Source organism: Legionella longbeachae (assembly GCF_004283175.1).
GTDB classification, from domain to species: Bacteria; Pseudomonadota; Gammaproteobacteria; order Legionellales; family Legionellaceae; genus Legionella; species Legionella longbeachae.
In genome coordinates this window covers 1-57,671 of record NZ_RXNW01000003.1, presented here as the reverse complement: position 1 = coordinate 57,671, position 57,671 = coordinate 1, and the positions used below count along the sequence as shown (strand labels likewise).

The window sequence follows — 57,671 nt, the reverse complement described above, 5'->3', positions numbered from 1 at the left end:
GCTCTATAGTTACGATTTTCAGCTCCATAGCTACCCCCATACTTCCCATGATAAAAAAAATTAATCCAACAATAACCTTCATATTACTCATTCGATTTTCAGGTAATTTATGATTTACCCTACATTTACAGCACCAGTCACCAATTTTTGGCCAACAATTTCCTATAACCTGTAACCACTCGTTCTGCAGTCAAAAAATCATGTTGTTCATAAGTAGTCATGAGACCAATAACTTGCATTCCTGCGGCTTTTGCTGCATTAACCCCATAAGGGGTATCTTCTATTACCAAACAATGAGACGGCAACACATCTAATCGTTTCGCTGTTAATAAGTATCCCTCAGGGGAAGGTTTCCCGATTTGTACATCTTCCGCTGTGACGATAGTATCAAAATAAGCGCGTAGTTTTCCCTGTCTTACCTTAGAAAGAACGGCCATTATTTCACTATGACTTGAACCACTACATATAGCAATTTTTTTCACTTTAGATGCAATTTTAAAAATAAATTGCTCAAAATCAGCAACCAAGGGTAGTGAGTCACTCGAATTAATAATATGAATGTATACAGTGCTTTTTTGTTGAACCAAACATTGAATTTCTTTATTGGAAAAACTAAATCCTTCATTTTTTAGTAACTTAGGAAACATATCCTTGTCCGCCAAGCCTAGATATCGCTCCATGTACTCTTTATAACTTATTGTTATCCCTAAAGGTTTAAGTACTTCACAGCACGCCTCATAGTGAATAGGTTCACTATCAAGAATGACTCCATCAAAATCAAAAATAATCGCATCAAGCATAAATTTAATATCCAATTATGGCCATTAAACGAATCATGCATGAAATGTTATCATCTATCCAGAATGTGGGGAAACCTAATCTTCATTACAAAAGGGATATGTATGGCCACTCAATCATTGTATCGAAGTTTAATTACAGCTTTATCTATTAAAAAGCTTTCCTGGTTCATTGGTTTTAAGGGCATGTTCTTCAAAATAGACCCGGGACCTCTCACGAGTGAATTTTCTATTATTTTCCAATCCCATTTGTTGCATATTTTCAGGAACGGACATGCCTAATTGAGTCATTACATGCGGTACATCAGGTATTTCATAGCTATCGCTTTCTTGTTGTGTTTTCTCTGTATAAGGCATACGCAAAGTTGCGGTATATTTTCCTTCAATTTTTCCTGTTTCTTGATTTATAAGCATTACATATGGAGGATAATATAACGAAGCCACTCCATCGACTTTTATCTTATAAACACTGCGTGTTTCACCATAATCAAAAGCTGATTCAATACCGAAAACACTTTTGAAAAACGTTTTAAAGTTCTTTCCATGCCCAAATAACCAACAATCTTGTTGGTCTAATCCGTCAATGAATGCTTTAGTATCTTTTATCTTGTCACCGGAATAATCCAAATTTTGGCAAACGTCTGGTTTACCATCAGCTCTAGCTTCGAGAATTACGGGTTTACCATGAATTTGTATTTTTTCTACTGCCGCCATCCTTTTTTTATAAAGTTGTTTGAAGTCTTCATCGCTGTAAATCCACATGGATATTTTTAAAAGAATTTTTTGGATAGGTGATTTCCAAAATGAAACCCTATCATATAATTTCTGCATATCTTCTTTTGAACGGACATCATATCCAGAGGGAGAAATACTATTTTCTACTAAAAAAGGAAGAATAGAAATTTGTGCGTTATAAATTTCTGCAGGAATTACCAATCCTGCTGTTTGCATCGCCCTGTTCATCGGTGAAATGGCAATTCGAGGATGTTGATTTGCAGGATAAAATAATAAACTACCACTAAATTGATTGGTTATTCCCATGTTTTTTGCTGCTTGTTCTGAAATAGCAGCATTTGGACTTAACCCTAAGCTTTTTTGTTCCCAGGTACTGCATTTCCCATGGCGACTAAACAAAATATGAGCTGTAATTTCAATTCCTTTTGCTTGAAGGTAGAGTCTATCTGTTTCCTTGATTTGTTTTACTATTTTTCCACGTAGCTCATCCTGGCTTTTATTTAATTGTTCTATGAGTTTATTAATTTCCTTTAAGTAATTTTCATGAATTGTTCTAAAAATTTCATTGCGTTGCCTGGGGTCTTTTATTGCATCTAATTTTAATTTTTCAGTTTCCAGTACTTCTTTAAAAGACATTTATCATCTCATAAAACAAAATGTATATTTATTTTACAATAAAAATGTTCAATTGATAAGATAACCTCATAAAATAGTTACTATGCCTTGATATGCATCTAACATAACTTCTTTTCCTAAAGGTAAAACACACCTTCTCGAGAAATGTCCATAGGGAAAGTTTTTAATGCATGGGGTATTAATCCGTAATGACCATTCTTCAATCACATCGTCAACAGTTCCATCTCGCTCCGGAAAATACTTTGCGATACAGCGAGCAAATTGGCCAAAGATCACCCCATTAACTTCATCGAATAAACCCGCCATATCGAGCTGGGAAAGCCGGCTATCAACCTGATAAGGTTCAGCGCCCACATCTTCTATGACTAAAATACAATTTTTTACATCGGGTTGATAGGGAGTGCCCATTAACGAAACCCATGATTCCAAATTCCCACCCACTAATCTTCCTTGAACAATGCCAGGTTTTACTGATTGACCTTCATGAATTTGAAAAGACTGACCTGTAAGACAAGCCCAAAGTGTCGCCTCAATTAAAGAATCAGGTTGTTCTCTGTCTATATCGGCAAAAACAAAACCAGTACAGGAGATAATGCCTGCTTTCTTGAATAATCCTGCTTGTAGTGCTGTGGTGTCACTAAATCCGCATAAATATTTAGGGTGGATTCGTATAATATCATAATCAAGAAGAGGTAATATTCGTTGTGAACCATAGCCTCCACCAATAGCCATAATCGTTTTAACCTCATTATCTATAAAACAATCCATGAGATCACTCGCTCGATATTCATCTTCCCCCGCTAAAAAACGATCTCTGGCAGACACATGCAGGCCTACTTTTACTTTAAATCCTTTTTGTTGCAAATAAGAAGTGCCCTTCTCAAGCAAGCATGGAAGCATGGGACTTGATGGAGCAATCAACCCAATAGTGTCACCTGATTTCAATGGCTCAGGGTAAAGGTAATTCATCTTATTTCTCCGAAATTTAGGTCATTTATTCAACTCATAGGAGATTAAACTACAATTTGTCAACAGTTAGATTAATCCATAGTTTGCTTGGAGATGAATTTAGGTTAGCGGTTTTTTTGGTGTTCTTTATCGAGCAAATACAAAAATGCAATAAGACTGGTAACAATATAAAGCAGCATATTCATATGGGAATGCCCTGCCTGATATTGAATGAAAATTTCATCGGATACCCAAAAACATGCAAACAACGACATATTTAAGATAAATGCCTGCATCGTTCGATATACATAATAGTCACCGCATGTATAATAAGAAATAAAAGCACGCCAATAGAGCACTGCTATAATCATCACCCATAGATTGATTATTGAAAAAAGGATTAAGCACAATACCTCATTATCTAGACAATACAGTTTAAGGAACTTGTGAATCCAATCAAGATTATGGGAGGAAGCAGGATAATCAGCCGGTAATAGGTCAAACCCAACCATCAGATTACCAAAATCAGTCAAAAAGACAATAGAAAACCATAACGCCCACATGAGTATTATGCCCTGAGCAAAAATTCGAAATAACCGCTCCGTAGCTGTATTAATGTACATATCTTCTTCCAAATATTAACTCCTCAACTCAACAAAAGTCTGGGATAAAAACTTATCAGTCATTAACTGATTGTTACCTGCGATAGTTTAATGGATTTGCTGGCATGTTCAACAATACAATTGCTCTTATTCTATAAAATTCATTGTCCTGATTATCATGATTCATTAGAAATGCCTTGGAATATAACCGCTTATTTACGGTACGTCGCAAATTCCAAAAACCTATATCGATCTGCAGTTCACGTCCTTGCATCAAAAATACTCTAATGTTGGAGTCAGCAGAAGCAACGTGAAACTTGACAAAATAATAAGTTGAACCAGAATTTATTAACAGGACTTTTTGCAGGCTCACAAGGTACACATGGAGGGAATTATGGCCACTTCTAATAAACTTAAGGAACAATACCCTATGAGCGAAATAGAAGCAATTTACAGCCGCAGGGCTGTACGTAATTACCTACCACAAATATTAGACCGTGAAACAATTAACTCTTTACTTGATGCAGCAGTACAAGCTCCTACTGCCATGCACGAAGAACCTTGGTCCTTTGTAGTAATTCAAGACAAAGAAACTCTAAACAGTTTATCTAATAGTATTAAGGCACTTATTTACAACGAAGCCCATAACTATCCAAAAACACAAAGCAAACATTTATTGCAGCTGGTGGAAAACCCTGAATTTCATGCATTTTATAATGCAAGTACTTTAATCGTCATATACAGTAAATATCATGGTCCCTTTGTCGCTGCTGACTGTTGGTTAGCAGCTGAAAACCTCATGCTAACAGCGTGTGCCCAAGGATTAGGCACCTGTGTTATTGGACTTGCAGTTTCAGCTTTAAATACACCTGAGTGGAAAATGAAACTGAATCTTCCATCTAATATAGTAGCTATTGCACCAATTATCGTAGGTATTCCTGATGGCGAAACTCAAGTAGTACCTCGTAAATCACCTGAAGTTTTAGTATGGAAATAAAATTAAGGATATGTATCATGAAAAAGAATTCTTTTATCTTCTTCTTGTTATTACTTAGCTTCTCCGTAACAGGTAAAACTTCCGATTTTATTGTTTGTAAAAGCAAATTTGCCTTATGCACTAAAGCGTCTTGCAACTTCATCCCCGGGAAAAAAAGATGGGCTTCTTGTGACTGTAGTGTGCAAGAAGGATATTCTTTAGGAAAAAAACCTTGTACTGGTGTAAAAAACACGAGCAAAGGACAAATTATAAAATCACGCTATTATCCCGTTAAAACCCATGCGATTTGCAAAAATAATCGTCCTTGGGCTTGGTGTTTGGACAGCTCCTGTATCATTGATAAAAAAGATCCTTCAAAAGCAGAATGTACCTGTACTGTAGTGCACAATAAAGGGCCTTATGTCATAGTAACGGATAAATATACCAAGAATACCTGTACTACTGGACTCTATTCTTCAGCAACAGTTAAAGGGGCAGAAGAGATCACCGATTTTTTAAAAGCTCACAAAGAACTTCGTCCTTTCCCTATTAAAATTATTAACAAACAATAGAATAATAAGAATAAGGGGGTTCATCTTATGAGTTATAAAACATAAGATGAACCTCAAAAAACTGAATAAACTCTATCCTAAGAACCTCATATCAAGTTCACGCTCATTAAAAACAAAGAGCGCCTGAGTTGATCATGAGCTTTGGTTCTCTACCAGCAAATCATGGCTTGCTTTTTGATAAGTATTTAAAAAATCATCCTGAATAACTATAGCCATATTGTTAATTGCTGGTACAGTACCTGTTTTTTTAAGAACTCCAGTTTTAAATTGCCATTTTTTGGGTAATTTAAGCTTTGTACCTAGCTGTGCAAGTGATTGTTCTGTTTGTGGCGTTTTTTGGACACTATAGGACTGCATTACATATACATTACCTTTAGGGTCAATAAGTTCATAAACAGGTTTGCCTGCATCATAAACCCATGTTGTGTGACGAGCTACCTGAAGTTGCTTGTAGGAAGCACCAGTTCTAAATAAATCCCAAAAACTAATATGGAGTATACCTGCTTCCCGCATCTTTAAGCCATCAAATGTTTTAACTTCAGGATTTACTAAATCGGAGTTTTTAAGTCCATCAATAACCCAATAACGAGGCCCATTTAAGTGGACAAAAGAGGAGCCTGTTTCGCTCTTTACCACTGCTGGCGTTATTTTATCCCACATTCTTTCCGGACAATTATTTAAGCCAATGGTATTATATACTGCAAAATCTGTTCTACTTTTTTCTATAAGAATTTCACAATATCGTTGTCCACGTAGATGAGATTTTTGTGCCGCAAATGAAAAAGTGGGTAAAATCAATAAGGCAAAGATTAGGCATTTCTGGTAACCAGTACGCATTATAACTCCTGTAATTTGAATTTATAGGTCCTAAAAGATAATACTCAAGATATGTAATAAAATATAGCTTGGAAATTACAACTAATTAATTTTATTTTTTAACAAGATGACTTTGAATACCACTTACAAAATGACAAAACATAACACAGACCAAACCGATTAATCCGCCTATAATAACATGTGTGAAACGCTCTGAAGCAATGCTCGCCGAATGAGTTGCCAGCATTACAGCTATAGCAACAAATAAGCAACGAAAAGTATAGGCAATAATATAGCGACGAAATGCCACCAGGGTTAAAAACACACAGCAAGCTGTAAGTGTTAAATTTAAAGATGTGTTCGGTATAAGAAATTGCCCCAGGAGAATACCTGAAGGGACACCAATGGAAACTCCTACAGCGCGTTGGCGCAACTTTTGTGGGCTTGTCGCAACATCGCCAGTAATCACACTTGCAGTTCCCCAGATCATCCATTGTCCATTGTCCATATGAAAATACTCAACTAAAAATGCCGAAATACACACAGCAACCGCCATGGAAATCATATTTTCAATATAAGGGTTTTGCTCTCCAAAATCACCTAAACCACTGAGTCTTAAGGGATGATAATGAGTGACTTGCTTTTTATAAAATGCTCGTACTTTATCATAATGGGCAATCAATAAACTAGGCAGTAAAGCAACCAGGAAATAAGGTAAAAATTGAGGAGCCTGTTGCAGCAATTTTTCAGGTTGTGTTTCAGCAGCAAACTCTGTAGCCAGAATAATTGCGGGAATAAACGTCCAACTGCCCAAATGGCGTAATTTATTTCCCTTCATTGTAATCCAGAATATCGTCATTGCGGCCAGGGAACAGGAAATAACATAAAGCACGGGCTTAAGTTGTGTTAGAAACAGTAAATAAAACATGATAATTACAATCATCCCATGGAGCAATACACCTAAAGCCGTCAATTCAAGCCGCTCCTCGACGATTAAAGTGGCCATGGTTAAAACAGAAGCTTGTATCCACAAGGGATTATCCGTACTTAAATAAAGAAATGCAAAAGGGAACAAGGCAATAATACCGCGCAACAATGACCAAATCTTAATTTCATTTTTTAATGCGTTTACGGCTTTAAAAAGAATATTCATGGTAAACTTTTCAACCCATCTACAGAAACAATTGTGGCGATTTTTTCCATTAATTGAATAGAAGATAGATGTTCTTCTTGATTTACTGCAGCGCAAATTTCTTCGACAATATAGACTTTGTAATCACGATCATGGGCATCCCGTGCCGTGCTTTGCACGGCCCAAGAAGTGCTAACACCGCCTAAAATGACACATTCGATTTGATTTGCCCTTAACGCTGCATCAAGCGCAGTTCCATAAAATGCGCTAATACGCGGCTTCACCAAAACTAAACTGTTGCCAATATGCAAATCCGGATGAAATTCAGTTCCCTCAGATCCTAATTTTAGCGCACCTAATTCGTGGATCTTTCCAAATACAGGAGAATGTTTGGGTTGCTCTATATAATGTGCACTAAATCCGACTTTAACCATAATCGTTAACCAATTTTTTAACGTTGCGATTTTAAGTACTTCATTCACCTTTTTAATGACATCACGTTCGAGGGCATGTGTGGCGGAGCGTGCAATCTTACCTTCCGGATGCATGATATCAATAATATAATCTAAACCTATAAACGCGGTACGCATCAGTATCTCCTATAACTTTTTATCCGATAAAAATTGATAGAATTATTTTATATTGTCCTACCTCAATAAATGGGACATAATCTAATCGATAATCAAATATATAGCCTATATTGTGCCAAATTAATATACAAAAAATAAAGAGTTAGAATGTTATCATGAATAGCATTTCTGGTTACAAAATAAGATAAATCGCAACTAAACCCCATATCAAAGAAACTCAATCAAACAAAAGCGGGGAAAAGGACTATTTTATATGCAAAGGAAAAAGCTACTATATTGCTGTTTTAGTTTGATGATAATGTTCGCCTCCTCAACAATGGCTTATGATGAACCTGTTGTCAATCTAGGATACACCAGCTTCTATGACGGAAGCCCTCCTTCAGGGCCAGGGTTTTATTTCCAAGATTATTTTCAATATTATTCGAGTAAACGTTTTAATGACCAGAATGGTAATAAACTTCCACTCCCTCGCACCGATCTGGATGTCATTGCTAATGTAACCCAGTTTATTTATGTCACCACAAAAAAGATTTTTGGAGCCACTCTCGGTTTTTCAACACTTTTGCCCTGGGTTGTAAACGATAAAGTGGACGATGGCTTAAACAATCAAGTACTTAAAGCAGAAAGTGGCCCTGGTGATTTATGGATTGGCCCTGCACTCCAATTTGATCCCATTATGCGTAAAGATGGCAAAGGGCCTTTATACGTTCAACGTATTGAATTGGATGTTATTGCACCAATAGGACGATACAGCAGTATCAATGCAATAAATCCCAGCAGTCACTTTTGGTCATTAAATCCCTATTGGGCATTCACCTTTTGGTTGACCCCCAAATTATCTACTTCAGCCCGTTTTCATTATCTCTGGAATGGAGTCAATCACAGTCCAAATGTTTCATTTGGGCCTAATGTCCATTCGACTCAAGCGGGACAAGCTATTTTTGCTGATATTGCGGTAGGTTATGCAATTATTGAAAAACTCACCCTAGGAGTTAATGGTTATTTTTTCAATCAAGTCACTGATACACGAGCCAATGGTGTTGGGGTTTCTGGTAGAAAAGAGAGTGTCTGGGCAATTGGACCTGGTATGGTATACAGTCTGAGCAAAAATCATTTTGTCTTTTTAAATGTATATTCGGAGCAAGACGCTAAGAATCGCCCACAAGGCACTAATGGTATACTGCGCTTTGTAACGCATTTTTGACCATCGCCTGCTCCAGCACAATACTCAATTTTATGAGAGACACTTTTATCTATAATTCATTTGTCTGAAATACCTTTTGATCGAATGGATATCTCAAAAAATACCCTGGTTGCAAGTTCATCTCGATTTTTCAGACAACCTAGAAACTAACTATATTAAACCTGGGAAGGTATTTTATGTTTTTTTTGGCACCTCTTAAAATCCAGGACCTCGGTACTCATCAACCTTATCTTTAATCGCTGCACCGCCTAAAACAAAAGGGGAAGTGATAGCTGTAGCCACAGCAACACCTGCTGCAACAGTTGTAGTAACAAGAGCAGCTGGAACTGCGGCAAAAAGGGATGGTATAAATTTTCTTTTCTTAATATTAACTGAAAATCGTCCTTGTCCCGGTTCCGCTGAGACCATAGCCGCTGCTATCACGGGTGAAGCAGCAGCATAACCCAAGCCTTTGAACATCTTTTCGTAACTTTCTTTTGCTTTTTCTACGTGAGTCTTGGGTTGTTCGCATTTGTATGAATCTGATAAATCGTATGGTGATGGGTATCTGTTTTTCATAATGATATTTTCTTGCTTTGGGTTTATAGAAGCCTGTAAACACTATGTGTTTTACTTCCTTTTCAATCTTGAGTAGTCCATTTTACCGAGATAATATTAGGGAAATCTGATGCTAAAGAATCAGATCATGCAAGGGGTATGCACATTATGTATGAATCCTAAAGGATTGCCATTGCTATTAGACTAAAAACTCCAAGAGAACATTATCACCTTTCCATATAAGATTATTGATTTGCCCCAAACTCTTTCATCAATGGGCTACATATTTCGGAATCGGATCTGTTCCTCATCATCTTATTACTCATTGTTTTGTTTTTGATGTAAGTCATAAATCTTATGAAAATTATACAATTAGAGAACAAGATATTCAGGGATTTTGAAAACAGATACGTAATGATTTCGGAACATTCTTTCGTTATTTTTTATACTGGATGGGAAAAGTTCTGGAAAGATGCAGACAAATACAGAAATAATTTAGTTTTTCCCTGTCTTAGTCAATGAGTTGCAGAATTACTCCTGAAAAGAAATATCGCTGGAATAGGTATTGATATTTATCACCTGACAGGCCTGAAAATGACTATATAGTCGACCAATTGATGCTACAAAATAAAAAATACATTGTAGAAAATATTTGTAATACCTCGAGACTCCCTCCTTCGGGAGCTTATAGCATGGTTTTACCTATGAAAATTGCAGGCTTAACTGAAGCCCCTATTCGCTTAATCGGACTTTATTGATTTTGATTTTTTATTTTATATCAATATAATTATTTTATTGATTCATCGCCTTGGAAATGCAATGAAAATCGCTATTATTGGTGGCTCCATCGCAGGATGTGCTATGGCCTTATTATTAAAAGATAAGTTTCAAGTTACTGTTTTTGAACGAGGACATGACTTAGAATCACGGGGAGCTGGAATCACTTTATCTGTTGAACTCTTACAATCCCTAATCAACAAAAACCTTATTGATAAAGATATCCCCTCACATCGATTCACTGCACGAAGTTTTTACTGCCAATCCAAGGAGAACCCTGTTTTCGGCAAATTTTTATGGCAACAGAATCTTTCAATGGCCAGCCTGCACTGGGACACTTTATTCACCAATTTAAGAAAAAGAATACCCAATCAAATATACCACCGAGATTGTAAAGTAGTAGAAGTGCAGCTACAGAAAGCAGCAAAAACAGTGGTTTTAGATTCTGGAGAGAAACGTTTATTTGATTTTATCGTTTTTGCAGATGGGGCTCAGTCTATGGGGCGAGAGCTAATATCACCTCAATCCAGACTTGAGTATTCAGAATATGTGGCATGGAGAGGCACGTTGGATTTTAATGCGATAAACAATAAATCACTTTTCAATACTCAAGGACTTTATTACTGCTTTAACAAAGGACATTTATTAACTTATCCCATATACCATAATCAAGTTAATAAATTAAATTGGGTTTTTTATGAGAAAATAGCGCTGGAAGATCTAGAAGCATTAGGCTCCACATCTCTAGTCAATTTTTCAACCAAAGCCAAAGAACATCTATATCAATTAGCCCATAACAACTTACCCCAAATAGCCACCCAAATCATACTCGATACTTCCTCTCCATTCATGCAAAAAATTGTGGATGTATGCGCCGATCGATTTACATATCAAGGAGCTCTTTTATTAGGAGATGCCAGTACTGTATTACGCCCTCATGTAGGAAATGGTTCTTCTCTAGCGATACAAGATGCTCTGAATCTTAATGAACATTTCATCCAAACTAATGACTTTCAACATGCGATTGTTGCATGGGAAAAAGAGTCTCTTCCTAAAAGACACGCTATGTATAATTTATCAAAACGAATGGCAGAAGCATTGGTTTTAAATCCTGTAGTCTGGCAAGAAATGGATGAATCAAAAATGTCCTCGTGGTGGGAACAAATCATCCTAGGCGAACAATGGTATACAACTATTGATCAAAGAAAATAGAGCCGTTGGCAATTGGTTTTCTTACTGTTCTCAGGTTATGCTTGAAAGATCGCCATTTTTAAATTTTGTGGAACTATAGAGAGCCTTTACAAACAACTTATAAAGTATAACGATTGGCAGGCTCGGGCCTGTCAAATCCCATTTGTTCAACTATATCGGCAACTCTTTCTTCATCATCCAATTTAACCCTGAGAAAATCGAAAGCTTCGTAAGGGATGTTGCTTTATTGCCATCATTTTCAAATCTCACAATATGACTGAGCTCTTGGCCATTATGCCGCATAGGATATTTTTCTCCCATACCATAATAAGAGAGCCCTTTGAATCCAAAATCATCCAATAATTTCTTAAAGGTCTGTGCATCTTGTGCATTATCAAACGCCATTCTAAAGGTTCCTTTCAAATCTCCCTTGCTCACCACCGGGATATCGCTGTTCTTTGGCGATTTACTATCAAACATTTCTTGAATGATCGAGCTAACTTCCTGGCCCGCACGATTTTTTGGTGTTATTTGAGTTGATCTTGGTGAACTTAGGCTTGATTGAGGTACACTTGAGTTCATCGTGTTTAGGGTAGTGGAGCTCATTTGCTGTGTTTGCCTAAAGTGATCGGCCAAGCCTTGAAAATGACTTTTATCACTACTTTTTTCCCAATTGGAATTTGGACCGCGCCTAAATTCATATCCAACAATCTTATCATCTTGAACAACAAGGCGTTGATTACCGCCAGAACTGTACACATGGGATTGAGAGTATTGCTTTTGCTGGGTTTGATTAAAATGATGCACTAAGCCCTGAAAACGACTTTTATCCGTACTTTTTTCCCAATTGGAAGTTGAACTTCGCCTAAACTCATAACCAACAATCTTATTATCTTGAACAACGAGACGTTGATTACCGCCAGAACTGTAAACATGATTTCGCCGAGTAGGTGAAAAAAGATTTTGAAAGGGATTATGATGATTCACCTGAGGCGGTGGTGTTGATAATGGTGCTGTCGTAAATGATTGTGCATTTTGTTGGTTATTTTTAATTAATGCAGCAGAAGTTTTTTGTACAAGAGAAGGGCTTAAGTCCGACGTATCGGGTTGATTGAATCCCTGATCTTTTCCTGATTTTTTTCTAACATCAGTAAGTGCAACTTGGACTCCTTGCTGATATTGGATTTGTACATTGGCATAGTAACCTGCTACTTGCACTGTTTTTAGGGTATCTAATTTTGGCGCAGGAGCGTTTTCATCAAATTGCTTGTTTTTAATCATCATAGCAAATGCGGTTTGGGAATTACCAAGAATGTTTTTCCCCTTGCCACCTGGACCAGTCCTCCATTCTTCCTCTGGCTTTTGACCTTTACTTAAACTGCTCGTATCCTCAATAATGGTAGCAGGCCCCTGATTGTCGCCAAAAGCATCACCTAACTCAATGGATTTGTGGATGCTGTCGCGAAACTCTTGAGATTGCTGATATTTAGCTGCATTAATTTGCATTTGCACAAAAACTTTATCATTATCCCATGCATTATTAAATCCATTGGGCGTCATGTAGGCGTGATGTGCATTGGGAATATGGTAGGGACTACTCGGATTTCTTAATCCACCAAGAATTGCCGCCGGACTTTTTTCATTTTGCAAAGCAGCTAAATATTGTTGTTTATATTCTGGTTTTATTTTTTGAAAATGCAGATAATGCTCAGAGGTTGGAAAATGAATTTTTCCTAAATGCGGGTCTACAAAATCATAGCCCTTACCCTTGTTATCATCAAAATTACTTAAAGCGAAACTCTCTTTTCCTCTCTCATAACCAGAAACACAAACATTTTTTCTACCAGGTGGATTTCCATCATTAAGATATAGTTGTCCGCCAATAATAGCCCCTACAAACAATGAAAATATATATTTATATTACATACAACGATCCTATCGAGTGAGCAAAATAAGCACTAAAATCTGTCTTTTAGTCTAGATAAAGACACTTGATAAGAAAAAAATAATTGAAGAATGTTTCACTGTTTATGCTTCTCTCGTAGACTTATCAAATAACGAGTACCCAAAAAGCCAACCATCACCCCAGCAAAATTTACCCAATAAATTGGCCAAGAAAAAATTCCAAGTCCTACAATATTAGGTCCGGGGCAAACCCCGGTCATCCCCCAACCAATACCAAAAACAGCCGCACCAAGAATAAGTTGCCAATCAATTTTTTCTTTAGTAGGCAAATCATAACCTACATGGAGTAAGGGTTTGGCCAACCATTTACGCAGTTGGAACAAAAGAAAAGTCACCAATAAAGCAGTAATGAAAGTAACATATAAATTGATACGGAAGGTATCAGCACCAATTTTTAAACCAGAAATAATAATATCAGGACTGTACATACCTGTTAAAATTAAACCCAAGCCAAATATAAAGCCAAGAATTAATGAAATAAGTCCTTTCATATACTATGTCCTTAATGAACCAGCCAAGCTGTAATAATTGCAACAGGAAAGAAAATTCCTACAGCGACCATAGAGCGTTTACGTAAAAGAGATAAGCCACATAATCCATGACCACTGGTACAACCGCTACCAAGAAAAGTGCCTCCGCCAACAAAAATTCCGCCAAGAAACATAAACCAATAATTTGTTTTAAAAATAGCGGTGGGATCAGCCACATTCCCTATCAAATTAAAAAGTAACCCAGCTAAAAACAATCCTGCTAAAAATAAAAGTTTATCCCTATTGGGTCTATGGGCTGTGAAATCCCATGAACCAAAAAGAATACCACTACACCCAAGAATCTTCCCTTGAATCAATAACATCATTCCAGCAGCTGATCCAAGAAGAATTCCCCCAAAAATTACTTTAATTGCAATATTCATTTTAGATTGTCCTCTTTGCTTTCCATTGACTCCAACTCTCTGGATTCCCTTTCAAAAATTGTTGTGCAAACTGATAGAAACGAGAAAGAAAAAGAATTCTCTGTTCATAATAAGGCGTTAAGTAGGGATCGGCTCGATTCACATCAAATAAATTATAATAAGGTGGAATTGATGCATGGCGTGCAATAATTTCATCAAAACTTACTTTATTCGCATTTTTTAACATATCGTACATGACTAAAAAGGTAGTGGTACGCCCTTTGCCTCCTCGACAATGTATATGAAACCAAGCGTCTTTAGGGGCATTATTTATTATTGTCAAAAAGGCATCTACCTCGGAATCATTTGGCCCCATATGATCCGTTACATATAATCTATGATATTCAAAACCCAACCGAGAAACTAATTCCTTTTCATTTTTAATTTTTTTAACTGGTATGTTTTTTCCGCTTGAATATTCCTTTGCCGCAAACTGTTGCGAGGACAAAACGTCCCTGGCTTTTTTCTCTATTTTTAATGAGTTAAGCCAATTTTCTTGTGCAATAAGACTTTGCTCATTACTTTTTCCCCGATTGATCCAATCATATTCACTCACCAAAGTGATTGCACGGCCATTCAAATATCCATGGCTTTCCTGACGTAAGTCTAACACCAGAACCGATTTACCCTCTATTCGCCTGTCTTTTGTAATGTAGTCCGCAATTTCTCTCCATCCTTTTTCACTTGGCTCTTCACTTCCTGAAATAGATAATTCATTAATACCATAGTTATTACCTTGATAAATATCAGCAATCATCGATACATCGCGGAACCATTTTAATGGAGAAGATGAAAGCTCGCTGTCTTGAACAATACAAGGGTGATTGAGTGTCGCATCACACATTTGAGTCTCGGTTTGAGCAAAAATAAATCCTTGAAATAATAATAGCGTCAAAGTAACTATAATGCTCTTAAAATAGGCCATGAATTAAACCACACGAGAAACATCACCCATTCTATGTTAATTTTTTTTTTACTGCAAGTCTGCAAAAATAAATAAATTTTTATTAGGCAAGGTATATGCATCCTGATTCTAATGATGGCAATATGAATGAATAAAATGAATCACTACGTGAGCAAAATGAGCATCCCACAAATCCTGGTGCCCTTTATCTGGAAAAGCCACCCATTTCTTTGGTTGATTAGCAGATTTGAAAAGAGTTAAACCCTGGCTATAAGGGACAACCTTATCTAGTTGGCCATGCAACATTAATGTTGGAGCATGAATCTTTTTAATACGTGATAAAGAATCATACTTATCGATTAAAGGAATGGGTAACCAAAAATAATGATAGCGGGCTAAAGCATTAAGTGAAGTATATGGAGATTGTAATACTAAAGCACAAATAGGAACCTCTGTCGCCAATTGAGTTGCTACTCCAGTACCCAAAGACTCACCATAAAGTATAATATTATTCCCTTGAATACCCTGTTGGTATAAAAATTGAATTGCTGCGCGACCGTCCTGGTAAAATCCTGTTTCTGTAGGGCTGCCAGGATTTCCTCCATACCCCCGGTATTCAAGTAATAGTACTCCGAATCCTTCAGAAAGAAATTGACGTACCAAACTCATACGATAGCCAATATGCCCCCCATTTCCATGCAAATACAAAATCGTCGGGTTATTATTCGTAGGTGACTTATACCAAGAATTCAGAATAAGTCCGCCAGCTTCATGTATTTGAACCACTTCCATATCTTGTGCTTGAAAATCTTTGGGATAAGGTTTTTCTTCATCAGGAAAATAAATAAAATGGCGTTGCAAGAAATACGCAATAATGAATATTAGAATAATAAAAAAGAGAACAAGAAAAATTTGTTTTAGTATCATAAAGTTTCTTCTAATTTTGTATTACTACTAAGGCGTATTGACCATTCATCACATCGCTGCATAAAAATACCAGGTTTATTTATCAATTGCATGATAATTCATCATGTGCTGTATATACTAAATTATAGAATTAGGAAATATTGGATGTCTTAAAATCAGGAGAAGGTGGTGGAAAATAAGGAATGGCAGTTTTCACTATGGTATGTTCTGATGATTTTTTGGCTCATTTTCCTCATCCAAAATTTTTTTTCCGCACCAAATCCGGTTGATATTCCCTACAGTGATTTTATTAAGCTTTTAAAGGCAGATAAGTTGAATAATGTCTTACTGAGCGAAAACTACATTACTGCAAATGTGAACACAGAGGGGCTAGATGGGCTACTCCCCAAGGAAAAAATAAAGGAAATTGAGCAATCAAGAAGCAAAGAGCATCAAATTACCACAGTACGCATCAATGATCCTTCCCTTATCACTAATTTAGAGACAGCAAAAGTGACATTCAATGGGGAGGCCGAAAATAAATGGTTAACCCTAGTCTTATCCTGGGTTATTCCTGCTCTGCTTTTCTTTATTCTATGGAGCTTTTTAATCAAACGCATGAGCTCAACTGCCGGTGGAGTTTTAGATGTAGGTAAAAGTAAAGCTAAAGTGTATATGGAAAAAAAAACTCATGTTTCTTTTCAAGATGTTGCAGGGGTAGATGAAGCAAAAACCGAACTAATGGAGGTAGTTGAATTCCTCAAAAATCCCCAACATTATACACGAATAGGAGCTCATATACCTAAAGGAGTCCTCTTGGTAGGTCCTCCTGGAACAGGAAAAACCTTACTGGCACGCGCCGTTGCTGGCGAAGCTGGAGTGCCTTTTTTTTCTATTAATGGTTCAGAATTTGTAGAAATGTTTGTAGGCGTAGGTGCTGCACGAGTTCGAGATCTATTTATTCATGCCCGGGAAACAGCCCCGGCAATTATTTTTATCGATGAACTTGATGCCTTGGGCAGGGCACGTGGTGCTTATCCTATTAGTGGGGGGCATGATGAAAAGGAGCAAACTTTAAATCAATTACTTTCAGAAATGGATGGTTTTGATCCTAGCGAAGGACTCATACTTCTTGCCGCAACAAACCGTCCAGAAATCCTTGATCCTGCATTATTACGTGCTGGCCGTTTTGATCGCCATGTATTGGTTGACCGGCCTGATAAAATGGGTAGAATTGAAATATTACTTGTACATCTAAAAAAAATAAAACAAGCACCAGATGTTGATCCCGAAAAAATTGCTGCATTAACTCCAGGTTTTTCTGGCGCTGATTTAGCAAACCTTGTCAATGAAGCAGCTCTGCTAGCAACACGCCATAATGCTGATTCTGTAGGCATGGATGATTTTACGAACGCGATAGAACGTATAGTTGCAGGTTTGGAGAAAAAGAATCGATTACTTAATCCCAACGAACGTAAAATAGTTGCCTATCATGAGATGGGGCATACTTTAGTTGCTCTTTCATTACCCAATGTCGATCAAGCCCATAAAGTGTCAATTATTCCACGAGGAATTGGAAGCTTAGGTTATACCATTCAACGGCCCACCGAAGATCGTTATCTCATGACCGAAGAAGAGTTAAAAAATAAAATGAAAGTACTTCTGGGTGGCAGGGCAGCAGAATTTATTGTTTTCGCCCGTTTTTCAACTGGAGCAGCAGATGACCTTGCTAAAGCAACTGATATTGCACGAAGCATGGTCATGCGTTATGGCATGGACAAGAATCTTGGACCAGTAACCTATCAAAAAGAACATTCTTCTTTCCTTGACGTATCTATGGGACATAATGAACAAGAGTTTAGCGAAAAAACTGCATGTGAAATTGATACCGCAGTTCGTAAAATCATCCAATCAGCATTTGATGATGCCGTAACCCTCATTAAAAAACATATTAAATCTTTGGAGGCAGGAGCACAGTTGTTACTGCAAAAAGAGACTCTAAATGAAAAAGATTTAATTGCGCTGAAAATTAAATAATTATTTGTTTAAGGGCTGCACTGCACTTGTCCTATCAAAATGGATTAAACCATCAAACTGATAGGGTAGTTGTGTAAAAAAATAATGGCTATAACGTTCGGTTTCTGGGCGGTAAATTACACCAATAGCCCTTTGTAAGCGCGGGATTTTTAGATAATGCTCCAATTTTTCTTCTTTTAATAAGCTTAAGAAAAAATTTTCATATTTGACATGATGAAAAAGATCTTCATAACTCCCGGGCAATCCAGGCATTACCTGTTTTTTTTGCCCAGCACTGCCCCAATCTGATGCTGCCCTTACTGTTCCTTCATAGGTTGAAAAACCAAGAGAATAAGAATGAGTATCATATTGTTCTCGCACCAATTGGCCAAGATTAAATTCATCCCGCTCCCCCATTTCAGTTGCCCGAGCATCACCTACGTGTGAATTATGAGCCCAAATAATTATTTTGGCGGGTTTATTAAAACGTGTTTCTAAATGATCAGCTAACACATTCAGCGTTTCGGCCATATGGCGATCACGAATATTCCATGTTGAAACCCTGCCTTCAAGCATGGAACGATAATAATTTTCTGCATTTTTTACTAGCCGGGCATTTTGAGTTGCAAAAAAATATTCATCTTCCGCTGCTATCCCATTCCGTTGCAAATAATCAAATGCATGATGTTGTAAATCAATAAGCTGCGTGATTGCCTCATTAATACATGCTTTTTTAACTCCGGTTTTAATCAAATAACCATACATTTGCGGATCTTGATGCATATGATCAAAACAAGCGTAACGTTGTTTTGCCCGTTGTGCAGCCTGAGGATCAACTTTATTTAAAAAATCAATAACCGCTTGCATTGATGCATTTAAACTGTATAAATCCAACCCATAAAATCCAACTTTTTGTGCTGGAGGTAAATCGTCATTGTGCCTACGTAACCATTCGAGAAATGGAGGCAAAGTTGTATTACGCCACATCCAAGTTGGAAAACGTTCAAATGCAGCAAGAGAAGACTCACTCTGATTTGCATTTCCATCCCCTTGCAAATAGCGATGAACTCGATAAACATCAGGCCAATCCCCTTCTATCGCTATAGCCATAAATCCATGTTCTTTAATAAGGCGTTGAGATATTTTAATGCGAGCCTGATAAAATTCATGAGTCCCATGGGAAGCCTCTCCAATCATGACCAAGCGGGCAGCTCCGATTTGCTTTATTACAGCATCATAATCTTCACCTTGCTCCTCAAGTGAGATTGCTGAATGATTGAGTTCATCAATTAATTTTTGCAATGCATCCTGACTCATAAAGCCTCCCTAGAGTATCAAACCTTAGTTGAACTTACATTAAGTGGTAATATGCTGGTCAAACCATTTTTGCGCCAAGAGCGCTACTTCCTGCAAGGTTCCAGGTTCTTCGAACAAATGGGTTGCCCCAGGAACTATCTCCAATCGAGTGATGCAGTTCATTTGAGACATCGCTTGTTGATTTAGGCCTATGACTACCTCATCATTACCGCCAACAATAAGTAACGTAGGTGCTTTGACTTTAGGTAAATAATTTCCAGCTAAGTCGGGTCTGCCGCCTCGAGATACAATTGCCTTAAATAATTTAGGTTCTTGAGCAGCTGCTTCAAGAGCAGCACCACCACCAGTACTGGCACCAAACAAACCAATAGAAAAATGATAAGCAGCCAATTCGTTAATGCACCAATGCGCCACAGTAATTAGTCGTGAGGCTAATAAATGAATATCAAACCGAAATTCACGTGTCACCTCATCAATAACATCCTCTTGTGAAGTAAGTAAATCAAAAAGCAAGGTTGCATATCTTCCTTGATTAAGAATACTTGCCACATATTGATTACGACTGCTAAATCGACTACTACCACTGCCATGTACAAAAAGAATAATCCCTTTTGCGTTTTCAGGTATTCTTAAGAGGCCATTAAGAGAAACATTTTTACCTGGAATAGATACAGGATGTTCCATGTCAGTAGTAAAGGTATTCATAGGTATTCCTTTCATTACCCTGATTATTCCAATTATAGACTTAAGCAGATAAATCTGGGTAACATTTAAGGCGCGTTGACCATTCACCCCCACCGCCTACATATATGAACTTATCCGTTTTAGCAAGTAATGAACTAGTGAAAAGAGAAGTATTTGCATACGTATATCCGACCATTAATGAGCGACTTATTTCATCCATAGTAGGCGTCAGGTATTTGCGATGGGGATGAATGGTCAATACGCCTTAATCTTCCATACTTAATATTTGAATTAAGTAATTAGCCTGCGTTAATCGTTGTGCTAATGTGGCACTAATTTTTTTATGAAAACCAAGTGCCACCTCAGGATATAATTTTTCAAAATCTATAAGAGCATCTTGCGCTAGTTTATAAATAAAACACTCTTTCTCTGCTCGTACCGATGCTGTACGTGGTGTACCTAAATAAAATCCTATTTCACCAATAATTGTACCCGCACCACTTTTAGCCAGGCGAATTTCCCTATCATTTGATTTCAAAAAAATAGACACCTCTCCAGATTCAATAAAACAAATAGAGTCACTTGACTCACCTTGTTTAAAAAGATATTCCCCAATCTTTATTTCAAATTTTTCCAGGTACTGAGCAAAAAATTGCTGGTCGTGTTCATTAGGAATCAACTGGTTTAATGTATTTACAATATTCGATTTGCCAGTTGGTTTAAGTTCATGGGGGAGTTGCTTCAGCAGTTCCTGTTCACACCATTCGAGTCCTTGATCAATATCGGGAAACAAACGAATCTTAGAATGTTTATTTAATACTCTTTGTCTGTAAAATTGATCGATCAAAAACCGAGAACAATGAGTAAAAATCAATTCCAAAGGGATACTACCAATAAGTTGTTGTAAGCGAATAAAATTGAAATTAGCAGATGAATCAAGGCCGTTAACCAATTGAAAATCAAAAATTAAAAATTGAAATCTCTGCTTTTTTTCTTCAATTAAATGATTTATACGATCCAACAATAACTTAGTACTACCAAAAAAGAGGTAGCCTTGCAATTTAAATATCAGTATTTTATCACCGTTTTCCATGAGCCATTTTTGCTCATAAAAAGGTCTAATTACATTGCTGTGATAATAGTCCTCTGTAATAGAATACTTAATGGCATCAATTTTTGCATAACGAATTACAAAACTGATGCAAGTAATAACCAAGCCAATAAAAATACCCGGTAAAAACCCGAAAATAGAAATAATGAATACAATAGAGATAAGAATTAAATAATCAGTGTGTGGTAGTTCATACCATCCACTATATAACCAATCATACATTAACTTGAAAGCAATGGAAAATAATAAACCAACTATTACAGGAATTGGCAAATATGAAATAATAATGGTATTGAAAAAAAGAATAGCCAGACAAACACCACTCGCAATAATACCTGAAATGTGACTTATTGCGCCCACATTTCGGTTAAATAGTGTGCCGCTAAGTGATAAATTACAGGGGAATGCAAAAAATAGTCCTCCTACAATATTAGCTACCCCTGCTATCTTTAGCTCGTGCTCTACATCAGTATTTAACTTTTCTGCCGTTTCTATACCACTAATATTAAGAAGTAATAAAACTATAATAAGACCAATTAAACCCAATATATAGCCAAATTGGTGAGCAATAACATTCCAATCAATTTGTCCGAGCATGGAAAATTCAAGCTCGTTAAAAATAAAATTCGATGTAAATGTTGAAAACAACCAACCTGATTTTATCGCTTCTGCAGTAGACACATGATGGAGATAAAGGAAAATATGAATCAAGATCGAAAGTACGACTACTGATAAAGGTAACATCCAAAACCGTTTATAAAAAAGTAATAAGAATGCCAGGACAAATGCGAGGCTCAATTGAATTATCGTCTGCGTTTGCAAGGTACTTTCTATACTAAAATCCTGGCTAATAAGATGAAAACTTGAACGAGCGATAATCCAAGAACTCCCTACTATAACCCCACCTAAAACAGGATATGGCAGGAATCGTACGGATTGTCCAAGTCTTAGGTAACCTAAAAAAAACATGGTGCACCCCACCATTAAAGATACCAGCATGAGTGTAGCAATCAGGGTAGAAAAAAGAGCTTTCTCTGTTAAAGGATGGGCAGCAATATTAGCGAATACAATTGCCAAAATAGCTCCAGCAGCGGACTCAGGTCGTGAGATGCTGAAAGAAATGGAGCTAAAACAAGAACATATCAAATTAACAACAATTGAACCAATAAAGATACAACTAATTCCTAAGCAAAGATATGTTGACAAGCGCCCTTTAAAAACCAAGGCACTAACCGCAATGGCAATAATCGCCATTACAAAACCAGAAAGTACACCCGCCACGATATCCTTTGTGATTACAGGATTTTTATTCTTCTTAGGCTTTGACAAGTATTACCCTTTATTGGAATCTCCTTAATAAATAGATTATAGTACACCTATATAAACTTACCCTAAGTACTTGAAAAAATTGTAAAATAAGGATTTAATCATTTATGCCAAACACTTATCCATGGGTCTTAAAAGAGCCAATCAACGCTTTTTTCTTTGACTGTGATGGCACACTTTCGCTTATTGAAGGAATTAATGTGTTGGCCACGATGAATGGGGTTGCAGAAAAGGTGCATCATATTACAGCACGGTGTATGGGGAAAACCGGCATGACTCCCCATGATTATCGCCAACGCCTGGATTATGTTCAACCTACACTAAAGCAAATTAATGAATTGGCAAAACAATATAAACAGCATGTTGCTCAAGGAGCATTTGAGCTTATCCAGTTACTTCACCTCTTAAATAAGAAGGTGTATATCATTTCAGCTGGAATTAAGACATCGGTAGCCATATTTGCACAAACTTTGCGAATCCCTGCAAGTCATGTACTTGCCGTAGACGTATATTTCAATGAATGTGGACATTATCAAGGTTTTGATGAACAAAGTAATATGACTCAAGGTAATGGAAAAACAGTAGAAATCTCTTCGATACTAGAGCCAGGTGAGCATTCTTTACTTGTCGGTGATGGAGTGAGTGATTGGGAGGCTCAAAATACAGTAACTCGATTTATTGGTTTTGCTGGCTTAAATCCCAAAGACTGGGTAAAAAATCATTCTCAGTTCTATATCACCAATACCAGCTTTTACCCAATAATCCCTTTAAGCCTAACCGTTGATGAGTTGAAACAATTACCCCCCCAGTACTATGCTTATTATGAACGCGGATTAAAAGAGATTGAGAATTCTATGGTTCTCATTAAGGAGGATAAACATGTTCACAATTCAAGTTCTTGATAATATATCCCCTCAAGGCTTGAGCTTGTTCCATCCTGATCTTTATCAATTAGGCCTCAATCCCATAGATCCCGATGTTATTTTGGTACACTCACACAAATTGCATAATCATCCGTTTTCAAAGAACTTAAAGGCAGTAGCCCGAGCAGGAACAGGTACTGATAATATCCCTGTTGAAGAACTGACTAAAAAAGGCATCCCAGTGTTTTATGCTCCTGGAGCAAATACAAATGCCATAAAAGAATTGGTGATGGCAGCGATGATAATGGGCTATAGACATTTAGATCAAACTCGAACATTTATTACTAATTTAACCAAAGAAAATAACCAGTTATTTCATCAGGAAATTGAAACTAAAAAGAAGAAATTCATTGGCCATGAAATTTCAGGTAAAATTTTAGGTGTTATTGGTTTAGGTAACGTAGGGGTAAAAGTCGCTAATGCAGCATTCGCTTTGGGCATGAAAGTATTAGGATTTGATACAAACATGACTTTAAATAATGCTCTGGCGCTTATGCCAGGAGTTGAAAAAGTCACTGATATGAATCTCTTATTAACGCATGCGGATATTATTACTCTGCATATTCCGTTAAATGTAGAGACCAAGCATTTAATTAATGAACAAAATATTGTGCTGTTGAAACCTAATACACTTTTACTGAATTTTTCCCGAGAACAAGTAGTGAGCGAACCCGCTATTCTACAACAATTAAATAATAATCAATTAATGGGTTATATTACTGACTTTCCAACAATTAACCTCGCAAATCATCCTAATGTCCTCTGCTTCCCTCATTTGGGAGCAAGTACTCAAGAGGCAGAGCAAAGTGCTTCAGAAATGATTATTCGAAATATTTGTAATTATCTAGAACATGGCGGCATAGAATATTCAGTTAATTTTCCAAATATATCACTGTCAACAGCGCAAATACCCAATTGTCACCGTATGCTCACTATTAACCAAAACACACCTGGAGTAATAGGTAAAATAACTCAGAAAATTTCAAAATTGAAATATAATGTAGAACAGATGGAAAATAAATCTCGAGGACCAATTGCAATTAATCTTATTGATCTTTCTGGCCCAAAAGAATCACTTCCAGAACTTTGTAAACAATTAAAAGAAATTTCAAGTTTAATGCATGTACGACATATTACAGTACATAATAAACAGTAAAAAATAAGCTTGATGGCGTGAAATGCAGTCTTTCTACTAAAACATAAAAATGATATCATATGTAATATTTTTACACAAAAACATGCATAATAAATGTTTGGACTCAATGATAGAGTAGGAAAAACCTTCTTTAATGCAGCAAAACATGATGAACTATTAGTAACTAGTCGTTTTTTTACATTACAAGGAGAAGGACCGTTTCGTGGACATCCTGCTTACTTCATTCGTCTGGCTAAATGCAATCTAGCTTGCTCATTTTGTGATACCTATTTTGATTCTGGTGAATGGAGAAATTTCACTTCTTTACTGGAAGAGGCCGACCAGGTTATCGAAGATTTTTTCAAAAACCGTAACTTACCTCCCCCCTCTTGGGCACAAGGTCTTACCAAAAAAATGGTGTTAGTAATTACCGGTGGTGAACCTTCATTACAACAAAATTTATCTGCATTTTTAGATATTGCTCAACCCTATTTCCAATCAACACAAATTGAATCAAATGGTATTTGTGTATTATCTGATCTCCCTAAAAGCACTACTTTGGTCGTAAGCCCTAAATGCCTGGAAAAAGAAGGTAAAGTAATTCGTTACTTAAAACCCAACCCCAAAATGCTGGAGCGCGCTGATTGTTTGAAATTTGTGATCTCAGCCCCTGAAGATAATCAATATGCACCTTACAGTGATATTCCCCTATGGGCACATGAATGGGCAAAAAAAAGGAACAAAAAAATCTTCATCAGCCCAATGAATATTTATCAAAAAGAGCCACAGCGTGTTCAAGTCATTCGAGATGAAGGTCGTGATCTCACTATGGCTGAGCGTTCCGAAATCAATGAAGTGGTTAGCTTTTGGGAGCCTGGACTTCTGGATCTGAAAAGAAACCAACGTAACCATGAATACGCTGCGGAGTATTGTATGAAATACGGATTTATCCTTAACCTACAAATCCACCTTTATGCGAGTCTTCCTTAAAGAAAAGAACGATTGCCCCTTCTCATCCAGCCCCTGAGCAACCTGCAAAATTTCAACTAAAAAATTTTTTTTAATATGTGCAACACCTTGATCAAACTAAGGAGCACTGCCATTGGTTTAAGGATTATATCTTCACCACTACGTCCCTCTGCTTGTCCTCGATCTCCAGACATCTTTGGATCTCGCGAACAAGCCGCGGCTCGGAACGTCGATTGAAGAAGTATCTCTTAGATAATCATAACTCCTTTTTGTTGAGCTATTTTTGTCTTCATTTTAACAATTCAGCAATGAATCAAACTGTAGCGACCATATCGTGGCCGCAGCATGTGGGTGACTTGATTTGACCGCAACCATTAGGACACTTTGCAACTTGTATCTTGCCATCATCCGTTTTTATAGTATCCCCTACTAATAAACTATTGCATTTGCTGCAGGTTATATTTTTTACCGCCATGCCACATTTATGACATTTGTATTCCATGACACCACCTCCTTATATTTAAATTTATCTGTTCAATATAGGCTCAAAAATCGAACTTGTAAAATTTCAAATCACATCTTTTAACGAGGACTATCCGGATTTCTGTATTGCAAATACAATAAGATAAGGCCAATTAAAGGTAGAAAAATATCACTCCAAAAAATAAATCCTGCATTGCCGGGCGCAAAATTATTGGCAACTATCATTTGGTACATATGACCGCCAGCCGCCCCCCATAAAAACATGGAGGGAGCAATCATCGTTGCTGCCCGAAAGCCTAAACCTGCCCAAAAGCTAAAAATACCAACCACACCAAATCCAAGACTGGCAAAGCCCACTTCCAGTTGAAAGGGACTTTGGCTCCAACCAATAAAAGCAGCAGCCATATCACCAAAAAAAACATGTACAATAAAATTGTAAATAAAACTGATTCCTATATTAAAAAGTAAGAAATATGCAAATAGAATATCGATGTATTTGGCTTTGCTCATAGGATTTTTTTGCAACGATATAGAAATACCAGCAAAAATAGCGCTCAAAATAAACAGCGTCAAAGTGAAATTTGACAAAATAAAAACTATAAATGTTTCCATACTTTGTTCCTTGTCGTAAAAATTGTAAACGTAATATGACTAATGAATTAGAGCACCAGCCTACGTAATCTCAATGCGTTAATAATCACTGAAACAGAACTTAAAGCCATTGCTATTGCTGCAACGACAGGATTTAAAAGCAACCCTGTCAATGGGTAAAGCACTCCAGCCGCCAAAGGGATGCCTAATCCATTATAAATAAAAGCAAAAAATAGATTCTGGCGTATGTTTGCCATAGTAGCTTGTGACAGATGATGCGCTTTTACGATGCCATTTAAATCACCATGCAATAAGGTGATACCAGCACTTTCAATCGCAACGTCAGTACCTGTTCCCATGGCAATACCAATGTCGGCAACCACTAAAGCTGGAGCATCATTCACCCCGTCGCCGGCCATTGCCACAATGAAACCTTTTTCTTTTAATTCATGCACGATTCGACGCTTGTCTTCGGGCATAATCTCCGCAACAACATTTTTAATTCCTAAACTCTTGGCTACTGATTCAGCAGTTGCCTGACTATCTCCTGTAAGCATAAAAAGCTCAATATTATTTTTTTGTAAAGCGCGTATCGCCTCAGGTGTACTTGGTTTAATCGGATCTTCTACTGCTAAAAGAGCAACGACATGGTTTTCTACAGCAAGAAAAATTACCGAAGCACCTTGGGAACGTAGCGCATCCGCTTGATGAGTGAGTGCATCATCCTCTATACGATATTCTTGCATCAAACTAAGATTTCCAAGGGCAACTTGCAAATCATTCACCCAACCACGAATCCCTTTTCCTGGTAGGGCTTCAAAATGAGTTACGGCTGCAAAAGATAATTGTTTTTCTTGGGCTGCACTAATGATGGCATGAGCTAGAGGATGCTCACTATAAAGCTCGAGAGCTGCTGCTAAAGCCAATAGTTCATCCGCTTCAAATTCTTTGTTGTTGGTGATCATTTGTGTTAACTTAGGTTGTCCTAACGTTAATGTCCCAGTTTTATCCACAACGAGCACATTAATCTTTTCCATCTGCTCAAGAGGCAGAGCATTCTTCACTAAGATTCCATTTTGAGCCCCTTTACCCACTCCCACCATAATGGACATGGGTGTTGCTAAGCCTAATGCACAAGGACAAGCAATAATTAATACAGAAACCGCTGCAAGCAAACCATAACTCAATGTTGGCTGAGGACCTATGAAAAACCAAATAAAAAAAGCGACTAGTGCAACTAGAATGACTCCTGGCACAAACCAACTAGAAACCGTGTCGGCTAATCTTTGAATGGGAGCTTTACTGCGTTGTGCTTCACTAACCATTTGTACAATACGTGCAAGCATAGTATCACTACCAATGTGTTCTGCCTTCATTACAAAACTGCCATTCTGATTTATTGTAGCGCCAATCACCTTAGATCCCACTTCTTTACTGACGGGTATTGGCTCCCCAGTAACCATAGACTCATCGACGTTACTATGTCCTTCAACTACTTTTCCATCTACAGGAATTTTTTCACCAGGTCGAACCCTTAGTTTATCTCCAACCTGAACGTGGTCGAGTGTTATTTCTTCCTCATTACCATCAGGATCAATTCGATGAGCACTTTCTGGTGCTAAACTCAATAAAGCTCGGATCGCGCTTCCAGTTTGCTCTCGAGCCTTTAACTCCAATACTTGTCCAAGTAAAACAAGCGTTGTTATTACTGCCGCTGCTTCAAAATAAACATTAATTAATCTTTTATTATGGAGTGCAATGGGAAATATTCCCGGAAAAATCAAAACAATGGTACTGTAAATCCAGGCAACGCCAATGCCTAAAGCAATTAAAGTAAACATAGTTAACTGGCGTGTTTTAAGTGATTGTAGTGCTCGCTCAAAAAAGGGTAACCCACACCCAAAAACCACAGGAGTTGCGAATATAAATTGAATCCATGCTGATAGATTTTCCGGAATAACATCAGAAAAGATATGCCCACTCATTTCTAATACAAATACAGGGAAGCTAAACACCAATGCAAGCCAAAAACGATAGTTCATGTTTTTATATTCAGGATTTTCTCCCTCCACAGATACCGTTTCTGGCTCGAGTGCCATACCGCAAAGAGGGCAAACTCCTGGGCCTGGTTGGCGAATTTCAGGATGCATAGGACAGGTAAACATACCCGTTGTCCTTTTATTTTCAGTTGAATTTAACTCATGCATATGATGATGGCATGATTGATGCTCATTTGCAGATTTATTTTTTTTTAGGTGGTGATGTTCATGATTATTAGATTCCATTTTCATCAATCATATCCCTATTCGATCCATCATATAAAATAATTATAGCCCCAGAATAAGAACCCTGGGGCTATAAAGAAAACCCGGGAAATATGCCTGAATCATATAGTGATCCTACTTCGCTGCACCAAGCTACCTTTTTCCATCTCATAAATCAGCAATTGTATACTTATCATTTTCTAGCAACTTAGCAATAATCTGATTAAATTCAGCAGCAATAAGATCTTTAGCCTGTGTGGTCAATGGACCATTAATGGAAAATAAATATTCCCCTTTTTGATTTTTTGAAAATAAAATCCACAGGACGTGGCTATTTGTAGGACGATCCTCGCTACTAAAATGATTCGCATACTGATATTTTAAAGGCGAAACATCAAAATCCTGGATGGGCTTCCCAAAAAAAGAAGGCGTGATGTTAATCAATACTCTTAATCGCTCCGTCTTCTGCAAAGGAATATTTGTCTTAAATAACTTGTTCCATTTCAATTTAATTGCTGTCGAATAATCAATGACTTCTGCCCAACTTAAATATTTAAGATAAATATCAATAAGCTTCGAGTCGAGCTTACTTTTTTTAAATTGTTTGGCTAACCAAAATTTATTCCATTTGTAGCGTAAATAATGAGCCATGGCTAATCCTGCTCCTTGAAACTCATTATTTTTAATTACATGGGAACATTTTTGATAAGGGGCAGCTTTCAATTGTTGCTCATCAATCGCTTTAATGAAATCAATAAAACGATACTCTTCCCTTAAAGCACTATTTATTTTTTTATATTCAGAGAACAAACCCACAATTGAATTATACTGACTCCCTTCCCTCCCGCTATGAATTTGGATAAAGGGTACATTCTTTTGACGACTCAATTTATAAAATGCAATATGGCAAACTGCAATTAATCCTGTGCTTACGTTCATATTCTTTGTTTTATGCCACTCAATAAATTGTTCTGCTCGACGAGAATCAATTGGATAGTGGAATAAGTATTTTTTCTGGCTGGCAGTAGACATGAAATACTGGGGCCCCAAGTACAGCATTTTAAATGCTTTATTATAATCTCGCCAAAAATCAATTTTCTCTTTTAAGTTTTTTTCATAAAGGGAGTTATTCTTTTTGACATAATTAAGAAAAGAATCTCTTTCTGGATCAATGCTTATCCCCTCTCCCTGAGCCAGCAGGTCATAACATGTTTTGAATTGACTTAATACCAGATCACATGAAGGACCATCGACGATAATATGAGGGATTACTATATGTAATTCATGCAAATCACTATTTATCTTATAGAGATAAACACGAATCAAAGGTTGCTCACATAAAGGAATTGCACGCAGCATATTCTTTTGAAATTCCTGACTTAGTTCTTTAGGTTCATTCTCTAAAGAAACGTCTTTATAAATTAATGCAAACTGACCTTGCCTTTTCAAAACCTGGATAGGTTCTTCCTTGTTAAAACTCAACCAAAATGCACTATTTCGCTTAACTACAAAATCAAATGCTTGAGCAACATATTCTTTATTGAGCTTACCCTGGATCTGTAATTGAGTACCTATATTATAAGGATAATCTCGTTTATTAAGCACCCAAAATACGTATTGAAAATCACATAAAGGAACTTCTTCCTGTGGTGGAGTTTCAATAAACGGATGCTCTGTTTTGTAATTAAAATTAAAGAAATCTTGTAACTCATCAACAATGCTTTTTGCAATTTTGCGTATCGTTGGTTTATTAATAAAATACTCTATAGACAAATTAAGCGTAGGGCATTGCAATTTATCATGGATTCGATTTCTAATTTCGATGGCCATTAATGAATCCAATCCTAATGAAAATAGACCATCATCAATCTTGATTTGCTCAATAGTATCCAAAGCTAAAACATCTGCAACAATTTCACGCAAAGCTTGCCCTAGTAAAGCCATAGATTCTTCTTGGGTATGCTGACGCAGAGCATTTAAAAAATGTTGGTCGACTGGATTATTCTTAACCAGGTCAGCCAACCACGCTTGTTTAGGCAAAAATTTGAAATAAATTTCCCAATTAATAGGACATACTGCAATTTGCGCCAACTGACTTTTTAATAAAACATCAAGAATATCGATACTGGATTTCTCCAGTGAAGTAAATCCACGCTGTTGTATTGCCTGAGATAAATTAGCGGTCATACCTATGGCATTAAAAGGCCCCCAATTAATAGCTATGGCGGGTAATCCTTGTTGTTGCCTTAAATAAGCTAATCCATCCAAAAATCCATTGGCTGCCACATAATTTGCTTGTCCTCTTGCCCCTAATAACGAAGCTGATGATGAAAATAACACAAAAAAATCCAAAGGAATTTCTTGGGTTAATTGATGCAAGATCAGTGCACTATCCATTTTTGCGCTTAATACAGGCTGCATCTCTTCATCACTTAAATTGATTAAGAGACCATCTTGTACCCTTCCTGCAAGATGAAATACCCCTTGCAATGGGTATGAGCCTTGCTCAATCTCAGCAATAATTGTTGCCATTTGCTGATAATTACTGGCATCTGCTTGATAATGATGAATAAATATATTTTTCTTTCGTGCTCGATTCATCAATTCCTTGATAGGGTTTGGGCATTCAGATCTACTCGTAATAATAATATGTTGAGCCCCTCGTTGCATGAGGTATTCCATTAACAATCGTGCCAACCCACCAGTCCCACCTGTGATCAAATAACTCGCATCACTTTTAAATGACATTTCATCCTGAGTAAGGTTAGTTGGCAACTGCATTTTCTTCAGTCTTGGAATATAAATTGAATCTCTAACTGCAAATTGATTTTCAGAATTACTCGTAGAGTACAAAATGCTTAAAATAGTAGACAAGTTACTCTTGGCATCCAAATCAACAATGTAATTTTTACTGAGCTCAAGCTCATTGCTAAAGCTTTTCCAAAACGAACTCGCCATTGTATGGTAAGGATTAACTTTATCCTTATCATGAATTGCATAAGCATTTTCTGTCACCAAAATAAAACTATTGGGCCGTAACTTAAATAGTTTCTGGCAACAATGAAATAATGCATTGAATTGGTCTTGATGATATAAAAAAACAATATTCTTATTTTCAATGTTTTTAATCTCATTGAGATTGTCTATGAATTGATAATTCAGATCTACAAGTACTTTTTTGGCATATACAGGATCTGAAGCAATCACTAATAGTTCGGGAATTTCTGTTTGTGCAGATAAATTAAACTTAAGTGTATTCCATCGAATATGATAAAGATGTTGAAGGTTAGGTTCGTAAGAAATGAAATGGGCTCGAGTTACTTTTCGTAATTTAAGCTTTTCTATTTCACCAATCTGCAACCCAGAGTTATCATAAAATTTTATATCAAAACAAAGTTCATTTTCATTATCAGAGGCTCGTTGCACAAGATGTACCCAAGCATTTCGAGGAGCTTCTTGAAAAGTAATCATACGCGCAAAGGCATACGGTACATAAGTTGAATGCGGAACATGATTCATAACAAACAACCAAATACTTTGCATAGCCCCATCCAGTAAAAGAGGATGGTAGTAATAATTTTGTCCATCAGCAGTTTTTGGTAATACTAATTTTGAAAGCATGTTCTCATTATCGATATAACTCTCTTGTAATACCTGAAGCTTTTCATCATAAAAAAAAGAATGCGATTTAAAGTATTCATAAATTTGTAATGACTTAATATGGCGAACAAAAGAAGATTTTAAGGTATTAAGATCAACAGATTCAGGTATTGATGGTGCTACTAAACCCATTTCCATTTCTGAAAATAATTGCCAATTGTCTTCTTGTTTCGCAAAGATGTTTATTTTGAATTGGTTCTCATTTTGGGGTTTCACTTGCACCTGAAATTCTTGTTCGGATTTAGGATATAAAGGGCGCTCAATATGAAATTTTTCAATACAAAAAGCATTACGCTTTAAAACTAATTTGGCTGCTGCCAAGCCTGCTTCGATATAAGCCGTTACTGGTAATACAACTTTATCAAAAATATAATTTTGTTGGATATAGGGAAAATGGTCTAAATCGAGCTTATTGCAAAATAAATATTCATTTCCAGGGAGAGAAAACATTTGCCCTAAAAGAGGATGAATAACATCTAAAGAGGCATTTTGAGGTGCTTTCTTTTCAACCCAAAACTCAACAAGATCAAATGGATAGTAGGGTAGATTGACTTTAGCATAACCATTCCCCGCGGCTTTATAATAAGAAACCCAGTCCACTTCCTTGCCTTGTAGATAAAGATTGAATACTGATTTAAGCGCTGGATCATCAAAATGAAGTGCCTCATTGAATCGGGCTGTTTCTAATAATTGACTCGCCTCATTCGCAGTTTGAGCCACTAAAGCTACACGATAAGTATGGTGTTCTCGACAGGTAGCAGCAGTAAAACAGATATCACCAAAATCATTCGTCGTTGTTGCCAAATACTGTTGATAATTTTCAGTTAACTTATCCAGGGAATTTTGGGACTTGGCTGAGAAAACAAGTAGATGTGGTATACGAACTTTTAACCGTGCTTCTCTGCCTGCATCCCGAAATTTATCTGCGGCATCCATAGACAGCGCAAGATTGCTATGTCCCGCGGATAAATCGCGGGACATAGCATGCGAGTAGTTCTCGACAGCATTAAGACTGTCAGATGTTAAGGAGGCGGCAGAAAATTCTTGTAAAATGACATGTGCATTAGTACCGCTAAAACCAAATGCATTTACACCTACACATTTTAGCTTGGTATGAGTATTCCAATCCATTTTTTGCAACGCAAGGCGCGTTTCACCCAAATGTATATGTGGATTTAATTTTTTAAAATTTAAAAGCGGGTAAATTTTTTTCTTTTGCAAACTGATGACGGCTTTAATAATACTTGCAACACCTGCAGCACTTTCAAGATGGCCAATATTGGTTTTGACAGCGCCAAGATATAATGGATTATCATGACCACGCCCATTTCCATAAACTTTATTGATTGCATGAACTTCAATGGGATCGCCCAAAGGAGTTCCTGTTCCATGAGTCTCAATATAACTAATATCACTGTTTGTTAAGTCAGTTTGACTTAACGCTTTCTTCATCACTTCTTCCTGGCTTATCCCATTAGGAACAGTTAATCCTGCAGATTTCCCATCATTATTAACCGCTGATGCTTTAATGACGGCTAAAATGGTATCTTTATCACGCAATGCATCTGTTAGTCTTTTTAAGAAAAGCACGCCACACCCTTCTGCGCGAGCATAACCGTCGGCATGTTCATCAAAAGTTTTACACTCGCCATCCGGAGATAATGCTTTCGCTTTACATAAAGTAACATTGGACTCTGGCATTAATAAAACGTTGACACCGCCTGCTAACGCATAATCGACTTCCCTGTTTTTTAAGCTTTGGCATGCGTAATGAATCGCTACCATTGATGAAGAACATGCCGTATCTACACTTATAGATGGCCCTTTAAAATCAAAGATATAGGCAACTCGACCTGGAATAAGATTGGAGACATTACCTGTAATAGAATAAACACTTAATTCTTCATTAGAAAAACCCGATTTTTCGAGTTGCGCATAATATTCATTAGGACCTACCCCAGCAAACACGCCGGTTAAACTACCACGTAACGACTCAGGGGTGTAATTTGCATGTTCTAAAGCATGATACGAACACGCTAAAAACATTCGTTGTTGCGGCTCCATCAATTTCGCTTCACGAGGACTAATTCCAAAAAAAACGGCATCAAAACCTTTGATATTTTCAATTAATCCCAGCTTCTTGACATATGATTTTCCAGGGGCATCCATATTGGGATCATAATATTTTTTATTATCCCAACGCTCCATGGGAATCTCTCTCATACCACTTCGCCCCTCTTCAAGCAATGCCTCAAAAGCAGCGATATCCGGGGCATTAGGAAAATTACAGCTCATACCAATAATAGCAATTGAATCATCTATTTTTTCTACTGTAGGTTTAGGAGCTTGCTTTTTAATTAAATGCTTATCCAGTTCAGATTCTATATATTGGGCAAGTTTATTAATCGATGGATAATCAAAACCAATGGTGGCAGTTACTTTTAGTGTGGGCGCTAAGTTTTCCTTTAGTTTGGTAGCCAACTCTGTAATCATCAATGAGTCAAAACCAAGTTCAAAAAATCCTTCATTTTCATCCAAATCTTCAGCATCTGATATCTCAAGAATTTCTTTACAAATGCTGGTTACCAGATCGATACACGCTTGTAATCGATTTTCTACATTCACCTCAAGGTAATCATTAAGCCATGCTGATAAATTTTGATCAGATACCTGACCTACACCAATAAGAATATTCGCCAAAAACTGATGAAAAGCAGGCAAAGGTTTGGGGACAAAATCAAGCATAAACTTGAGGTAATCTGGTGAAATAATGGCCGCATGGCTTAACTGCTCATTGATAAGGATTTTAATAAATGCATGACCTTGTTCATTACTAATTAAGGACTGTTTTAGACCTTGATCTTGTGAGCGTTTTTTCGCCATGCCCACTTCGCCCCAAGGCCCCCAATCAATCGCTGTACCCACCATACCCAAACGTTGTCGTTCAGCAATTAACGCATCCAAAAAGCTATTTGTACCACTGTACACTGACTCTTTATTGCTGCCAAATACAGATGAAATCGAGGAGTAAACGACAAAAAAATCCAAATCAATATTTTGACTCAGCTCATGTAAATACCATCCGCCCAGCACTTTAGCAGAAAACAAATGGTCAATATCATTATCGGTATGTTCAATTAGTGCTGCTTTAACTGCGGCGCCAGCAGCATGAATAATTCCCTTGAGTAAACCGTCACTATTGAGGTCCACAAGCAAAGCTTGAAGTTTCTCTTTATCGGTAACATCCAAACTGATCGCACGAATTGTCCTTCCTGTATAATTGTATTTTAATTTTTTTATTGCTTCTTCTATTGCAGGTTTATTTACATTTCTTGAAGTAAGAATAACTTCTCTTGCTCCGGAGGAAAGTAACGCTTGCGCGGTTACCAAGCCTAAACCACCACAACCACCGGTAACAAGATAACGGCCCTCACCATAAAGCGAACGCCGTCGGTCTACTAATTTGTTTTTTTTCAAACGCGCAATGAACCGCTTCTTATCCCTATAGGCAACAATATGTTCGTAATACGGATCATCATTATAATTTAGTTCATCAATAACCTGGGCGATATAATGTTCATCATCCGTTTTTTCTGAATCAATAAGTACTGTATGGAATTGAGGCAGTTCTAATACCAAAGTACGACAAAATCCAATCAAAGGGCTATTACTCAAATTAAGTTTGCCTGCAGCAAGTTCAGTGATTGCATTTGTTGTAAGAACAATGAGTTGTAATTTAATGGATTTCTGATTGAGTTCCTTGATCAAAGCTAATAACCTTTTTAAGGTATTTTTTTGAAAAGTAACATTGGATTCAATATCGTTAGCTACAGGAAAATCCAAACCCATTGCAAATAAAACCCCATTGAGTTTCTCTAAGGGATAATTATCCTCTTCAGAAACTACAGATAACCCCTGTGCTTGGAACCTGGATGCGAGATGTTTCGCCCCCAGAAGTAACCAATGATTGTCTTGGATTTTACGCTGATTTTTAATACAAGGTTGATGCTGCCATTGTAATTGAAAGCACCAATCCTTAGGCATGGCTATCTCTTTTAACTTATCTTTTGTTTCGAACCAATGTTCTTCACGATCAAATTCGTATAAAGGCAATTTAACTTTTATAAAGAAATTATCACCAAAAGTCGCTTCCTCATTTTTCTTGTCTGGCGTATGTTCAGACTTTAATCCTACCGCAAGAGTATTATAATAATTAAACCAATCAATTTTGACCCCATCTTGATATGCAGTCTGTAATTGCTCCAATGCCATTGATTGGTGCAAAAATAAAGGGGTACTTTTTTCTTTTTTAATTTGATAAATCTTATATTCATTATGTTCAATAAGGGATGCAGCTTCCTTAGCGGTTTTTGCTTTAATTGCTACTCGAAATAAGAAATGATTGCGGCATGTTGCTGCGGTATAGCAGATATCAGCAAACTCTTCATCAGTGTTTGCCAAGAATTTTTGATAACTTGCTAAAAGTAACTCAATAGCGGTTTTGCTTTTAGCTGAAATCAATAACAAGGACTCTTGGGGTAAAGTACGAGGTTCAACCTCTCGTAGCGGCACTTCTTGAAGAACTGCATGCGCATTGGCGCCACTAAATCCAAACGAACTGACACCCGCACACCTTAACCCTTTTTGTTTATGCCAATCCATAGTACTTAATGGAATAACTGTATTTTTTAGCTCAATTTGAGGGTTTAATTTTTTAAAATTAAGGTGTTTAAAGAATTGGTGTGTATGTAAACTTAAAACTGTTTTAATCACTCCTGCCACACCCGAAGCACTTTCTGAATGGCCTATATTCGTTTTAACTGAGCTGATGTAAAGTGGATTTTCTTGACTGTGGGCTTCACTAAAAATTTTAGTGAGTGCATTCACTTCAATAGGATCAGCAAGTGGTGTGCCTGTGCCATGCGCTTCGATATAATCCACATCAGCAGGGGAAAGATTTGCTTTCGCAAGTGCGCTGCGTATTACTTCCTCTTGCGCAATCCCATTAGGAACCGTAAAGCCCCCGCTCTTACCATCACTATTAATTGAAGTCCCTTTAATGACTGCAAGAATCGTGTCCTTATCCTTGAGAGCAGTACTTAAACGTTTTAAAACAATAACACCACATCCTTCACTGCGTGCATAACCGTCAGCATCTTCACTAAATGTCTTGCAGCGACTTTCAGGAGATAACATTCTTGCTTTTGAAAGGGTAATATTTGAATCAGGAGCAAGTAAAATATTGACCCCACCTGCCAATGCCATATCACAATCACCTGACTGTAAACTCACACATGCATCATGAATTGCAGTCATGGACGAGGAACACGCCGTATCAATTGCCTGTATCGGACCATGAAAATCAAAGGCATAAGCCACTCGTCCGGGAATGGCATTCAACACATTTCCTGTAGCGAAATAAATATTTAGATCATCCAACCCCACCCCTAACCCTGCTAAAAGTCGTGGATACTCGTTCGTGCCAACACCGACAAACACACCGGTTTTACTGTCTTTTATGTTAGTCAGAGGGAGATTCGCATTCTCTAAAGCATGGTAGCTTGTTTCTAAAAACACACGTAACTGTGGTGACATCAGCTTGGCTTCGCGTGGACTAATATTAAAGAACTCAGCATCAAAATTTCTGATGTGCTCTATAAGTCCAAGTTGTTTGATGTAAAGTCGCCCTAAAGCATTAACATCGGGATCATAAAATTTTTCATTATCCCAACGATCTAAGGGAATATCGACCATACCGCTTTCCCCTCGTTCTAAAAGGGATAAAAATTCATCAATATTTGTTGCTTTGGGAAAACGACAACTCATTCCTATAATAGCAATAGGTTCATTATCGAGAACGTTGACGGTGGGTTGGCGGACAACAGGAGCTGGCAACAGGATCTGTTGTAAATGTCGTGCAAGCTTATCCAGAGTTAAAAAAGCTGGGGTTGATATTGTACAGGAAAACGTTTCATAAATGCTTTGATCAAGTTCAGCGAGTAGTTCTTGAGTCAATCCCAGAGAACCGAAATCTTCATATTCATCAATACGTTCTCTTTTTAGAAGCGTTTGTATTTTTGCAGCCAGTTGATTTTTGATGATTTCAACTTGTTGCTCCCGGGATTGTTGTTGCAATGCAGCGGTTAAATTTTTTACCCTTGACTCATGCCAATACGATTTTCTATCAAAATGATACAGAGGCAAATCTACCTTATAATATGGAAGGGCATTTGGGGCTATTTTAATATTAAATCCAGCGAGATAAATTTCACATATATTTTGGGTATCGGGAGTTATTTCCCTCACTTCTTTTTTGAGGATTACTTTGTGCAGCTCATATTCCTGAGACTCAATTTTTTTGATTAACGTATTTTTATCACTAGCAATGATGGCGCAGCGATATTTGAAATGGTCACGACAATCAATCAGCGTATAACAAATATCCCTTAAGCAAGTCGAAGTATTTTTAAGATAGGAGACATAACTTGTTATCATATGCTTCAGTGAATACTCGCTATTTGCTGAAACAACAAAACACTTGGGTTGGTCATCATCTATGCTTTCTGACCTTACTGTATTATCTGCCTCCTCAATAATAGCGCTGACATTAGTACCGCTAAAACCAAAGTTAGATACTTGTACATACCGTTTTTTATTTTTAAACTTTTTAAATTCTATTTCTTGTGTTGGAAAAAATGCAGGTATCTTCTGTGGATCAATTGCTTGATTTGGTTTTGAATAATGCAGGTTTGGAGGAATTTTTTCATACCATAAAGCACATATCACTTTAATCAGTGAAGCAATCCCTGAGGAAGCGATACCATGGCCTATGTTACTTTTTAATGCCCCGATAATTAGAGGCTTCTCTTTAGAATGCAGGCCTTGATGCACATGCTGAATAGCATTAAATTCAACTGAGTCACCAACAATAGTACCTGTTCCATGAGCTTCCAGATAATCGATATCACTTGCGGTTACATTTGCTTGTGCTAATGTCTCTTGATGAAGTGCAATTTGAGCCTTGATATTTGGTGCAACTAATACTGTGCCATCTTCACCATCTTGATTCATGACAACACTTTTTACTACTGCAAAAATAGTATTATTGTCTTTAATCGCATCGCTTAAACGTTTTACAATCACTACACCACAGCCTTCACTACGTACAAAACCATCCGCTTTTATATCAAAACTACTGCATTGATCATGGGCTGATAACATGTTGGCTTTAGTTAAGCCAATAAAATTTTCAGGACAAAGGTTCAGGTGAACCCCTCCAACAATTGCCAGGGAACACTGCCCTATTCTTAATGAGTTTGCAGCAAGGCAAAGCGCGGATAAAGAAGAAGAACAGGCTGTATCCACAGCCAAACTTGGCCCTTTTAGGTTGAGGAAATGAGAGAGTCTTCCTGCTGCAGCACTGCTTGCTGCTCCGATTTGAGTGTACGCATTAAATTCAATATTGTCTTTATAATTCAGTTGACTGTAATCCTGGGCTGAAGTGCCGTAAAAAACACCTGTATTTGAATTACTAAGCGAGCCCAGCGTGAGATTAGCGTGATTCAAAGCGCGAATTGCCACCTCTAAAAAAAGTCGATGCTGAGGATCCATTTGTTTCGCTTCAACAGTCGCAATCTTAAAAAAAGAAGCATCAAACAATTGGGGATTATTAAGAAAACCTCCCTTACGACCAATTATTTTATCGGCTTTGTCACGATCAGGATCATAATATTCGTCAACATTCCAACGGTTTTTAGGAACTTCTTTGACAGGTGATTGCCCATTGAGCAACATTTTATAAAATGAATCAATGTCTTCTACATCTGAATCCATTCCAGGAAATTGACAATTCATGCCAATAATTGCAAGGGGCTCATTAAGAATATCTTTTATATTTTCCCGATTTTTGTTCACCACTTAAAATGCTCCCTTACCGCCAGATGCAGTATTAAAAAAATAAAAAATAGCAATAATAGGAATTTATAACAAGACACTCAATTCTTTCACGAGAGAAGCAGGGCTTATATAAGAGTAAATGAATACCGCAAAAGCACTTGCAACGATCAGGCAAAAGATGCGGTTATGCAAGAGGTCTATTGCTGAACAGTAGTTTCTTTTATATGCTTATTCAACAGATCCCCACTAAATTTATTTCATATGAAAACAATAATGTCATGGCTCAAAGATAAATTCTCAAAATCCGCTACAAAAGAGCATCATGACATTCATACTTATTTAATAGCACAAAAAGATACATCAGAACAAAAAAATCTAGAAAATAGAATTAATTTTTACGAAAATTATTTTTCCCTTATCGCTTCTGGTGCACGACTAAAACTCGTAGAAGCAATGTTTAATCTGAACCTATTCGCGTTATTTGAAAAAAATGAATTTGCTATGGAGCAGGAGATCATCGAAAAATTAGGATTAATGCCAATTAGAGCAAAAAAATGGCTCCATCTGCTTAGTTGTGAATATTTTTTAATAAAAAGTGAAATAAATGGTGAACCCGCATATAAATTAACCGATGAGTTTTACCAGTTAATGCAAAGTGATCGATGGTGGAACATGCAGTTCTTTTTTAATAGCTGGAATGTCGCTGCAGAAGAGAATCTTACTGACGTATTACGTTATGGTAAAGTCAAAACAAGTGTTTCCTGGCCACCCAAAAAAGATACGGAAGTGGTATGGCTAGAGGATTGGATGATGCAAACAGCAGACCAACCGATTCGTTGTATTTTAGATCGTATCAACTTTAAAAAAGTATCCGCTCTTTTGGATGTAGGAGGTGGAGATGGTACCATGGCGTGTGCTTTCGTTACCGAACATCCTCATTTAAAAGCTGCAGTATATAACCTACCCAAATCAGCTTTAATGGCAAGAAAAAAGATTGCTGATAAAAACTTAAGCAATAAAGTACATGTTATTGAGGGCGATTTTATTAAAGAAGACAGCTTTCCTGAAGGTTTTGATCTTATTTTATTTACACGAGTACTCTTTGACTGGAATGAACAAGTTGATAGAAAACTCTTAGCTATGGCTTATAAAGCATTACCTAAAAATGGCCTTGTAGGTATTTGTGAATTTTATAAAGAAGAAAATAATGATCGCTGCCTATCCGCAGAATACCGTTATATTTTTCACGATGATTTTACACCTCATGTGATGAAAACAGCTGAAGCGTACCGACGCATGTTGACTGAAATTGGCTTCACAATCATTCAGGAAAATATGGATGAAAAGCCTGCTTTCTCTTACTGCTCGTTAATTTTGGCCCAAAAATAATTACAAATAGCAAAGCTCAAAGTATTAGGGTTGCAAGCAAATCCTTAAATCCTCCTATATAAAAAATATTTTATTATCGGCGTGATAGATATGTAATCTGGGCACATTGACTGGATGTGTGTCTCTAAATTGCCCCTCTTCGAACATAATAATTACTCTTCCTCTATTTTCGATACTTACCGCTACATTAAGAACCCATTCACTATTTTCATACTCTACTCAATATTATGATCTCACCTGAACAAATTTTCTTAATTTTGGCCGGATAAAATACAAATTAAGAACACTTATTTTAAGTTCTTAACCTTTGTTGGGAGAAAAAAATGGCCTCATTTAAGAAAGATTTAATATTTAATATTGAAGATGTTGAATGTCCAGACTTAAAAATGCATCTAGAAAATATTGCAACATTTAGTGTGGGTATTTTACAACACGCTGCTGTATTTTGTAATCAATCTAAATCGATTGACAAGGAGCATGTTGATATAGCCATACCTGATGACTTTAATATTTGGGAACACAGTGAAATTTTAATTGAAACGAACAGGATGGGTACATCTAATATGAAGTTGGAATATGGTTCTACGATAACTGAAGTTGGAGACCATAAGAAAGGAATTTATCATCAGATTCAGCTCGGGCTGGAATATCGTATTAACGCATGGCAAAAAGCGCTTGAAAGTTGCGATGTAGAAGATAAAGCAAAATACCAACGCTTCATAAATCAAGCAAGTGCTCTTTCTCTTGCATTAGCTCTTGGAAAATTACATTTGCAATCCATGATACCGGAAACAGCAGCCTTAGACTCCTTAAAATCATGCCAAGAGTTTATTAGCCGGTGTGGCGATGACACGCTAAAAAATGATCTTGTATCAGATTTCAATCAATTTGAAGAGCTTATTAAAAAACATAGATACTTACATTATGATGTATCCACATCAGAAAGGCATTCAATTAGGGATGCAAAAGAAACCTATGAAAAAGCCTCTAACTATTATAAACATATAAAAGAAACTATTGATGCGTCTAATTTGCCTCAAGAAGCTAAAGAGCATATGTATGAGAAAATTGATTATGCTTTTGAGTGTTTTAAAAATAAAAATGATTTAAATTTGCAGGTACCCTTATTTAAATTTAGTGAAGAAGAATATTTTGAAAAATTTCAGGATAAAGCTCAGAAAATTTCCCTTGGTTTGAGTACCGCCGCCCTTGCTTTAACCGCAGCATCATTCAGTCCTGCTGCACCTGTAACCGCCCCCGCAGCTATGGCTTTAGGCCTTGCCTCTCTTGCGCTTACCTCTCCTGGTATTGTGAAAAATATAGGAGGAGCTATTTATAATAAAGCTCAATATGGCATCTCACCTACGAAAGGCGAGGTAATAACTGGAATCATGACTCCAACATTATTAGCGCTAAAAACTACACCGTTCCCTTCCCATATAGCAAGCAGCACTGTCAATGGAGTACAAAAAGGAATAACCATGGCAAAAAACACTTATGGGGTAAAAACATATGTCACTTTGCCAAACGATGGAAAAAGAGCTATGGAAGAAACTATCAAAAAATTTATCGATGAGTTCAAAAGTTACAATGAGGGAATAATTGAACGCAAATTAGATACAGGAAGATATCGCCTAAAGTTACAGGAAATTAAAGAAAATGATTTATCAGAGTCAAAAGAAAATTCTGTTGCTGTATCAATCAAGGCATGAGCAAATAACTAACCATATGTTTTTTATAGAAAATAATGAAAGATAAATACTTTAAATGTCTTAATATTGTCTTAATTATTGGTTGTTATCATGAGTCAAGATTTGATAATTTTGAGGAAAAACTTAAATGTTACATGAGCAAGAGGTATCTGCTCTCATTGAGTTAGATAATACAGAAAAATTGAAAGAAGATAAGAAACAAATTTCCTGGGCAGATGGAAAGGATAATGGAAAAATCGATGATCGATTTCTTGATGTAGGCACAGCTGCTTCACCGTCAAAAAAGCGTATAGAGAAGAAAATCCATAAGTTAATTGATGAGGGTTACACAGAAATTGAAGCAGCATCTCTTGTAGGAAAACCTGTAACTCCAAGTGGTAAAGTGCTTTTACATCATCCAACTTTTTATGCATCTCCAGAGCAAATTATGCAACAAAAAGAGGAAAACAATCGATATAGTTTTTTTTCTATGAAAAATATCGGATTAGGGGCCTTAGCATTAGGTGCTGCTGCAACATTAGGAATAATTTTATCTAAAAACAAATAGCAAACAATCAGGATATCCATGATAATAAATTCCATTGCATTTGTGCCTGAACGTGCCCCGGTCTCTTAATCACATCCCCTGAATCCACCCCCGGCTCTATCCGGGGAATCCAATAATCTAGCGCAAGCTTCTGGATTTCCCAAACAAGCCGTGGAACGTCAAAGAATAGAGCTACACTGAGCTATCCGTGGATGATCAAATTAAGATTTGATTTTAGTACCACCCAATACATTTGTTAATTCAACAAGGGTGTAACTTCAGATTCATATAATTATAATTTGCGTCATTACTAACGAATTATACCCATCAATTAACATTAATTTTAGGTCATAGGCTCCAGGCGCAAGTGTCCAACAGGCATGAGTCTTTTGCCAATTAATCCAATCCCTTATACGTTTTTGTATGAATAGTGATCACTCCATTAATTTTACCTGAATATAAAAACCGCTGCCTTTAATTTAATGTGATTTCGAAATAATGAATTTATAAGATCGAGTATACTCCTGGAACTTTTCGGTCTATAAAGGCATTTATGATACAATACAAGGTTATATCTTGCTTTTAGAGGAGGGAATAACATGATAACTCATCGTATGGATTTACGTTCTTATCATACTGAATGTCATAGCCATACCCATGAATTTGCGCAGTTAGTATTACCATTAGATGGCTCCATGGAATTAGAAGCAGGAAACTATTCGGGTGTTATAAACAAGAATAGTGGCGTATATATTGCACCTAATGAGCAGCATTGCTTTGCAGGAAGTCCCAAAAATCTCTTTTTAGTAGTTGATCTTAAGGCTCAAAATCATCCAGACAGGTACCACTCCCACGAGTTTATCCTCACCAAAAACATTAAGAATTTAATGCAATTTACCCATCATTACTTAAGTTTTCAGGAAGAAGATTTTTTTGCAGAATCATTAATCAATCAATTGCTGATTCATTTTGCAACAAACTCTTTTTCAGCTGAAGCGGATCAAACAGCCATTAAAGCAAAAAACTGGATTGATCGTTATTTTGCAGATGTTATAGATATAAGCAAAGTGGCGAAGTATTGTCATTTGAGCGTGAGCCAATTACAACGTCGATTCAAACACGTTATGGGGTATAGTCTTGCAGAATATTGGCGCTCTCAAAAACTATATCATGCGAAGCGATTGTTGACTTTAAAGAAGACTTCAATTGAAGCAATCGCTTTTTCAGTAGGCTATGAGAACTTATCTGCGTTTAGCCGTCGATTTACACAAACATTTGGCGTGTCTCCTTCACAATGGAGAGCAAAAGCGTTGAACAGCAAAAAAAATGAAGAAAACGGATAACTTTTTCTGTGCTTAACTCTGCTAAACTAACCTTTTTAATAAGTTATAATTAGAAATGTTAATGAACAAATCTTCCACCTATTTTCTGCAGGGCATGTGCTTTCTTATTCTGGCCCAGATTATGGTAGGCATTAATATCGTTGCTTCGAAGTATGTGCTGTCGTCAATTCCTATTCTTTTTATATTAGCATTAAGATTTGCGCTAGCCGCCATTATTTTATTTTTTTTGCATTGCCTCACTCCAGCAAAAAAAACATCAATAAGCTATTATTTTTCCAAATTAAAACAAAAAGATTGGTTATTTATAATCGCACAAGCCTTATCTGCAGGAGTACTTTTTAATTTCTTTATGTTAGGAGGGCTCCAATACACCGACGCTAATGTTGCTGGCATTATTACCAGTGCATTACCTGCACTTATTGCGCTAATGTCCTGGATTATTCTCAGTGAAAAAATATCAGGGAAAAAAATTATTTGTGTGGGGTTTGCAACCCTAGGCCTTGCCATTATTGGATTTGATAAATTAAGCGGCGCTCAAGCCAGCCATTCATTTTTAGGGGATATGCTTGTGTTGCTCTCTCTTATACCCGAAGCAACATACTATATATTAAGTAAAATGCACCCCCCCCCGCTTCCTCTCTTTTTAATTTCTTCCTTACTTAACGCAATCAATGCCATATTGTTGGTGTTTTGCCTGTTTTTTTGCTCATGGGATAATTTATCGATTCATTACTTTGATTGGCTTATTTTATTTATTTTAGGTTTAAGCACAGGCCTATTTTATGTTTTTTGGTTTCTTGGTTGTCAAAAAGTAGATGGAGTAATGGCTTCGTTATCCACAGCAGTAATGCCACTGGCAACCGTAATTCTTGCATGGCTAATACTTGGTGAACACTTAACCACAGGCCAAACTATAGGCATGGGAATGGTTCTCCTCTCAATTGCAGCTTATGCAAGACGGTAGAAATAAAAGATGGATATAGTCTATGATGCATTTATAAAGATGATAAAATTAGGAATCTAAATTGATTGCTCAAAAAAAATGGGAGCATTTCTCTCATGAATCCGATATAGGTGTGAGAGGTTATGGTTCTACTTTATCTGAGGCATTTGCCATGGGAGCTCTTGCGTTGACTCATGTCATTACCGATCAATTAATTCAACCGCTCAAAAGGCTTCACATAAGCTGTGAAGCCCCCAATCAAGAGATTTTATTCGTTGACTGGTTAAACGCCATTATTTATAACATGGCAATACATAAGATGTTTTTTAGCCAGTTTGATGTCACGATTAAGGGACTAAAATTAACTGCCCTAATCGCAGGAGAGCAAATAGATATTGTTCGGCATCAACCTGCAGTAGAGGTTAAAGGGGCTACTTTTACTGAATTAAACGTTTATAAAAGTAATCAAACTTGGATAGCACAATGTGTTGTTGATGTATAATTCTAGAATGATCAATTGCAATGCACCCTATTTCTGGAACTAAGGCAAAATCAATGGACCTAAATTTATTAGAGAAAATAAGTGATTTTGAATGGCAGATCCCCAAGCACGGTAAAATGCGGGTACCTGGATTTATTTTTGCTTCGGAAAGCTTAGTGCGTGATATGGATATGAAGGTTTATGAGCAAGTTTCTAATGTGGCCACATTGCCAGGAATTGTTGGAGGCTCATATGCTATGCCCGATGCACATTGGGGATATGGATTTCCTATTGGTGGCGTTGCGGCATTTGATCCTGATCATGAAGGAGTCGTATGTGCAGGGGGAGTTGGTTTTGATATTTCTTGCGGCGTAAGACTCTTAAGCACGGGGCTTAAACGTGAAGATTTTGAACCTTACAAAGAACGATTGGCGGACGCTTTATTTACCCATATTCCAGCTGGTGTAGGCAGCAAAAGCCGCATTAATCTGACGATGAAACAAATGGACGATATGTTGCGTGGCGGCGCTGTTTGGGCGGTCAAGCAAGGATATGGAGATAAGGAAGATTTAGAACATATTGAAGATTATGGCCGTGTTGATGGGGCATTACCCGAACATGTTTCAGAGCATGCAAAAAAGCGTCAAAAAAATGAAATGGGTACTTTAGGCTCAGGTAACCATTACTTAGAGATTCAGGAAGTAAAAAAAATATATTGTGACAAAACTGCCGCAGCATTTGGTTTAGCTTTGGGTGATGTGGTAGTGAGTATTCATTGCGGCTCTCGTGGTCTGGGCCATCAAATAGGAACTGATTTTCTACGCTCTATGTTAATCGACGCACAACAACGAGGAATCCAGTTAATTGATCGTGAGCTCGCTTGTGCGCCTATTCGTTCGCCAATGGGCGAGCGTTATCTAGGGGCAATGCGTGCAGGAATTAATTGTGCCTTAGCAAACCGTGAAATCATTACTCATTTTATGCGAGAAGTTTTTCAAGATGAGTTACCTGGCACCAAAATAAAACTTATTTATGATGTTTCCCATAATACCTGTAAGGAAGAAACGCATCAAATAGATGGAAAATCAAAACGTCTGTTTGTGCATCGTAAAGGTGCTACACGGGCTTTTGGACCAGGTCATCCTCAATTAGCCACTTCTTTTAGGCATGTAGGCCAACCCGTCATTATTGGGGGCAGTATGGGAACCGCTTCTTATGTTTTAGCAGGAACAGCAAATGCCGAAAATAAGTCCTTTGGTTCAGCGTGTCATGGTGCCGGGCGCGCCATGAGCCGACACCAGGCAACAAAGCAATGGCAAGGGCAAGAAATCATCAAGCATTTAGCCCAACAAGGTATTTTGATTCGCAGCAGTTCCTATCGTGGGGTAGCAGAAGAAGCTCCAGGGGCTTATAAAAATGTGGATCTTGTTGTTGATGCAGCACAAGATTCTGGTTTAACCAAGAAAGTAGCGAGATTAATCCCTATTGTTTGTGTGAAAGGATAATGTGCCTTCATGAATACTTTTTTTCTTTATATCCAGTTATTCTATTTCGACTGGCATATACGTTTGGGATTGACCAAGAATGAAAATGGGTTATAGCACTCATAAATGCGACACATTAAGGTGTATTGACAATTTATTTGGCATTAGCACACCATGAAAATGAATCCTTATTTTCTCAGTTGCGACTAAAAATAATTGCTACCAAGAGATACATATGCGTATACTTCCCAAGAGAAATTTATGAAGAAAATTATGAACACAGATCAAAAAATCAACTGTCCAACATGCCTGAAAAAAAATACCTGGCACCCTACTAATCAGTTCAAACCCTTTTGTTCTGACCGCTGCAAGCTCATTGATTTAGGTGAGTGGGCGAACGAAACACGAAAAATTCCTGGAAGTGCTACTGATTCAATGCATTCATTTGATATTAATGCGCAACCCAAAGATATGGGTGACGAGTTCTTCTAAAATACCCTCCATCTTTAAAAATCAAACTGAAATCGAAAGGAAAATGCTCAGGATGTTCCAGCACGGCATCCGGAGCGCATTGAGTCTTCCTAAAAAAAAGAGTGATGATGTTACAAACAGAGACAAAGATAGCTTGTTAACAGATTTGTCTCACAGAGTCATAAACATCTTCATAGGCTGTATCTCTTAAGACATCCCCGTGCGCGCTAATTAGATGTTTAAATTTCAATTTTAATAAATGTTCAAAATCCTTTCCTTGTACTCCAGTGGCTTTAAGCCAAATAGGTGAGATTCGAGCTTTTGCAATTTCTCCTTGAGAGAGAGCCATTTGAGCCGTCTCTTCGCTAAAAAACTGATCCACTTCCAACCAATTTTTAATGCTGTCACAACTGATAATAATTCCTTCATTATTATTAATATATAGAAATCCTTCTGGGGGAGCAGCGTTTTTGAATTTAAAGAAATGAGCATTTTTTATGGGTAATTTGTCAGCATCCTTTAGATACTGGGTTGTTGGGTAGTATCGGTTACTATCTTGTCCTTTAAGATGAACAGTCCATAAACAGGCATTGTATCGATCTAAATAAAATCGATCATCTCTGCCATGAAAGGCGCCAATGCTGATGACATGCCTGACACGTCCTAACTCATCAAGCTCTCGTAATCCATCCTCATTTAAACGTACGGTATTAACAAGTGCTAAATCACCATTACTCTCAATTATGGTCATGTTTCTACTGTGTTGAATCTTCCTATTTTCAAAATAAGTGATGTTTGAACCACGTACCACATAGATGCTTTCAAATTCTTTAATAATCTCGCCATGAGGCCATACAGGAGAATATTCTGACATAATACCTTTCACTTACTAAAATTTTATCACCAGTAGAGTTGTCTTTGAAAAACAAGATATTTATCGAAGAGGAGCATAAGGCTCCTCTTGCCCAATTACATGAATTGTCTCACACAACGGACTCTAAGCGGTGCATTCTTACCCACATCGGTTGGTATTCCATAGTTAAAATTCCTACTGATTGCATTATAAGCAGAACTCACAGATGATTCAGTCGAACTCCAATAATCGCCTCCCGGATAATATCCTCCTACGGTTCCAAAGGTCGTCCAAAGACAATTGAGTTGTTCAGAAGAAGGTAAGAACCAATCCGTATAACCTCCCCCGGTGTATGTAGCACAAAGCCCAGCGGCATAACTCTGACTTAGCCCCAATGTATTAACAATCGCTTTGGTATTGCTTGCACCATCAATAGAGCTTTGGGCACCTGGACCTATGGCTGTTCCATAACCTCCCCACATAATGCCTGAGCTAATGTCGGAGGGCGCCGCGATTAAGTGTAACAATCCTCCACTATCACAAGCGACAATCCCCCCACCATAACTTTGTCCTATCTGTGGCGCAAAAACAGTTAATGTAGTACTACCTGAAACCGCACTTTTGGTAGCAATGATATTGGTTGTTGCAGCAACTTCTTGCGCAGTTACCAGTCCTTGGCTCCCTACTGCATTGGATACAGTGGCAATACTTCCATTGGCTGATTGCCAATATACCTCGGTAGTAATATCTTTAGTCGTTGAATCAGTATAAGTTCCTGTTGCTTTCATTTGTTGGGTTGAATTTATGCCTCTGGGAATGGAACTGTCTGCTGGTGTCACCGTAATACCAGTGAGCGTAGCCTCCGAGACATTAACGCCTGTAGTGCCTGAGATGCCATTCAAACTCGCTTTTAGGGTGGCATTGCCTAAGCTTACTGATTGGGCCAATCCTTGAGTGCCAGTGGCATTGGAGATTGTAACAGCACTCGTATTGGAAGAAGTCCAAGTCACATCACTAGTTAAATTCTCTTCGGATGCATCTGAAAAAATTCCCATAGCTCTATATTGTTGGTTGGTTCCCAATGGCAGGGATGCATTTGCTGGAGTCACAACAATAGAATCAAGAACCGCTTCAATGATGTTTAACGGGGCAGCTCCGGTAACACCACTTAAACTGGCAGTAATTACGGTACTACCTACCCCTTTTCCTACAGCCGCTCCTGGGCTATCTGGCGCATTGGAAATAGTCGCTACACGGGTATCACTAGAAGCCCATGCCACCTCTTTGGTTAAATCTTGCGTTGTGTTATCGGTATAAATACCTTTGGCGGTATATTGTTGCGAATAACCATTAGGTAAAGAGATATTATAGGGACTAACTACTATGGAAGTGAGCTGGGCTGGGGTAACGGTAAGAAGTGCATTACCAGACACACTTCCATAAGTTGCAGTAATTGTACTTCCCCCTGTACCAACACCTAGAGCTAATCCCGGGGTATCAGGAGTATTTTCAATGCTTGCAACCTGAGGATTAGAAGAGCTCCATGTAACAAAAGAAGTTAAATCCTCAGTACTGTCATCTGAATATACTCCTGTTGCCATAAATTGTTGCGCTGTTCCTTTATGGATGGAGGGATTAACAGGAGTTACCTGGATTAAGCTTAAGGTTGCTGCAGTTACTTTCAATGAAGTGCTCATTGTTTGGCCTGCATACGAAGCAGTGATGGTGGTTGTGCCTACTGCATTTCCTGTAGCCAGGCCTTGGCTTCCTGAAGCATTAGAGATGCCAGCTACAGCAGAATTTGAGGATATCCAATGCACCTGGGTCGTCAAATCCAGAGTAGATCCATTAGATAAGACGCCCGTTGCTGTAAATTGCTGCTTTGTTCCTTTAGCAATAGACGGATCTGTTGGTGTAATCTGAAGCTGGGTCACTACCGCAGCATTAACTTGTATGGGTGCTGAACCTGATAAACCGTTTAATGAGGCAGATATAGTTGCATCACCCACATTAACGCCAGTAACGACTCCATAAGATCCCGAAGAATTCGAAACAGTTGCAATAGAGGGAGCTGAAGAATGCCACGCTACACTTTGTGTCAAATTTTTATGGATTTGATTAGCAAAAAAACCTATAGCGTAAAACTTTCTGCTTAAACCCTGGGGCACGGTAGAATTCAGCAAAGGCCGCCCATGATAAACTTTAATAGCAAGCAAAGGTGCCACTTTAATGCTTAAAATGGATTCTGCACTAGGCCGTGAACATAAAAAAGGGCTTGGGCTCGGATCTTTAGGACCCTTAGTTTTACAAACCATAGGGCCTCCTAAATAAGAAGGAGGAAGTTCATTTCCATTCAATTGCAAGGAGAGCATACAGGATTGATTGGGTGCCAAGGTAAAAGGGCTTTTGCAGTTTTCTAAACCAATCGTATTTTGGCTAATCCCTTTTATTGGAACCATGGTTAAGGTGCGTGTTAGTTTGGTGTTATTGGTCACTTGATAGTTTACCTTTACGGACCCTGTACTAGGAACTATAACTTGAGTTGGTGTAGTTGCTACTATACTGAACGTCGGTTTAGAAAGTGCCATCCCCAAAATTGGGATGCATAATCCTAAAATTCCCAGACCAATACGCGTCATCAAAGAAGTAAATCTACATGTCATAGTATATCCTTAAACTAAGAAGCTGAGGCTAACTTGTGGTATTCAAATAAATTTATTGATCTATCTTATATGATAAGAAATAATTTTTGTATCATTTAAATTTAAATAATTGTATAAAGATACTCTAACACCCTTGATGGCCTCGATTGCAGTGTGCGCACAATCCTTTGATTTCTACCGTACAATTGATAATTGAAAATTGAATTGCGTCAGCTGATTCTTGTACGGGTGTAAAATCTATAATGCACTCTAATTCTTTGACAAAATCACATTGGTTGCATATAAGAAATTGTGCTTGACCCACATGATGCCCGTGCAGACAGGCAATATAGGATTTAAGGCTATCAATACAATGAATAAATCCTTCCTGGTGCCAAAATTGGATAGCACGATAGACGGTAGGTGGCTTGGGGTTCTCAACTTCCATAGATAATTTTTGCAATATCTCATATGCACTAAGTGGCACCTTTTCTGCGATTAATATTTTGAGGACACGTTCCCTTGGCTCTGTAAATCGATAACCATGGTTCACACAATGCTTATAGGCTTTGTCCAACAAATTATGCTTCATCAAATTATCTTTAGGTTTTTAGATTTAAGTCAACTAGTGTAACACAGTCTTCATTTCACGAAAAAAGAATCCTGCCCCGAAGCACGAATTATTTTGCCGCATAAAATCCTTGGCCATATCCCATTCGCTTATGTATAAAAATTACTTAATTATCCTTGTTCTTTAGCAATGAATCGTTATAATGTAACACTTTAATGGCGTTGGTGTGCAATTTGAAAATTTTTGAGCCACTTTCCTTTTGGATTTTTGGGGGTAAAAAACCATGTATTACAATTATCGATTGTACTTCTTAGACGATGTTCAACTTCTCGATCCGAAAAAAACGAAAGAAAAAATTGAACAAATTTTGAATGAAGCCAAGGATTTGGGATTAGCCCGAGTGGCAATCGATTTGGACAGTCAAAATAAAAGCATCAGTTTGTTATGCAAATCCAAAGATACCCTTGACCTGCAAACTAAAGTAACTCAGCTATTGCTGAAAGCAAACATTGTGGTAAGCGAAACAATAGAGAAAGAAGCTCTTTCAGATGAAGAAGAGCTGGTGTGTGAAAATCATCAACATACTTCGAGCACTGAACAACATTATCCTATTAAGAAACACAAAAAAAAATCCAAACACAATTCTTCTCATAAGCATGCTCATGGACATTGTCCTGATCATTGCCAGGATCATTTCCACAATCATAATCATGATCTCTCCCATGGCCATGCCCATGGTCATACCCATAGTCATGAGAATCATTGGCTTAAAGCTGCTTTAGGTTTGATTTGGGGGATAGGCTTACTGGCTCTTTCTATTGCAAGTTTTAATATTCCCATGACGGCCTATTATGTGATAACAGGGCTTACCACTTTGATGACATTATATTTGGGGTATACTGTTTATCAATCAGCATGGGATGCATTGCGGGAAAAAAAATGGGATACCTCGGCATTATATACAATAAGCACTTTGACCATTGTTGCTGTTTCCATTATCAGCCTGTTTGTCCCTAGCCTGCCAATGATGTTTGAAGCAGCGCCTCTTGTTTTAGCCTTCTGGCATTTAGCCGAAGGGATTGAGCATACTTTAGTGGACGAGATTAATAAAAATTTAGATGTGCGTGATTGTATTGCTCCATTAGCTTTATTGAAAGGTAATCCCGATAAGGAAATTTCCGTAAAAAAACTAATACCTAATGACATCATTAAAGTGAAACAAGGAGAAGTGATTCCTGTTGATGGTGTATTAACTGAAAAAGCCCTACTTTACACCACAAGAATCGATGGCTCCCCCCATCTTAAAGAATTTCAGCCAGGTGATGTAGTAAAAGCGGGTATGCGTTTAGCAGATCATATTCCTTCCTTGCAAATGCGTGTTACAAAAACGTATCAAAACTCATATCTCTCATTGATCGCAAAAAATATTAATCAAGCAAATAATGAAAAAGCACCTATTGAATTGTTTGCAGAACGAGTTTTGAAATATTTCATTCCCGGATTGCTTGCAGTGGCGGCTATTTCAGGCATTACCATAAGCTTATTGTTTACTCCGGCACTTGCCATTCACTGTCTCGTATCGGTTCTTGTAAGCGCTTGTCCTTGTGCTTTAAGTTTGATTACCCCCATGGCAGTTAAAATCGGCATGAAAAAAGCTTCCGAAAATGGAATTCAATTTAAAAACGGAAAAGCATTACAAGCTGCCGCCGATATTGATACCATTGTTTTTGATTTGAATGGCACTCTCACTAAAGGTGAAGTTATAGTAGACACACTGCGGATTGACGATAAAAAGCTCCTGCGCCATATTGCATTATTAGAAAGTCAATCCGATCATCCCGTAGCAAAAATTATTAGTTCTTACCTAAACAATCAAGACGTAGTATCCAATGAATCTTTAGAAATCAGTTCCCTTGACAAAAGCCATCATTCAGGAATCAAAGGTGTGATCAATGGCGAAACCTACATGATCGGTAATAAAGACATGCTTTTGGCAAATGGAATTACACAGATAACCAAACCTTATGATAATCCTGATAATGGCTCTGTTTATATTGTGCGTGGCGAAAAAGTAATAGGGCAAATCGCACTAACCGACCCTTTGCGTGATGATGCTATTGCAACAGTAAATCACCTGAAACGTCTTGGTAAAACAGTACATATTTGCACAGGGGCGGATAGAACAACTGCAGAAAAATATGCCCTGTTATTAGGTATTTCTAAAGACAATATTTGTGCAAATACCGTAGGTGCGATCACTAAACATGGTGAAGTATCTAAAACCAGCTATATTCAACGATTAAAAAGCAAAGGCTATAAGGTAGCAATGGTTGGTGATGCGGCCAATGATCTTACCGCGATTGCCTATTCAAATATAGGCATTGCTGTAAGATCTGATATTGGGGATACCATCACACAACAACACGCGGGAATAGTCATCCAACAAGGGTTGTTATTTCCTATTGCCACAGCTTTTGATGTCGCAAAAAAAACCAAAGACAATATTTACCAAAACCTATTTGTAAGTTTGGCTTATAATTCAACAATCACTTTAGTAGCAGCAGGATTGTTTGTTGCCTTAGGTTTTACCCTCAACCCGGCAATTGGTGTTGCTTTAGTGGTGCTTGAATCCACAATTGTACTGGCCAATTTATATCGTTTTAAACAACAGGAAATTGTGTCCGCTGCATCAAACAATAAACATGCAAGCATGGATCTAGAACACTCTGAAAATACAACTTCAAAAGTTTTGGATGCATTGGGCTATCATTCGCAACCTAAAGCAAATTTAGCTTTAGGGCAGAAGCCTCTTGCAGTGGTCTCTCAGGCAAGAAGCTTATTCGCACCCAAAGAAAATTATGCTGACCCCACTCTTAATGGAACCCAGCAAAAAATTATATATCAAATTTGATATAAGTATCCTCTGTTGACAATTAGATCCCACATATCGCGCTTATGTGCGCGATACCCAGTATGGCAGGAATTGTCAACAAACCCTATATTCTATAAATAATTGTGGATTGATTTTCTAGTCTGTCTTGAAGAAAATCCAAAGCTTCATTGCATTTCTTAAGCAAAATATCAAGATTAGCTTTCGCTTGTTCATCGACCTCATCTATCATACGATTTAATACCTGACCCCTATAATCCCCAACTGTTTCCAGGTCGTTTCTCAAATCTTGCGAACCCATTTCCTCATTATTTTTATTCAGTATTGCGTCAAGTTTTGCATGGGCTTCATTAATAATTAAATCATCCAAATTGTATTTTTTATTTTAGGGAATATTAGGTTCTAATGAACCATACCACCCTGCTGTCAAATTCAAATAATCTTATCTGGCTGATGTGAATTAAATACTAAGTGGAGTAAGATTTTATAATCGAGTAGTTAAGGAATGATTCATATGTCTCAATGGCCTGAAATTATTATTCTAAATGGTACTTCTAGTGCAGGGAAAACAACTTTAGCTAAAGCGTTGCAAGATGCTTTTATCATGCCTTATTTGTATTGTTCTTTTGACTCATTCATTATGCTATCGCCTAAACGTTATTGGGAAGATGCTGCTAGTCCTGAGCAAAGTCCTCATAATGCCTATCTTGAACAGGGAGTGAGAATGATTGAGGTGCAGAAAAATGGGCAACCAAAGAAAATAGAAGCTGTTTTTGGCCCCGTTTTTCAATCCATTATAGATGCAATGCCTCTAGTAGTCGCAGAGTTAGTAGCTACTGGAAACAAAGTTATTTTTGACCAAGTATATCATAACCAAAAAATGTTTAACGATTGTCAACGAGCTTTTGCTCCTTATTATGTATTGCGTATTGGCGTTCATTGTCCTTTAAATATTGTCGAGGAAAGAGAACGAATGAGAGGTGATAGAGTATTAGGAAGAGCTCGAGGTTTATATGATCTAGTCCATCAATATGGACAAGATGACCTCAGTATTGATACTAGTACAGTGACCATAGAGCAGGCGGTGATACAAGTAAAAAAATATTTGCGAATTAAAGACTGAGCCCAGACCTTTTAGAGGATTAATGATTTTGGTTCTTTTTGCAATTATGCTTTTTCTAATAATACTACTATTTGGCTTACAGCTACATCTCAAAGATCGAATGATTATTTGCTCAAAGATACAGCCCTAATACTTGGATAAAAATACAAACTGATCTTACCTCGAAAAACCGGACACCAACTTTATGCTGCTAACTCAAACTCATTTGGGCACAAGTTTTGCACTTAGCTCATGCGGCTTGAAGTATTAAGATCTTGATGTGCTCCTGAATAGCATTTTTAATAACACTCCAGTTTTGTTGATACAGTGTAATTTTTTGTGAGATACGCAATTTGTGTTGTTCAAACCAAGCTGCAATAGCAAGAAAGATATGATTTCTTTGCGCTCGACCTGTGCGTGCCTGACAACGCTCTATTCCACATGTTTGTTTCACTTCTCGATGATAGACCTCGACTGACCAACGTGCGTCCGTAATGTGTTGCACCTGCTCACGTGTTGGGATTTCCATGTTTGTCGTCACGTAATCAATGCGGCCATTTTTTGCCACAAACTTGAATACAAAAACCCAACCATACCCACGTAAATGAACCGAAAGTCCTTCTTCGGGAATATCTAACGTTTCTAATCG

44 protein-coding genes (1 of these 44 running past the window's edge) are annotated in these 57,671 nt (G+C 37.4%); 18 read left to right on the top strand and 26 right to left on the bottom strand.

All coding sequences use genetic code 11. The features are described from left to right. The 5 genes from def to EKG34_RS03680 all read right to left on the bottom strand — a co-directional run. Positions 1–28, bottom strand: partial view of a peptide deformylase gene (def, locus tag EKG34_RS03700; protein WP_035904749.1) — the beginning only. 578 nt of this gene lie to the left of the window's left edge; only the first 28 of its 606 coding nucleotides appear in the window; the start codon lies at positions 26–28; its stop codon lies beyond the left edge, outside the window. A 109-nt stretch (positions 29–137) separates the two neighbouring features. After that, on the bottom strand, positions 138–800 hold the full coding sequence (locus EKG34_RS03695; protein ID WP_003632629.1) for an HAD family hydrolase: 663 nt from the start codon (positions 798–800) through the stop codon (positions 138–140). A gap of 141 nt (positions 801–941) precedes the next feature. Next, positions 942–2,168, bottom strand: a complete 1,227-nt coding sequence (locus EKG34_RS03690; RefSeq protein ID WP_003632630.1) for a phosphoglycerate mutase family protein — start codon at positions 2,166–2,168, stop codon at positions 942–944. A gap of 66 nt (positions 2,169–2,234) precedes the next feature. Next, positions 2,235–3,137, bottom strand: coding sequence for a S66 peptidase family protein (locus EKG34_RS03685; RefSeq protein WP_003632631.1), 903 nt, complete (start codon positions 3,135–3,137; stop codon positions 2,235–2,237). A 104-nt stretch (positions 3,138–3,241) separates the two neighbouring features. Further along, positions 3,242–3,739: a hypothetical protein gene (locus EKG34_RS03680; RefSeq protein WP_012978880.1), complete on the bottom strand. Its 498-nt coding sequence runs from the start codon at positions 3,737–3,739 to the stop codon at positions 3,242–3,244. Positions 3,740–4,112: 373 nt separating this feature from the next. Between EKG34_RS03680 and EKG34_RS03675 the strand changes: the two genes are divergently transcribed. Next, positions 4,113–4,715, top strand: a complete 603-nt coding sequence (locus EKG34_RS03675) for a nitroreductase family protein (protein ID WP_003632633.1) — start codon at positions 4,113–4,115, stop codon at positions 4,713–4,715. Between the two features lie 17 nt (positions 4,716–4,732). Continuing rightward, entirely contained in the window at positions 4,733–5,266 is a 534-nt protein-coding gene (locus EKG34_RS03670; RefSeq protein ID WP_003632634.1) for a hypothetical protein, read from the top strand. A 132-nt stretch (positions 5,267–5,398) separates the two neighbouring features. On the opposite strand, the gene EKG34_RS03665 is transcribed toward EKG34_RS03670, so the two are convergent. The 3 genes from EKG34_RS03665 to EKG34_RS03655 all read right to left on the bottom strand — a co-directional run bounded on the left by EKG34_RS03665 (position 5,399) and on the right by EKG34_RS03655 (position 7,804). After that, positions 5,399–6,103: a hypothetical protein gene (locus tag EKG34_RS03665; RefSeq protein ID WP_003632635.1), complete on the bottom strand. Its 705-nt coding sequence runs from the start codon at positions 6,101–6,103 to the stop codon at positions 5,399–5,401. Positions 6,104–6,194: 91 nt separating this feature from the next. Then, complete coding sequence (locus EKG34_RS03660) at positions 6,195–7,235, bottom strand: FUSC family protein (RefSeq protein ID WP_003632637.1); 1,041 nt, start codon at positions 7,233–7,235, stop codon at positions 6,195–6,197. Further along, positions 7,232–7,804 (bottom strand): cysteine hydrolase family protein, encoded by a 573-nt coding sequence (locus EKG34_RS03655; RefSeq protein ID WP_003632638.1) that lies wholly within the window; start codon positions 7,802–7,804, stop codon positions 7,232–7,234. Before EKG34_RS03655 ends, EKG34_RS03660 begins: the two co-directional genes overlap by 4 nt. 253 nt (positions 7,805–8,057) lie before the next feature. Here EKG34_RS03655 and EKG34_RS03650 point away from each other — a divergent pair, with 253 nt between their 5' ends. Then, a complete protein-coding gene (locus EKG34_RS03650; protein WP_012978876.1) occupies positions 8,058–9,008 on the top strand; it encodes a SphA family protein in 951 nt (316 codons plus the stop codon). A 195-nt stretch (positions 9,009–9,203) separates the two neighbouring features. Here the strand turns inward: EKG34_RS03650 and EKG34_RS03645 are convergent, their stop codons facing one another. Beyond that, positions 9,204–9,566: a hypothetical protein gene (locus EKG34_RS03645; RefSeq protein ID WP_012978875.1), complete on the bottom strand. Its 363-nt coding sequence runs from the start codon at positions 9,564–9,566 to the stop codon at positions 9,204–9,206. A 798-nt stretch (positions 9,567–10,364) separates the two neighbouring features. Here EKG34_RS03645 and EKG34_RS03640 point away from each other — a divergent pair. Next, a complete protein-coding gene (locus tag EKG34_RS03640; protein WP_003632643.1) occupies positions 10,365–11,534 on the top strand; it encodes an FAD-dependent monooxygenase in 1,170 nt (389 codons plus the stop codon). 150 nt (positions 11,535–11,684) lie between these two features. On the opposite strand, the gene EKG34_RS03635 is transcribed toward EKG34_RS03640, so the two are convergent. From EKG34_RS03635 to EKG34_RS03615, 5 genes are all read right to left on the bottom strand, one after another. After that, positions 11,685–13,415, bottom strand: a complete 1,731-nt coding sequence (locus EKG34_RS03635; RefSeq protein ID WP_003632644.1) for an NADAR family protein — start codon at positions 13,413–13,415, stop codon at positions 11,685–11,687. Between the two features lie 119 nt (positions 13,416–13,534). Further along, positions 13,535–13,969: a DUF6691 family protein gene (locus tag EKG34_RS03630; protein ID WP_003632645.1), complete on the bottom strand. Its 435-nt coding sequence runs from the start codon at positions 13,967–13,969 to the stop codon at positions 13,535–13,537. Positions 13,970–13,980: 11 nt separating this feature from the next. Next, positions 13,981–14,391, bottom strand: coding sequence for a YeeE/YedE family protein (locus tag EKG34_RS03625; protein WP_003632646.1), 411 nt, complete (start codon positions 14,389–14,391; stop codon positions 13,981–13,983). A gap of 1 nt (position 14,392) precedes the next feature. Next, positions 14,393–15,355, bottom strand: a complete 963-nt coding sequence (locus EKG34_RS03620) for a phosphatase domain-containing protein (protein WP_003632648.1) — start codon at positions 15,353–15,355, stop codon at positions 14,393–14,395. Between the two features lie 108 nt (positions 15,356–15,463). Continuing rightward, positions 15,464–16,261 carry an alpha/beta hydrolase gene (locus EKG34_RS03615; protein WP_003632649.1) on the bottom strand — a complete coding sequence of 266 codons (798 nt, stop codon included), beginning with the start codon at positions 16,259–16,261 and terminating at the stop codon, positions 15,464–15,466. Between the two features lie 168 nt (positions 16,262–16,429). On the opposite strand from EKG34_RS03615, the gene ftsH reads away from it, so the two are divergent. Further along, on the top strand, positions 16,430–18,277 hold the full coding sequence (gene ftsH / locus EKG34_RS03610; RefSeq protein WP_035904506.1) for an ATP-dependent zinc metalloprotease FtsH: 1,848 nt from the start codon (positions 16,430–16,432) through the stop codon (positions 18,275–18,277). Here the strand turns inward: ftsH and EKG34_RS03605 are convergent, their stop codons facing one another. The 3 genes from EKG34_RS03605 to EKG34_RS03595 form a co-directional block, all read right to left on the bottom strand. Further along, a complete protein-coding gene (locus tag EKG34_RS03605) occupies positions 18,278–19,573 on the bottom strand; it encodes an erythromycin esterase family protein (RefSeq protein WP_003632651.1) in 1,296 nt (431 codons plus the stop codon). Between the two features lie 39 nt (positions 19,574–19,612). Further along, positions 19,613–20,278: a dienelactone hydrolase family protein gene (locus EKG34_RS03600; RefSeq protein WP_003632652.1), complete on the bottom strand. Its 666-nt coding sequence runs from the start codon at positions 20,276–20,278 to the stop codon at positions 19,613–19,615. Between the two features lie 244 nt (positions 20,279–20,522). Beyond that, on the bottom strand, positions 20,523–22,622 hold the full coding sequence (locus tag EKG34_RS03595) for a SulP family inorganic anion transporter (RefSeq protein WP_231852889.1): 2,100 nt from the start codon (positions 22,620–22,622) through the stop codon (positions 20,523–20,525). 179 nt (positions 22,623–22,801) lie between these two features. Here EKG34_RS03595 and EKG34_RS03590 point away from each other — a divergent pair, with 179 nt between their 5' ends. The 3 genes from EKG34_RS03590 (at position 22,802) to EKG34_RS03580 (ending at position 25,742) form a co-directional block, all read left to right on the top strand. Continuing rightward, positions 22,802–23,596 carry an HAD-IB family phosphatase gene (locus tag EKG34_RS03590; protein ID WP_012978872.1) on the top strand — a complete coding sequence of 265 codons (795 nt, stop codon included), beginning with the start codon at positions 22,802–22,804 and terminating at the stop codon, positions 23,594–23,596. Then, positions 23,574–24,773 (top strand): 3-phosphoglycerate dehydrogenase family protein, encoded by a 1,200-nt coding sequence (locus EKG34_RS03585; protein WP_003632657.1) that lies wholly within the window; start codon positions 23,574–23,576, stop codon positions 24,771–24,773. The genes EKG34_RS03590 and EKG34_RS03585 overlap by 23 nt, the downstream gene beginning before the upstream one ends. A 93-nt stretch (positions 24,774–24,866) precedes the next feature. Next, on the top strand, positions 24,867–25,742 hold the full coding sequence (locus tag EKG34_RS03580; protein WP_003632658.1) for a 7-carboxy-7-deazaguanine synthase QueE: 876 nt from the start codon (positions 24,867–24,869) through the stop codon (positions 25,740–25,742). Between the two features lie 292 nt (positions 25,743–26,034). On the opposite strand, the gene EKG34_RS03575 is transcribed toward EKG34_RS03580, so the two are convergent. The 4 genes from EKG34_RS03575 to EKG34_RS03560 form a co-directional block, all read right to left on the bottom strand. Then, positions 26,035–26,223 (bottom strand): hypothetical protein, encoded by a 189-nt coding sequence (locus EKG34_RS03575; protein WP_003632659.1) that lies wholly within the window; start codon positions 26,221–26,223, stop codon positions 26,035–26,037. A gap of 80 nt (positions 26,224–26,303) precedes the next feature. Beyond that, a complete protein-coding gene (locus tag EKG34_RS03570; protein WP_003632660.1) occupies positions 26,304–26,816 on the bottom strand; it encodes a DUF6790 family protein in 513 nt (170 codons plus the stop codon). Positions 26,817–26,863: 47 nt separating this feature from the next. Further along, positions 26,864–29,080, bottom strand: a complete 2,217-nt coding sequence (locus EKG34_RS03565) for a copper-transporting P-type ATPase (protein ID WP_012978871.1) — start codon at positions 29,078–29,080, stop codon at positions 26,864–26,866. Between the two features lie 147 nt (positions 29,081–29,227). After that, positions 29,228–40,636, bottom strand: a complete 11,409-nt coding sequence (locus tag EKG34_RS03560; RefSeq protein ID WP_012978870.1) for an SDR family NAD(P)-dependent oxidoreductase — start codon at positions 40,634–40,636, stop codon at positions 29,228–29,230. Positions 40,637–40,876: 240 nt separating this feature from the next. On the opposite strand from EKG34_RS03560, the gene EKG34_RS03555 reads away from it, so the two are divergent. The 8 genes from EKG34_RS03555 (at position 40,877) to EKG34_RS03520 (ending at position 48,985) form a co-directional block, all read left to right on the top strand. Further along, a complete protein-coding gene (locus tag EKG34_RS03555) occupies positions 40,877–42,004 on the top strand; it encodes a methyltransferase (protein ID WP_012978869.1) in 1,128 nt (375 codons plus the stop codon). A gap of 323 nt (positions 42,005–42,327) precedes the next feature. Further along, positions 42,328–43,716: a hypothetical protein gene (locus EKG34_RS03550; RefSeq protein ID WP_003632664.1), complete on the top strand. Its 1,389-nt coding sequence runs from the start codon at positions 42,328–42,330 to the stop codon at positions 43,714–43,716. A 127-nt stretch (positions 43,717–43,843) separates the two neighbouring features. Then, a complete protein-coding gene (locus EKG34_RS03545; protein WP_003632665.1) occupies positions 43,844–44,263 on the top strand; it encodes a hypothetical protein in 420 nt (139 codons plus the stop codon). 578 nt (positions 44,264–44,841) lie between these two features. Then, complete coding sequence (locus tag EKG34_RS03540; RefSeq protein WP_003632666.1) at positions 44,842–45,585, top strand: helix-turn-helix domain-containing protein; 744 nt, start codon at positions 44,842–44,844, stop codon at positions 45,583–45,585. Positions 45,586–45,646: 61 nt separating this feature from the next. Continuing rightward, positions 45,647–46,549, top strand: coding sequence for a DMT family transporter (locus EKG34_RS03535; protein ID WP_105166045.1), 903 nt, complete (start codon positions 45,647–45,649; stop codon positions 46,547–46,549). Positions 46,550–46,610: 61 nt separating this feature from the next. Then, on the top strand, positions 46,611–47,030 hold the full coding sequence (locus EKG34_RS03530; protein WP_003632669.1) for an archease: 420 nt from the start codon (positions 46,611–46,613) through the stop codon (positions 47,028–47,030). Between the two features lie 53 nt (positions 47,031–47,083). After that, on the top strand, positions 47,084–48,514 hold the full coding sequence (locus EKG34_RS03525; protein WP_012978866.1) for an RtcB family protein: 1,431 nt from the start codon (positions 47,084–47,086) through the stop codon (positions 48,512–48,514). 252 nt (positions 48,515–48,766) lie between these two features. Further along, complete coding sequence (locus EKG34_RS03520) at positions 48,767–48,985, top strand: DNA gyrase inhibitor YacG (RefSeq protein ID WP_035904751.1); 219 nt, start codon at positions 48,767–48,769, stop codon at positions 48,983–48,985. A 136-nt stretch (positions 48,986–49,121) separates the two neighbouring features. Here EKG34_RS03520 and EKG34_RS03515 read toward each other — a convergent pair whose 3' ends face one another. From EKG34_RS03515 to EKG34_RS03505, 3 genes are all read right to left on the bottom strand, one after another. Next, positions 49,122–49,838 (bottom strand): hypothetical protein, encoded by a 717-nt coding sequence (locus EKG34_RS03515; protein WP_003632672.1) that lies wholly within the window; start codon positions 49,836–49,838, stop codon positions 49,122–49,124. 95 nt (positions 49,839–49,933) lie between these two features. Beyond that, positions 49,934–52,480: an Ig-like domain-containing protein gene (locus EKG34_RS03510; RefSeq protein WP_003632673.1), complete on the bottom strand. Its 2,547-nt coding sequence runs from the start codon at positions 52,478–52,480 to the stop codon at positions 49,934–49,936. A 124-nt stretch (positions 52,481–52,604) separates the two neighbouring features. Then, positions 52,605–53,051: a Fur family transcriptional regulator gene (locus EKG34_RS03505; RefSeq protein WP_003632674.1), complete on the bottom strand. Its 447-nt coding sequence runs from the start codon at positions 53,049–53,051 to the stop codon at positions 52,605–52,607. 262 nt (positions 53,052–53,313) lie between these two features. Here EKG34_RS03505 and EKG34_RS03500 point away from each other — a divergent pair, with 262 nt between their 5' ends. Next, positions 53,314–55,941, top strand: a complete 2,628-nt coding sequence (locus EKG34_RS03500; RefSeq protein ID WP_003632675.1) for a heavy metal translocating P-type ATPase — start codon at positions 53,314–53,316, stop codon at positions 55,939–55,941. An 85-nt stretch (positions 55,942–56,026) separates the two neighbouring features. Here the strand turns inward: EKG34_RS03500 and EKG34_RS03495 are convergent, their stop codons facing one another. Beyond that, positions 56,027–56,290: a hypothetical protein gene (locus EKG34_RS03495; protein ID WP_003632676.1), complete on the bottom strand. Its 264-nt coding sequence runs from the start codon at positions 56,288–56,290 to the stop codon at positions 56,027–56,029. Positions 56,291–56,434: 144 nt separating this feature from the next. On the opposite strand from EKG34_RS03495, the gene EKG34_RS03490 reads away from it, so the two are divergent. Next, positions 56,435–57,043: a chloramphenicol phosphotransferase CPT family protein gene (locus EKG34_RS03490; RefSeq protein WP_012978863.1), complete on the top strand. Its 609-nt coding sequence runs from the start codon at positions 56,435–56,437 to the stop codon at positions 57,041–57,043. 229 nt (positions 57,044–57,272) lie between these two features. On the opposite strand, the gene EKG34_RS03485 is transcribed toward EKG34_RS03490, so the two are convergent. Beyond that, a partial coding sequence (locus EKG34_RS03485; RefSeq protein ID WP_165391537.1) for a transposase occupies positions 57,273–57,671 on the bottom strand: 399 nt, incomplete at its 5' end.

What these genes read in the sequence shown, in the direction of transcription:
- EKG34_RS03695 (WP_003632629.1), bottom strand. Translation starts at nt 800, where the DNA reads ATGCTTGATGCGATTATTTTTGATTTTGATGGAGTCATTCTTGATAGT.
- EKG34_RS03690 (WP_003632630.1), bottom strand. Translation starts at nt 2,168, where the DNA reads ATGTCTTTTAAAGAAGTACTGGAAACTGAAAAATTAAAATTAGATGCA.
- EKG34_RS03685 (WP_003632631.1), bottom strand. Translation starts at nt 3,137, where the DNA reads ATGAATTACCTTTACCCTGAGCCATTGAAATCAGGTGACACTATTGGG.
- EKG34_RS03680 (WP_012978880.1), bottom strand. Translation starts at nt 3,739, where the DNA reads ATGTACATTAATACAGCTACGGAGCGGTTATTTCGAATTTTTGCTCAG.
- EKG34_RS03675 (WP_003632633.1), top strand. Translation starts at nt 4,113, where the DNA reads ATGGCCACTTCTAATAAACTTAAGGAACAATACCCTATGAGCGAAATA.
- EKG34_RS03670 (WP_003632634.1), top strand. Translation starts at nt 4,733, where the DNA reads ATGAAAAAGAATTCTTTTATCTTCTTCTTGTTATTACTTAGCTTCTCC.
- EKG34_RS03665 (WP_003632635.1), bottom strand. Translation starts at nt 6,103, where the DNA reads ATGCGTACTGGTTACCAGAAATGCCTAATCTTTGCCTTATTGATTTTA.
- EKG34_RS03660 (WP_003632637.1), bottom strand. Translation starts at nt 7,235, where the DNA reads ATGAATATTCTTTTTAAAGCCGTAAACGCATTAAAAAATGAAATTAAG.
- EKG34_RS03655 (WP_003632638.1), bottom strand. Translation starts at nt 7,804, where the DNA reads ATGCGTACCGCGTTTATAGGTTTAGATTATATTATTGATATCATGCAT.
- EKG34_RS03650 (WP_012978876.1), top strand. Translation starts at nt 8,058, where the DNA reads ATGCAAAGGAAAAAGCTACTATATTGCTGTTTTAGTTTGATGATAATG.
- EKG34_RS03645 (WP_012978875.1), bottom strand. Translation starts at nt 9,566, where the DNA reads ATGAAAAACAGATACCCATCACCATACGATTTATCAGATTCATACAAA.
- EKG34_RS03640 (WP_003632643.1), top strand. Translation starts at nt 10,365, where the DNA reads ATGAAAATCGCTATTATTGGTGGCTCCATCGCAGGATGTGCTATGGCC.
- EKG34_RS03630 (WP_003632645.1), bottom strand. Translation starts at nt 13,969, where the DNA reads ATGAAAGGACTTATTTCATTAATTCTTGGCTTTATATTTGGCTTGGGT.
- EKG34_RS03625 (WP_003632646.1), bottom strand. Translation starts at nt 14,391, where the DNA reads ATGAATATTGCAATTAAAGTAATTTTTGGGGGAATTCTTCTTGGATCA.
- EKG34_RS03620 (WP_003632648.1), bottom strand. Translation starts at nt 15,355, where the DNA reads ATGGCCTATTTTAAGAGCATTATAGTTACTTTGACGCTATTATTATTT.
- EKG34_RS03615 (WP_003632649.1), bottom strand. Translation starts at nt 16,261, where the DNA reads ATGATACTAAAACAAATTTTTCTTGTTCTCTTTTTTATTATTCTAATA.
- EKG34_RS03605 (WP_003632651.1), bottom strand. Translation starts at nt 19,573, where the DNA reads ATGAGTCAGGATGCATTGCAAAAATTAATTGATGAACTCAATCATTCA.
- EKG34_RS03600 (WP_003632652.1), bottom strand. Translation starts at nt 20,278, where the DNA reads ATGAATACCTTTACTACTGACATGGAACATCCTGTATCTATTCCAGGT.
- EKG34_RS03595 (WP_231852889.1), bottom strand. Translation starts at nt 22,622, where the DNA reads ATGGCGATTATTGCCATTGCGGTTAGTGCCTTGGTTTTTAAAGGGCGC.
- EKG34_RS03590 (WP_012978872.1), top strand. Translation starts at nt 22,802, where the DNA reads ATGCCAAACACTTATCCATGGGTCTTAAAAGAGCCAATCAACGCTTTT.
- EKG34_RS03585 (WP_003632657.1), top strand. Translation starts at nt 23,574, where the DNA reads ATGTTCACAATTCAAGTTCTTGATAATATATCCCCTCAAGGCTTGAGC.
- EKG34_RS03580 (WP_003632658.1), top strand. Translation starts at nt 24,867, where the DNA reads ATGTTTGGACTCAATGATAGAGTAGGAAAAACCTTCTTTAATGCAGCA.
- EKG34_RS03575 (WP_003632659.1), bottom strand. Translation starts at nt 26,223, where the DNA reads ATGGAATACAAATGTCATAAATGTGGCATGGCGGTAAAAAATATAACC.
- EKG34_RS03570 (WP_003632660.1), bottom strand. Translation starts at nt 26,816, where the DNA reads ATGGAAACATTTATAGTTTTTATTTTGTCAAATTTCACTTTGACGCTG.
- EKG34_RS03565 (WP_012978871.1), bottom strand. Translation starts at nt 29,080, where the DNA reads ATGGAATCTAATAATCATGAACATCACCACCTAAAAAAAAATAAATCT.
- EKG34_RS03555 (WP_012978869.1), top strand. Translation starts at nt 40,877, where the DNA reads ATGAAAACAATAATGTCATGGCTCAAAGATAAATTCTCAAAATCCGCT.
- EKG34_RS03550 (WP_003632664.1), top strand. Translation starts at nt 42,328, where the DNA reads ATGGCCTCATTTAAGAAAGATTTAATATTTAATATTGAAGATGTTGAA.
- EKG34_RS03545 (WP_003632665.1), top strand. Translation starts at nt 43,844, where the DNA reads ATGTTACATGAGCAAGAGGTATCTGCTCTCATTGAGTTAGATAATACA.
- EKG34_RS03540 (WP_003632666.1), top strand. Translation starts at nt 44,842, where the DNA reads ATGATAACTCATCGTATGGATTTACGTTCTTATCATACTGAATGTCAT.
- EKG34_RS03535 (WP_105166045.1), top strand. Translation starts at nt 45,647, where the DNA reads ATGAACAAATCTTCCACCTATTTTCTGCAGGGCATGTGCTTTCTTATT.
- EKG34_RS03525 (WP_012978866.1), top strand. Translation starts at nt 47,084, where the DNA reads ATGGACCTAAATTTATTAGAGAAAATAAGTGATTTTGAATGGCAGATC.
- EKG34_RS03520 (WP_035904751.1), top strand. Translation starts at nt 48,767, where the DNA reads ATGAACACAGATCAAAAAATCAACTGTCCAACATGCCTGAAAAAAAAT.
- EKG34_RS03515 (WP_003632672.1), bottom strand. Translation starts at nt 49,838, where the DNA reads ATGTCAGAATATTCTCCTGTATGGCCTCATGGCGAGATTATTAAAGAA.
- EKG34_RS03510 (WP_003632673.1), bottom strand. Translation starts at nt 52,480, where the DNA reads ATGACATGTAGATTTACTTCTTTGATGACGCGTATTGGTCTGGGAATT.
- EKG34_RS03505 (WP_003632674.1), bottom strand. Translation starts at nt 53,051, where the DNA reads ATGAAGCATAATTTGTTGGACAAAGCCTATAAGCATTGTGTGAACCAT.
- EKG34_RS03500 (WP_003632675.1), top strand. Translation starts at nt 53,314, where the DNA reads ATGTATTACAATTATCGATTGTACTTCTTAGACGATGTTCAACTTCTC.
- EKG34_RS03490 (WP_012978863.1), top strand. Translation starts at nt 56,435, where the DNA reads ATGTCTCAATGGCCTGAAATTATTATTCTAAATGGTACTTCTAGTGCA.